The 57,671-nt window shown below is 32.6% G+C and carries 50 protein-coding genes (1 of these 50 running past the window's edge); 41 read left to right on the top strand and 9 right to left on the bottom strand.

The genetic code is table 11. The features are described 5' to 3' along the window. From E0F76_RS17675 to E0F76_RS17655, 5 genes are all read left to right on the top strand, one after another. Nucleotides 1-1,035: the 3' portion of an MFS transporter gene (locus E0F76_RS17675; RefSeq protein WP_132009352.1), read on the top strand. The gene continues 234 nt to the left of window position 1, outside the view; only the last 1,035 of its 1,269 coding nucleotides appear in the window; its start codon lies off the left edge, out of view; it ends in the stop codon at nucleotides 1,033-1,035. A 92-nt stretch (nucleotides 1,036-1,127) separates the two neighbouring features. Further along, the gene (locus E0F76_RS17670; RefSeq protein WP_132009349.1) at nucleotides 1,128-1,775 is read left to right on the top strand and encodes an HAD family hydrolase; all 648 of its coding nucleotides are present in this window, start codon (nucleotides 1,128-1,130) and stop codon (nucleotides 1,773-1,775) included. 246 nt (nucleotides 1,776-2,021) lie between these two features. Beyond that, on the top strand, nucleotides 2,022-3,440 hold the full coding sequence (gene rlmD, locus E0F76_RS17665; protein ID WP_132009346.1) for a 23S rRNA (uracil(1939)-C(5))-methyltransferase RlmD: 1,419 nt from the start codon (nucleotides 2,022-2,024) through the stop codon (nucleotides 3,438-3,440). 138 nt (nucleotides 3,441-3,578) lie between these two features. Further along, the gene (locus tag E0F76_RS17660; protein WP_132009343.1) at nucleotides 3,579-4,112 is read left to right on the top strand and encodes a DUF6452 family protein; all 534 of its coding nucleotides are present in this window, start codon (nucleotides 3,579-3,581) and stop codon (nucleotides 4,110-4,112) included. Continuing rightward, entirely contained in the window at nucleotides 4,084-4,899 is an 816-nt protein-coding gene (locus E0F76_RS17655; protein ID WP_132009340.1) for a DUF6048 family protein, read from the top strand. The genes E0F76_RS17660 and E0F76_RS17655 overlap by 29 nt, the downstream gene beginning before the upstream one ends. Here the strand turns inward: E0F76_RS17655 and E0F76_RS17650 are convergent. Continuing rightward, complete coding sequence (locus E0F76_RS17650) at nucleotides 4,896-5,132, bottom strand: hypothetical protein (RefSeq protein WP_132009337.1); 237 nt, start codon at nucleotides 5,130-5,132, stop codon at nucleotides 4,896-4,898. The genes E0F76_RS17655 and E0F76_RS17650 overlap by 4 nt on opposite strands. 497 nt (nucleotides 5,133-5,629) lie before the next feature. Here E0F76_RS17650 and E0F76_RS17645 point away from each other — a divergent pair, with 497 nt between their 5' ends. The 6 genes from E0F76_RS17645 to E0F76_RS17620 all read left to right on the top strand — a co-directional run bounded on the left by E0F76_RS17645 (nucleotide 5,630) and on the right by E0F76_RS17620 (nucleotide 10,991). Further along, the gene (locus E0F76_RS17645) at nucleotides 5,630-6,847 is read left to right on the top strand and encodes a patatin-like phospholipase family protein (RefSeq protein WP_132009334.1); all 1,218 of its coding nucleotides are present in this window, start codon (nucleotides 5,630-5,632) and stop codon (nucleotides 6,845-6,847) included. Nucleotides 6,848-6,908: 61 nt separating this feature from the next. Then, a complete protein-coding gene (locus E0F76_RS17640; RefSeq protein WP_132009331.1) occupies nucleotides 6,909-7,505 on the top strand; it encodes a glycoside hydrolase family 19 protein in 597 nt (198 codons plus the stop codon). Nucleotides 7,506-7,636: 131 nt separating this feature from the next. Then, nucleotides 7,637-8,539 (top strand): hypothetical protein, encoded by a 903-nt coding sequence (locus E0F76_RS17635; protein ID WP_132009328.1) that lies wholly within the window; start codon nucleotides 7,637-7,639, stop codon nucleotides 8,537-8,539. A gap of 52 nt (nucleotides 8,540-8,591) precedes the next feature. Then, a complete protein-coding gene (locus E0F76_RS17630; RefSeq protein ID WP_132009325.1) occupies nucleotides 8,592-9,008 on the top strand; it encodes a hypothetical protein in 417 nt (138 codons plus the stop codon). Continuing rightward, entirely contained in the window at nucleotides 9,005-10,075 is a 1,071-nt protein-coding gene (locus tag E0F76_RS17625; RefSeq protein ID WP_132009322.1) for a hypothetical protein, read from the top strand. Before E0F76_RS17630 ends, E0F76_RS17625 begins: the two co-directional genes overlap by 4 nt. 55 nt (nucleotides 10,076-10,130) lie before the next feature. Next, a complete protein-coding gene (locus tag E0F76_RS17620) occupies nucleotides 10,131-10,991 on the top strand; it encodes a hypothetical protein (RefSeq protein WP_132009319.1) in 861 nt (286 codons plus the stop codon). Nucleotides 10,992-11,079: 88 nt separating this feature from the next. On the opposite strand, the gene E0F76_RS17615 is transcribed toward E0F76_RS17620, so the two are convergent. Then, a complete protein-coding gene (locus E0F76_RS17615) occupies nucleotides 11,080-12,249 on the bottom strand; it encodes a THUMP domain-containing class I SAM-dependent RNA methyltransferase (RefSeq protein WP_132009316.1) in 1,170 nt (389 codons plus the stop codon). Between the two features lie 102 nt (nucleotides 12,250-12,351). Here E0F76_RS17615 and E0F76_RS17610 point away from each other — a divergent pair, with 102 nt between their 5' ends. From E0F76_RS17610 to E0F76_RS17530, 17 genes are all read left to right on the top strand, one after another. Further along, nucleotides 12,352-13,116, top strand: coding sequence for a class I SAM-dependent methyltransferase (locus E0F76_RS17610; protein WP_132009313.1), 765 nt, complete (start codon nucleotides 12,352-12,354; stop codon nucleotides 13,114-13,116). After that, nucleotides 13,116-13,784: a ZIP family metal transporter gene (locus E0F76_RS17605; RefSeq protein WP_132009310.1), complete on the top strand. Its 669-nt coding sequence runs from the start codon at nucleotides 13,116-13,118 to the stop codon at nucleotides 13,782-13,784. Before E0F76_RS17610 ends, E0F76_RS17605 begins: the two co-directional genes overlap by 1 nt. A gap of 142 nt (nucleotides 13,785-13,926) precedes the next feature. Then, a complete protein-coding gene (murQ, locus tag E0F76_RS17600) occupies nucleotides 13,927-14,742 on the top strand; it encodes an N-acetylmuramic acid 6-phosphate etherase (protein WP_132009307.1) in 816 nt (271 codons plus the stop codon). 41 nt (nucleotides 14,743-14,783) lie between these two features. Beyond that, nucleotides 14,784-15,005: a DUF6095 family protein gene (locus E0F76_RS17595; RefSeq protein WP_132009304.1), complete on the top strand. Its 222-nt coding sequence runs from the start codon at nucleotides 14,784-14,786 to the stop codon at nucleotides 15,003-15,005. Further along, nucleotides 15,005-15,577, top strand: a complete 573-nt coding sequence (locus E0F76_RS17590; RefSeq protein ID WP_132009301.1) for a pentapeptide repeat-containing protein — start codon at nucleotides 15,005-15,007, stop codon at nucleotides 15,575-15,577. Before E0F76_RS17595 ends, E0F76_RS17590 begins: the two co-directional genes overlap by 1 nt. 3 nt (nucleotides 15,578-15,580) lie before the next feature. After that, complete coding sequence (locus E0F76_RS17585) at nucleotides 15,581-16,156, top strand: DUF1572 family protein (protein WP_132009298.1); 576 nt, start codon at nucleotides 15,581-15,583, stop codon at nucleotides 16,154-16,156. 52 nt (nucleotides 16,157-16,208) lie between these two features. Continuing rightward, nucleotides 16,209-16,589, top strand: a complete 381-nt coding sequence (locus E0F76_RS17580) for a DNA topoisomerase IV (RefSeq protein ID WP_132009295.1) — start codon at nucleotides 16,209-16,211, stop codon at nucleotides 16,587-16,589. 44 nt (nucleotides 16,590-16,633) lie between these two features. Continuing rightward, complete coding sequence (locus E0F76_RS17575) at nucleotides 16,634-17,407, top strand: TerC family protein (RefSeq protein ID WP_132009292.1); 774 nt, start codon at nucleotides 16,634-16,636, stop codon at nucleotides 17,405-17,407. A gap of 131 nt (nucleotides 17,408-17,538) precedes the next feature. Further along, on the top strand, nucleotides 17,539-18,978 hold the full coding sequence (locus E0F76_RS17570) for an MFS transporter (protein WP_132009289.1): 1,440 nt from the start codon (nucleotides 17,539-17,541) through the stop codon (nucleotides 18,976-18,978). A 380-nt stretch (nucleotides 18,979-19,358) separates the two neighbouring features. After that, nucleotides 19,359-20,195, top strand: coding sequence for a 5-dehydro-4-deoxy-D-glucuronate isomerase (kduI, locus tag E0F76_RS17565; protein WP_132009286.1), 837 nt, complete (start codon nucleotides 19,359-19,361; stop codon nucleotides 20,193-20,195). A 6-nt stretch (nucleotides 20,196-20,201) separates the two neighbouring features. Beyond that, nucleotides 20,202-20,984: a gluconate 5-dehydrogenase gene (locus E0F76_RS17560; RefSeq protein WP_132009283.1), complete on the top strand. Its 783-nt coding sequence runs from the start codon at nucleotides 20,202-20,204 to the stop codon at nucleotides 20,982-20,984. Nucleotides 20,985-21,005: 21 nt separating this feature from the next. Then, entirely contained in the window at nucleotides 21,006-22,406 is a 1,401-nt protein-coding gene (uxaC, locus tag E0F76_RS17555) for a glucuronate isomerase (protein WP_132009280.1), read from the top strand. Between the two features lie 92 nt (nucleotides 22,407-22,498). After that, nucleotides 22,499-23,941 carry a tagaturonate reductase gene (locus E0F76_RS17550; protein ID WP_132009277.1) on the top strand — a complete coding sequence of 481 codons (1,443 nt, stop codon included), beginning with the start codon at nucleotides 22,499-22,501 and terminating at the stop codon, nucleotides 23,939-23,941. Between the two features lie 25 nt (nucleotides 23,942-23,966). Further along, entirely contained in the window at nucleotides 23,967-25,583 is a 1,617-nt protein-coding gene (locus tag E0F76_RS17545) for a UxaA family hydrolase (RefSeq protein WP_132009274.1), read from the top strand. 499 nt (nucleotides 25,584-26,082) lie between these two features. Continuing rightward, nucleotides 26,083-28,410 carry a T9SS sorting signal type C domain-containing protein gene (locus E0F76_RS17540; protein ID WP_132009271.1) on the top strand — a complete coding sequence of 776 codons (2,328 nt, stop codon included), beginning with the start codon at nucleotides 26,083-26,085 and terminating at the stop codon, nucleotides 28,408-28,410. A gap of 54 nt (nucleotides 28,411-28,464) precedes the next feature. Then, nucleotides 28,465-28,686 carry a hypothetical protein gene (locus tag E0F76_RS17535; protein WP_132009268.1) on the top strand — a complete coding sequence of 74 codons (222 nt, stop codon included), beginning with the start codon at nucleotides 28,465-28,467 and terminating at the stop codon, nucleotides 28,684-28,686. Between the two features lie 138 nt (nucleotides 28,687-28,824). Further along, nucleotides 28,825-29,349, top strand: coding sequence for a hypothetical protein (locus E0F76_RS17530; RefSeq protein WP_132009265.1), 525 nt, complete (start codon nucleotides 28,825-28,827; stop codon nucleotides 29,347-29,349). 946 nt (nucleotides 29,350-30,295) lie between these two features. Here the strand turns inward: E0F76_RS17530 and E0F76_RS17525 are convergent. From E0F76_RS17525 to E0F76_RS17500, 6 genes are all read right to left on the bottom strand, one after another. Next, complete coding sequence (locus E0F76_RS17525) at nucleotides 30,296-31,138, bottom strand: T9SS type A sorting domain-containing protein (RefSeq protein WP_132009262.1); 843 nt, start codon at nucleotides 31,136-31,138, stop codon at nucleotides 30,296-30,298. Nucleotides 31,139-31,474: 336 nt separating this feature from the next. Continuing rightward, entirely contained in the window at nucleotides 31,475-34,699 is a 3,225-nt protein-coding gene (locus tag E0F76_RS17520; protein WP_132009259.1) for a hypothetical protein, read from the bottom strand. A 222-nt stretch (nucleotides 34,700-34,921) separates the two neighbouring features. Then, nucleotides 34,922-35,137 (bottom strand): hypothetical protein, encoded by a 216-nt coding sequence (locus E0F76_RS19400; protein WP_165932736.1) that lies wholly within the window; start codon nucleotides 35,135-35,137, stop codon nucleotides 34,922-34,924. Between the two features lie 281 nt (nucleotides 35,138-35,418). Then, on the bottom strand, nucleotides 35,419-37,224 hold the full coding sequence (locus E0F76_RS17510) for a RagB/SusD family nutrient uptake outer membrane protein (protein WP_132009253.1): 1,806 nt from the start codon (nucleotides 37,222-37,224) through the stop codon (nucleotides 35,419-35,421). 107 nt (nucleotides 37,225-37,331) lie between these two features. Then, a complete protein-coding gene (locus tag E0F76_RS17505) occupies nucleotides 37,332-40,598 on the bottom strand; it encodes a SusC/RagA family TonB-linked outer membrane protein (RefSeq protein WP_132009251.1) in 3,267 nt (1,088 codons plus the stop codon). A 435-nt stretch (nucleotides 40,599-41,033) separates the two neighbouring features. Next, on the bottom strand, nucleotides 41,034-42,065 hold the full coding sequence (locus E0F76_RS17500) for a LacI family DNA-binding transcriptional regulator (RefSeq protein ID WP_132009248.1): 1,032 nt from the start codon (nucleotides 42,063-42,065) through the stop codon (nucleotides 41,034-41,036). 132 nt (nucleotides 42,066-42,197) lie between these two features. Here E0F76_RS17500 and E0F76_RS17495 point away from each other — a divergent pair, with 132 nt between their 5' ends. From E0F76_RS17495 to E0F76_RS17445, 13 genes are all read left to right on the top strand, one after another. Next, nucleotides 42,198-43,646: a glycoside hydrolase family 28 protein gene (locus E0F76_RS17495; RefSeq protein WP_132009245.1), complete on the top strand. Its 1,449-nt coding sequence runs from the start codon at nucleotides 42,198-42,200 to the stop codon at nucleotides 43,644-43,646. A 61-nt stretch (nucleotides 43,647-43,707) separates the two neighbouring features. Then, the gene (locus tag E0F76_RS17490) at nucleotides 43,708-44,592 is read left to right on the top strand and encodes an alpha/beta hydrolase (RefSeq protein ID WP_246022106.1); all 885 of its coding nucleotides are present in this window, start codon (nucleotides 43,708-43,710) and stop codon (nucleotides 44,590-44,592) included. An 80-nt stretch (nucleotides 44,593-44,672) separates the two neighbouring features. After that, nucleotides 44,673-44,882 carry a hypothetical protein gene (locus E0F76_RS19795; protein WP_246022105.1) on the top strand — a complete coding sequence of 70 codons (210 nt, stop codon included), beginning with the start codon at nucleotides 44,673-44,675 and terminating at the stop codon, nucleotides 44,880-44,882. Between the two features lie 30 nt (nucleotides 44,883-44,912). Further along, nucleotides 44,913-45,170, top strand: coding sequence for a DUF4861 family protein (locus tag E0F76_RS19945; RefSeq protein WP_281275298.1), 258 nt, complete (start codon nucleotides 44,913-44,915; stop codon nucleotides 45,168-45,170). A 32-nt stretch (nucleotides 45,171-45,202) separates the two neighbouring features. Then, nucleotides 45,203-45,421 carry a hypothetical protein gene (locus E0F76_RS19940; protein WP_281275299.1) on the top strand — a complete coding sequence of 73 codons (219 nt, stop codon included), beginning with the start codon at nucleotides 45,203-45,205 and terminating at the stop codon, nucleotides 45,419-45,421. 199 nt (nucleotides 45,422-45,620) lie between these two features. Next, nucleotides 45,621-46,838 carry a glycoside hydrolase family 88/105 protein gene (locus E0F76_RS17480; protein ID WP_342773100.1) on the top strand — a complete coding sequence of 406 codons (1,218 nt, stop codon included), beginning with the start codon at nucleotides 45,621-45,623 and terminating at the stop codon, nucleotides 46,836-46,838. A gap of 27 nt (nucleotides 46,839-46,865) precedes the next feature. Next, complete coding sequence (locus tag E0F76_RS17475) at nucleotides 46,866-48,092, top strand: glycoside hydrolase family 88/105 protein (protein ID WP_132009239.1); 1,227 nt, start codon at nucleotides 46,866-46,868, stop codon at nucleotides 48,090-48,092. Nucleotides 48,093-48,111: 19 nt separating this feature from the next. Then, nucleotides 48,112-49,743 (top strand): glycoside hydrolase family 43 protein, encoded by a 1,632-nt coding sequence (locus tag E0F76_RS17470; protein WP_132009236.1) that lies wholly within the window; start codon nucleotides 48,112-48,114, stop codon nucleotides 49,741-49,743. Nucleotides 49,744-49,749: 6 nt separating this feature from the next. Further along, entirely contained in the window at nucleotides 49,750-51,786 is a 2,037-nt protein-coding gene (gene pelA, locus E0F76_RS17465; protein WP_132009233.1) for a pectate lyase, read from the top strand. Nucleotides 51,787-51,816: 30 nt separating this feature from the next. Continuing rightward, nucleotides 51,817-53,256 carry a Gfo/Idh/MocA family oxidoreductase gene (locus tag E0F76_RS17460; protein WP_132009230.1) on the top strand — a complete coding sequence of 480 codons (1,440 nt, stop codon included), beginning with the start codon at nucleotides 51,817-51,819 and terminating at the stop codon, nucleotides 53,254-53,256. A 10-nt stretch (nucleotides 53,257-53,266) separates the two neighbouring features. Beyond that, a complete protein-coding gene (locus E0F76_RS17455; RefSeq protein WP_132009227.1) occupies nucleotides 53,267-54,625 on the top strand; it encodes a glycoside hydrolase family 28 protein in 1,359 nt (452 codons plus the stop codon). A gap of 29 nt (nucleotides 54,626-54,654) precedes the next feature. Beyond that, nucleotides 54,655-55,392, top strand: coding sequence for a rhamnogalacturonan acetylesterase (locus E0F76_RS17450; RefSeq protein WP_132009224.1), 738 nt, complete (start codon nucleotides 54,655-54,657; stop codon nucleotides 55,390-55,392). Between the two features lie 544 nt (nucleotides 55,393-55,936). Beyond that, entirely contained in the window at nucleotides 55,937-57,316 is a 1,380-nt protein-coding gene (locus tag E0F76_RS17445; protein ID WP_132009221.1) for a T9SS type A sorting domain-containing protein, read from the top strand. A 92-nt stretch (nucleotides 57,317-57,408) separates the two neighbouring features. Here E0F76_RS17445 and E0F76_RS17440 read toward each other — a convergent pair. Next, nucleotides 57,409-57,671: transposase (locus tag E0F76_RS17440; RefSeq protein WP_165932686.1), on the bottom strand; the 263-nt coding region annotated here is incomplete at its 5' end.

Below are 57,671 nucleotides of genomic sequence, written 5' to 3'. Positions count from 1 at the left end.
ACTGCATTATTTTCGCTCTATGGCGGCATTGTGGCCGACCGATATGACCGTTATAAAATCTTAGTAATCACTCAATTCGTTTCATTATTTCAAGCCATTTTAATGACCTTGGCCGTTATTTTTTTTAAAGAAAATATCGTTTGGTGGATTATTTCATTAAGTGTTATGCTGGGAATAATCAATGGGTTTGATGTTCCTGCTCGTCAATCACTAGTTCGAGAACTCATTATTGACAAAGCGGATTTACCTAATGCATTGGCCTTGAATTCATCGATGGTTAATTTGTCTAAGCTTATTGGTCCTGCTATTGCTGGTTTTGTTTTAGAACAATTTGGTGATGCGATTTGTTTTGGCAGTAATGCGGTCAGTTTTATTGCCGTTTTAATATCCTTATTTTTGATGCAATTACCCCAACAAAAAATAAAACTAAAAGCCGACAAAAATCTTAAAAAAGAATTTACAGAGGCTTTTTTATTTATAAAAAATACACCAACAATCAGTTCTGCTATTATTTTCACGGGGTTAATGGGCTTGTTCGTTTTGCCGTTTTCAGCACTTACACCAGTTTTTGCAAAAGATATTTTCAAAGGTTCTGCCTCGACACTAGGAGTTGTTGATGGTGTTATTGGTCTGGGAGCTTTTCTGGGAGCTTTGTTTTTAGCCTCGTTAAAAAACGGAACTAATTTATCTAAAATTTTAGCTAAAAATTCCTTTTTGTTTGGTATTGGATTACTATTGTTTTCTCAAACAAACAGCTATCCGTTGGCCTTAGTATTTTTAATTTTTGGCTCTTTTGGAATGATGTCAGTAAGAACAATTACAAACACGATCGTTCAAGTCAATGTTCACAATGAATTTCGGGGTCGCGTAATTAGCATCTATTTAATGGTATTAACTGCTATGGTTCCTATTGGTAGTCTACTGGTGGGTAGCGTTTCCCATTATATAGGAGTGCAAACCACCGTTCTGATTCAAGCCATTCTTGCAATGATAATTTCCGTTTTATATATAATTTATTTACGAAAAAAAGAATAATACATGAGCCAGTGCACTCCTATCCCTATATTTGTAAAACTAATATAACTACAATCGGAAAGTGTAACTTTTCGATTATTTAAAAAATGAATATGAAATTTAAAGGTGTTATTTTTGATTTAGACGGAACTTTAGTCAATTCTCTTGAAGACATTTCAGATGCTATGAATGCAGTTCTTCAAGGCCTTCACTACCCTACTCATAGTTATACAGCGTATCAATATTTCATAGGCAGTGGTCTTAGAAATTTAGTGAGCAAAGCATTGCCAGACACTCATAATAATGCAAACCAAATTGACATTTGCTACGATTTGATGATAGAAGTTTATAGTAATTCGTGTACCAATAAAACAAAATCGTATGATGGGATTTTCGAATTACTTGACCACTTAAGTTCCAATAATATTAAACTAAGTGTGTTTTCAAATAAATCGGATGAACTTACAAAGCAAGTAACAGCAACTATTTTTACAAACTATTTTGAATCAATCATAGGTTTAACAACAGAACTGCTCAAAAAGCCAAATCCAATTAAAGCGATAGAAATAAGTGAAATTATGGGTTTAAAACCCGAAGAAATCATTTTCGTCGGAGATTCGGATATAGATATGCAAACTGCTAGAAATGCCAATATGTTTGCCGTGGGAGTAATATGGGGGTATCGATCTAAAGAAGATTTACTTTCAAGTGGAGCGCAATATATTTTGAACCATCCTTCTGATTTAATTGCCCTGTTGTAATTATTACATTTCTATCCAAAAGGATTCGTACAGGAACATTTAAATTAGGTAGTCATTATTGTAGCTAACAAAAATGAAGCTTTAAGTTTTATTAAATTCGAAAATCACAAACTGCTTATGCTTTTCGAATAATTATTTGGATAAGAAAACAAGCAAAAACCATTTTGATTCCAAAAATTTCACCTTCTTTCAAAAATATTTCCCAATTTAAATTTATAAAACAATCCAAAGACTTATTTTTGCGCCATGGCAAAGAAAAATACAGACAAAATCGTTTTCGATCATATAAAAGTCCTTGACGCTGGTGCAAAAGGCGTATCAGTAGCAAAAGCTCCCGATGGTAAGGTAATCTTTATTCCAAACGTTGTTCCCGGTGATGTGGTCGATGTGCAAACCTACAAAAAGCGCAAGGCGTATTACGAAGGAAAAGCGGTAAAATTCCACGAATTTTCAGAACATCGCATTGAACCAATTTGTGAGCATTTTGGTGTTTGTGGTGGTTGCAAATGGCAGAATATGAACTACAGCCAGCAATTGCACTACAAACAAAATGAAGTTTTTAACCATTTGCAACGCATTGGAAAAATTGAACTTCCAGAATTTGAACCGATATTAGGTTCTGAAAAACAGTTTTTTTACAGAAATAAAATGGAGTTTTCGTTTTCAAACAGTCGTTGGCTGACCGAAAAAGAAATTGATAGTACCGAAGATTTAGGAAATCGAAATGCACTTGGTTTTCATATTCCAAAAATGTGGGACAAAATTCTTGACATCAACAAATGTCATTTACAAGAAGACCCATCGAATGCGATTCGCAACGAAGTTAGGGCTTTCGCCATTGAAAATAATCTAACTTTTTTCAACCCTAGAGAACATGGAGGTTTACTTAGAACCTTGATGATGCGTACTTCTTCAACTGGTGAAATCATGGTTTTGATTCAATTTTTCGAAAATGACAAAGCCAACAGAGAATTGCTTTTGGATCATATTTATGATAAATTCCCCCAAATTACCTCATTGCAATATGTTGTAAATAACAAAGCAAATGATACATTATACGATACCAATATTAAATTATATAAAGGACGAGATTACATTTTAGAAGAAATGGAAGGTTTGAAATTTAGCATCAATGCCAAATCTTTTTACCAAACCAACTCTGATCAAGCCTACGAATTATACAAAATAACACGTGATTATGCTGGATTGACAGGAAATGAAATCGTGTATGATTTGTACACTGGAACGGGAACAATTGCTCAGTTTGTTTCGAAAAAAGCAAAAAAAGTTATCGGTGTAGAAAGTGTGCCTGAAGCCATTTTTGATGCTAAAGCCAATGCTGAACGTAATAGCATCACCAATTGTGAGTTTTATGTGGGTGATATGAAAGTAGTATTTAACGAAAGTTTTATTGCGCAACACGGCAAACCCGATGTTATTATTACTGACCCACCACGTGATGGAATGCACAAAGATGTAATTGAACAAATATTGAAAATTGAACCTGAAAAAATTGTGTATGTTAGTTGCAACTCGGCTACACAAGCACGTGATTTGGCTTTAATGGACGAAAAATACAAAGTGACTCGAGTACGCCCAGTAGACATGTTTCCACAGACGCATCACGTAGAAAATGTTGTTTTATTGGAAAGAAGAAAATTTTAGATTGCAGAAGGCAGATCGCAGAATTTAGATTGCAGAAGGCCGAATCTAGATTTCAGAGTGAAATTCATTTTTGCCATTGATTTTGTTATTGCCATTGAATTTATCATTCTTTTGCCATTGCTTTGAAATTTAAACTTTATGAAAAAAATAATTACACTAATATTGATTGCAATGTTCTCTATCTCCAGTTGCGAGAAGGATGATATTTGTGATGCCAATACTCCAACTACTCCAAGATTAATAATTGAATTTTATGATATCAATAACTCTACTATTTTAAAAAATGTTACGAATTTAAAAGTAATTGGAAAAGGAAAGACAGAAGGTATCATTTTTAATACATCGACTACTGATTCTAAATATTTGACAAATGGCACTAAAATTTCGATTCCATTAAAAACAGATATGGACTCTGCAACCTATCAATTTATACTGAATTCAGGGAATGCAAATGCTTCACTTATTGATACTGATGAGGTCACCTTCAATTACACCAGAAAAGATATATTTGTATCTAGAGCTTGCGGTTTTAAAACTGTTTTTTCTTTAAATTTAACTAATCCTTATACGCAAACCGCTGTACCTGCAACTAAACCAAAATGGATGTATATTTCAGTTGATAAAAGTAACATAGAAAACGAAAATGAAACACACATTAAAGTATATTTTTAGCTTTTGTTTTCTTATGTCGTTGTTTTTAGTTCAGGCTCAGAAAACGGTCTCAACTCCTACTACAACAGATCAAAACAAACTAGAAGGGAAAATTACAGAAGCTCCAAAACAAGACTTGGTGAAACCAGCCGTAACTTCAGTATCAGACACTATTCCTGTAAAAATGAATCGTTATGGAGTTCGTGTAGGTGTTGATTTGTATAAATTAACACGTGGTTTTTACGATTCAAATTATAAAGGCGTTGAATTAGTAGGAGATTATCGATTGACAAAAAATTACTATCTGGCAGCTGAACTTGGAAACGAAAATAAAACTACTGTAGATTCCCGATTAACTTCAACCGCTAAAGGGACTTATATAAAAGCTGGTTTTGATTATAATGGCTACGAAAACTGGTTAAATATGGAGAATATTATTTCTATAGGATTACGCTATGGTATGAGCACATTCAACCAACAATTAGACAGTTTTAAAATATACAATCCCAATCCTTATTGGGGTGAATTACCTAGTATCCCTTCTGGCGAAAAATATAGTGGTTTAACTGCTGGATGGATCGAGGTTGTAGCAGGACTTAAAGTAAAAGTAATCAACAATATATTTGTAGGTTTCAGTCTTCGAATGAATACCTTACTTTTTAATAAACAACCCGACAACTTCGAAAATCTTTATATTCCAGGTTTCAATAGAACTTATGCAGGCAATTTCGGAGCTGGATTTAATTATACGGTTACTTATTTTGTCCCTTTATACAAGAAAAAAGCAATTCCTAAAAAAAATAATTAAGATATATCCTTTATTCCTTTTATAAACATCCATTTCATAAATAAACGTTCCCCTTCTTTGGTTTTTATAGCCTGAAATTTTGGACTCAATATAGTCCCTATTACAAAAGCAGTCATTGGAACCCACATTCCAGTCAAATTCGTATAAGTCCCTACTAAATATTTAAAAGAAATGAATAATATGGCAAAACCACCCAGTTGGTATAGAAATGCTCGTGTTTTTAATTTTGTCATTATTTTTGTATTTAATTATTTTTCAAAATTAATTGAAAAACTACACAATTCTCAAAAACCACCGCCTTTTATTTTATTTTATAACATAATTATCTACAAACCAACGTGTTAATATAAATTTTAACAATAATTTACCTTGGTTCATTTTGTATTGATTTATTTATTAAATTTATCTTTATAAATCATAACTTACTGAATAATAGCTATATATCAAAGCAAAAAAGCACTCATCTCTTTCGTGTATTAAATTAAAAATTAGTGAAATAATTTTAAAATAAAGTACTATGCCAATTGACTTTTCTATTAAAAGCAATCACTCATGTAGAAGTAGAAAAAACTTTAAATGCATTACGCATCAATTAAACCGAATAAAAGTTCATTATAGGTAATTAAACGCGTTTTATAAATCCCCATCATTCTTCTGACACTACTATTTCAAAACTTATTTTCATTTTCATTATCTAATCAAATTAGTTTAATCTAAAAAGGAAACAATTATGAAAACAAAAAAAGAAATTGCACATGAAAATTTAGGTATACCACAAAAAAAGAAAATTATTTTGAGTATTGATGGTGGTGGAATGCGAGGAATTCTTACTGTTCAACTACTAAAGAAACTGGAGGAAATTGCTGGAAGCCCTTGTTATGAATGGTGTGATATGGTTGCAGGAACTTCAACAGGTGCAATTATTTCTGGATTAATTTTAAAGCGAAATGATGCCAAAAAAATTGAAGAATATTATGTCAGTTTAGTTTCTAGAGTATTTACTAAAAGAAATTTTTTAGCCAATAGATACTATAATCCACCGGCATTTGATAAAAAAAATTATAGAAATTTATTAAAACAGATTATTGGCGATGACACTCTTGGGGAATTGAATCAAAAATCCAATTTAGATTGTTTTTTTACTTCAAAAGATTTGAGTGCAGGTGAGGAAACCTTTTTTACTTGCGTAAATATAAATGGAGTATCCAATGGAACTTATAAATCTGTATTATTAAGGTCCGTACTGGAAGCCACAATGTCAGCTCCTACTTATTTCTCTCCTTTTGAACGTTTTGTTGATGGAGGAACAACTACCTACAACAATCCAGCAATGACGGCTGTACTAGAAGCATTAACTTATACCGGAAAAGACAAATATAAAGCAGAAGAAATGGTTGTTCTTAGTTTTGGCACAGGCACAACTTTACGTTTTATGGATCCTTTAAAAACAGATTCACCAAAAGGTCTCGATGCCTTATTTTGGCTTAATTATGTTATGGAAGAGACCAGTAAAGATGCCAGCGAAATGCAGATAGATTTGTTACGAAGTGGACTTATCAAAAATTTAGATTTACGAAGATATCAAATTTCTCTAGACACAACTTCTATTCAAAAACTTTCAAATAAAAGTATTAAACACATTCCTAATTTAGAAGCAGATTCATTATACGAATTAGACGATCACGTTTTATCAAATATTGAAATGGACGATGTTTCCAAATTCCCTCTAATGAAAGTAATTGGCGAAGCCATGGCTGAATTCATTTGTCCAATCGAGGAAAAAGAGCTGGCTATTACAAAACGAAAAGGGAATTGGTTTACTACTGATTTTATTGATCCCGTGACCAAAAGAGGGATATTGGTAACAGCACACGGTTCCGATCATATACAAGAAATTAAACTTCATTTATCAAACAAAGATTGGATCGATCATCAGCCTACTGCGTAATCAATCACTCTTATACAATTTAATATACAGAACCAATTAATAACTCTAAAAGATTTAAATTATGATAAACCGAAAATTTTTCTTCGATCAGGCTAGAATTACATTATTTGGTGGTGGTTTTAATGCCAAACAAGTGAATGGATTAACCACCATTTTAGAGGAATGGGACAAAAACTACTCTCATAATGATGACCGTTGGCTAGCTTATATGCTTGGCACAGCACATCATGAAACAGGTCGAACTATGCAACCCATAGAAGAATGGGGAAAAGGAAAAGGAAGACCATATGCCAGTCGGCTAAAGATGTCTAAAGACAAAAACAAAAAAAACATACCCTATACTGATACCACAGAAGTTTTTTATGGTCGAGGCTTTGTTCAACTTACTTGGTATGAAAATTATGATAAAGCCGGAAAAAAACTCAATCAGGATTTTCTTCACAACGCAGCTGGAGTAATGGAAATTAATAATGCGACAAAAATCATGTTTTATGGAATGACCGAAGGTTGGTTTACCGGAGCCAAACTATCCAATTATTTCAATTCAACTACTGGTGATTGGAAAAACGCACGAAAAATAATCAATGGCCTTGATAAATGGGATTTAATTAAAGATCATGCCTTAAAATATTATGCTGCTTTAAGTCATACCGTTTAATACTAATCTTTGTAAAAAGATACAATCTTAAAAGACAAATATCATAATGAACAAATTAGAAATAGAATAAGAACTCTATCAGAATTAAAATTACAATCAAGAAACTTTAAATAATTTTAAACTATAACACTATGGCAATTGACTTTTCTATTACAAGTAGTATCGCATCAAGCGGAAGAAAAACCTTTAGCGCACAGCGCATTAAATCATCCGAACCAAAATTTATTATAGGTAGCAAGACCAATTATGAAGGAAATTATGGTTTATTCAACACTTCGGTTACAACTGGATTAGCTTATAATCCTGAAGATTATGTCTCAGAATTTGGATTTTTGGCATATTTTATATATCCAACAGCTATGGCTGAAAGTTCGGGTTCCTTCAAATGCTTAAATACATACGACAGAGCTCAATTTACCTTTAGTTTTATGCAATATGCTGCTCATGTCCCTAATGGTGATTTTATCAAATTTTTCAGAAGACTTTTGCAACTACCTAATGCATCAGACTATTTTCCAAAATTAGTATTATCCAATAATAGAATTTGTTATAAGGCTACCAATGGAACACTTTCACCTTTAGAAAGCGATACCAGTTCTCAAGCTTTGATGGATTACCTAAACCCTTCACTTAATGATGTCGAAAATCAAGAATTAATTTGTTCTGCCCGATTTATTCATTGGGCCACTAATGATGCCAATCATAGAAAAGCCCAAGTTGCGTCGGCAATTGAGTTGTATAAAGAAAATATGAAATCGTACCATAACCGTTATGGTTTAGATGGTGTTCCTGCACATGTGTGCCAAATGATTTGTGACATCAGACATCAAGGAAGAGCAAAAAGTGACCGAATAGCACTAGCACTTAATACAAATGGCAATTACGAAAAAGCCTTCACTAACTTGTGTACAATAGGAAATACGAATTATCAATCTAGAATAAATACAGTTCGGAATACAATAAAAAAACTTACTGATTTAGGGAAGTTTTCTATGAAATACAATGCTAAAACTGGCGAGTTTGTTAAGATTTAAAAAAATATGGAAAGGAGGAAATAGAGTAGTCAAAATTTAAATTATTGAATTTATGAATAAATCGTATAACACAAAGAACTTCGATGCCATAAGAATCCGTTTTGAACTATCAAACAATTTGGGTTTTATACCATTATACACGAAAGTATTTCTTGATTTACAAAATGGAATAAATTCCAACGACCCAATATTTACAACACCAATGCATCTCACTGATGCTTCCATTCCCTTAACGCCAATGTTCAAACATAACAAAGGTCTTTTATTCTTTGAAACTTATATTAGTTTTAAATCATTAAATACACTACCCAATGCTGTAATTATGGAAAAGGCGAAGAAATTAATTTTCAAATACCATATAGAAGATCCTAGTGGTGCTAATCAAGAATTTAATACTTATGATTTTGGACCAACCATTATCAAAAACAAAGAACTTATCTATTTTGTTGCATTAATCGATTTGATATGAAAAAACAATTTACTTATATTTATTTGATTCTTATACAAATTTGTTTCTCTCAAAACAATGCAAATAGTATTGATTTAAAAGGAGTACAAATTCTCAATTCTACAGCATTATCATTACTCGATAATACAGCGGCAATAATTACTTCAAATCCTGATTGTAAAGATTTCAATATTAATACTGAAAATTTATCAAATATCTCACTTGATTTCAGTTTAAACAAAGGAAAGCTTAATGGTCTAGAGTATTACGGTCTTGGAAAAAACACCAATGATTTTAAACAAGCTACCATAAATAAGCTACTGAGACCCAATATTTCAGGGGTCATCAATCAAACTGACAGCCTCACCAAAATAGCAGCAGGATTTAATGTGAATATTGTAACGGTTTTTCGATCAAATAAAGTAGAGATGATTGAAGCTTACAGCTATTTTAGAAGTATAACACAAAAAATAGTTGACAACGCCGATTCAAGAATGGAAAGAGATTTTCCTAATATAACTAGAACAAGTAATACAGAAGAATATTATAAAAAACGTGATGAAATAGTAGCATCTTTAGAATATGAAAAAGCTGATGATTTTGCTGAGATATTAAAAAAACCGCTGTTAATGCTTGATTTAGCCGTAGCATATAGTACTTTATATTCCAATAACACTTACAAAAATAATCAACAAGATCGACTAGGCGTTTGGAGTACTCTTACCTTTTCTCCAAAAGTAGATACTAATTATCTTAATCTTTATGGATTTGTTAGATATATAAAAGACAATGCAGTTTACAACAATTTGACTTCAGGCTATACAGACCAATTGGAATATTTCGATTATGGCTGCAAAATTCAATTAGACGTCGATGCACTTTCATTTGGTTATGAATATATCAAAAGGAATGGCAATGGAAAGGATTATAGATCTGTTGGCGTCATACAATATAAAATTAACTCTAATTATCATCTAACAGGAGGTTTTGGTAAAAACTTCACCTCAGATTCCTCTAAAGATTTAGTTTCACTTATAGGAATCAGATGGGGAATGAATAAAAAAGATAGCAAAGAATGGGATAAGTAATTCCTAAAAGATCATCAATAATCATTATTATCCGATAAATATGAAAAATATTTTATTGTCAAAAAACCATCTTATCTGTATTCTTTTTCTACTTATTATTTCATCATGTAATAAATATGAACTAGCAACTGAAGCAGGTCCGCCTGAAGCAACAGCTGTTGACTCAGCTGCTGTTGCAACTGACATAGCTACTTCTATATCTGATTCATTAAGTGGAATATCAGAAGCTTCTGATGGGTTAGAAGAGGGTTCAGAAATCACATTTGGCAGCAATGATAGTGACACAACGAAAATAGAAACGAAGTTGGGTAAAGTCGCTTTTTATTGCGAAAATGAAAATATGAAGGAAGACATAATGTTTGAAATGAAAGAGGATCGAACATACGAAATGAGAGCCATGTTAAATCCACTAATTGAAAACGATGAAATTAAAACAGAATTATTGAAAGTTATCAATGACTCCAGAGTTGAAAATAGACAACCAATACTTACCGTAAAAGATATTACTAGTAGAGATGTTAATTTAGGATATTATCTAAGCATTCAAATCAAAGATCCTGGGAATAAATTCAACATTGAGTTAGTATCAAGCGATAAAGAAAGCAATATTAAAAAGATATTTGATGAGGTTACTCATACATATAGTGATGCTTATTTTGAATGGAAATGGAATGTAACCCCAAAACCTAATTCAAAAGGTAAAAGTAAACTTGAATTAGTAATTTCTCCTTTAGATAAAAACAAAAAAATCATTAGTGAAAAAATAAAAACGTATGATATAAATATCAATTTCAAGCAAAATTTTATTGTTTCTGTTTGGGATGAAATGAATAGAAATGTAAAATGGGCGATAGCAGTTATTATAGCTCCAATTTTAGCATTCTTGGTTAGAAAATTTACTAAGAAAAAAGAATGAAAAAACCTTTTAAAATAAAAAAAAATCCCGATAATCACTATATTCAAATAGTCATTATCGGGATTTTATATTCTTTATTTAGAACTAATTATTCAGCTTCTGGGAGAGTCTGAAACTTTGTTCTTTTACTTCCTTCATACATTTCATATTTCACCAATCTTGCTTCGATGCTGGCATTAAAAAGTTTGATTTTTCTAGAAGGTTTTAGGCCTACAAATTTCAAGGCTTCCAGATTCCCTGTGATAAACCAAGCATTAGTACCAGGATAATTTTTCTTTAAAGTATCCCCAATATTTTTATAGAATTCTTCCATATGAATATCCAATCGCTCATCGTATGGCGGATTGAAAACCATGTGTAATTTTCCTTGAGACGTTTTCTCAGTATCAAAAAAGTTGCGTTCTTCGATGGTGATGTATTCGTCTAAATTCGCGTTTTTGATGTTGTCTTTGGCTTTTTGAACCGCCGATGGTGCTTTGTCGTATCCTTTTATTGTATAATGAAATTCTCGAACTTTTTTCAACAACGAATCCATAATCGAATCAAATAATTCATTGTCCCAGTCGTTCCATTTTTCGAAAGCAAATTCCTTACGGTTTATGTTTGCTGGAATATTACAAGCTATCATCGCCGCTTCTGCAAGGAAAGTTCCAGAACCACACATTGGATCCAAGAAATCACCTTGACCATCCCAACCAGAAAGCAATAGAATTCCAGCCGCTAAAACCTCGTTTATAGGTGCAATATTAGTTGCTGTTCTATAACCACGTTGATGCAAAGAATTTCCAGATGTATCCAACGCTACCGACACTTGATCTTTATCAATGTGAATATTGATTCTTAAATCAGGATGATTTTTTTCGATACTCGGACGTTGCCCTGTTCGTTCCCGAAATTGATCAACTATAGCATCTTTACATTTTTGGGAAACAAATTCCGAGTGATTAAAATACTCTGAGTGAACAGTTGCATCAATAACTAAAGTCTGGTTCGCATTTAGAAATTTTGACCAGTTTACTCCCGAAATTCCTTTATATAACGCCTGTTCATCTCTCGCTTTGAAAAAATAAATGGGTTTCAGAATTTTCAGCGCCGTTCTCAAAGACAAGTTAGCCTTATACATAAAACCTTTGTCTCCTTTAAAACTTACCATTCTCACACCCTGCTCTACATCCTGAGCACCAAGCATTTTTAATTCATTTGCCAATATTTCTTCAAAACCAAAAAAGGTTTTGGCAATCATTTTGAAATTTTCCATTTTTTAAAACTTAACAAATAGTCGTTTAATATACCGCTATTTTTTATAGTGGTGCAAAAATACACTAAATTTGCAGGAATTGAATTAATAGAAAAAGAATAAATGTCAGATTTTAAAAATCCTAAATCAGAAATCCCAAATCCTAAATCAGAAAATTGGTTCGCTTCCTGGTTTGACACTCCGTATTATCATATCCTTTATAAAGAACGAAATTATAGAGAAGCCCAGATTTTCATGGACAATTTAACCCATTATCTCAATCTTCCTGAGAAAGCAAAAGTGCTCGATTTGGCTTGCGGCAAAGGGCGTCATTCCATTTATTTAAACCAATTAGGGTTTGAAGTGGTTGGTGCTGATTTGTCTGAAAACAGCATCGCAGAAGCTAATAAAAACAAAAACGAGTCACTGCATTTTCAAGTTCATGATATGCGTGATTCATTCGAAGATAAATTTGATGCTATTTTTAATTTGTTTACCAGTTTTGGTTATTTCGAAAATGACGATGACAATTTGACAACATTAAAAGCAATGAAGGACAGTTTAACCGAATATGGATTTGCTGTTATCGACTTTATGAATGTCAGTCAAGTCATCACTAATTTAGTTCCGGAAGAAGTTAAAACAGTTGAAAATATTGAATTTCACATCAAACGATATGTGAACGACGGACATATTTACAAAGAAATTGATTTTGAAGATCAAGGCCAAAAATTTCATTTCACTGAAAAAGTAAAAGCCTTAACACTAAAAGATTTTGAAGAAATGATGGAAGAAGCGGGAATTTATCTTTTGGATATTTTTGGTGATTACAAACTGAAGAAATTCCACAAAAATGATAGTGAACGATTAATTATGATTTTTAAATAATGAACTATCTTTTACCTCTATTATCAGTATTACTAGGATATACCATTGCTTTGTTTTTGAAACCAAAAAACAAAACCAACCTTAAATTATTGTTGGCTTTTAGTGGTTCTTTTTTGCTGTCATTAACTGTAATTCATCTTTTGCCAGATGTTTATGAAAGCCACAATAAAAATATTGGAATCTTCATTATGTTGGGGATTTTATTCCAAATTATATTGGAGTTTTTCTCCAAAGGTGCTGAGCATGGTCACGTACACGGACATCAAGATATGGAACATATTCCGTGGTTGTTGTTTTTTAGTCTATGTATACATGCCTTTTTAGAAGGATTTCCAGTCAGTCATCATCACAATCTGGCTATAGGAATTGCCATTCATCATTTGCCAATTGCCATTATTTTGACAACTTTTTTCCTCAATTCGCATCTAAACAAAAAAGCTATATTTTTCTTTATGATGACCTTTGCTCTAATGACTCCAATGGGAACCTTATTGTCTGATTATATGCCTATTTTAAACGATTATTACACCGAAATCACCGCCGTAGTAATTGGAATTTTATTCCATATTTCATCTACAATTATATTCGAAAGTAGTGAGGGACACAAATTTAATATTGCGAAGGTTTCGATGATTATTTTGGGAATTGCATTGGCTTATTTTTTGTAGCCACAAAGATTCGAAATTGCAACGTTGAATTACATAAACAATCCATTTTCCATTACTATTCAATACTATTATTTGCTAAATTTGTCAAACATCAAAAATCTCTTTGAGCCATAGTGCCTTCGTGGCATAATACATATACACAATGAACTTCACAAAAACCACTGAACAATCCTCGAATTACGAACATTTAGAAAAGATGTCCGTTCAGGAATTATTGACCAACATCAATAACGAAGACAAAACCGTGCCTTTAGCTGTAGAAAAAGCATTACCTCAGATCGAAACTTTGGTAACTCAAGTCGTAACCAAAATGAAATTGGGTGGACGATTATTCTACATAGGTGCAGGAACTTCGGGCCGTTTGGGTGTGGTGGATGCTTCTGAATGTCCACCTACATTTGGTGTACCATTCGATTTAGTTGTTGGAATAATTGCTGGTGGCGACAAAGCCATTCGCCGTGCTGTAGAAAATGCGGAAGACGATGAGAAGCAAGCCTGGATTGATTTAAAAAAACATAAAATAAACACGAATGATGTTGTGATTGGAATTGCAGCTTCGGGAACCACTCCTTATGTCATTGGCGGTTTGAAAGCCTGCAATGAAAATAACATCATAACTGGAAGCATTTCTTGCAACGCAGCAAGTCCTATGTCACTAACTTCTCAATTTCCTATTGATGTGGTGGTTGGACCTGAATTTGTTACGGGAAGTTCTAGAATGAAAGCGGGAACAGCTCAGAAACTGGTTCTTAATATGATTTCGACGGCCACCATGATCCAACTCGGGAAAGTGAAAGGTAACAAGATGGTCGATATGCAATTGAGCAACAACAAATTAGTTGATCGTGGTGTAAAAATGATTATGGGCGAAATTCCTGTTCCTTATGAAATGGCTGCTGAATTGCTTGCAAAATATGGAAGCGTTAGAAAAGCAGTTGATAAATATAATGATCAGTAATCAAATTAAATAATTAAACCCATAACCGATTTAACTAAAAAATGGCAACAAATAAAGAAATATTATCCAAAGGAATCAAATATTTAGCTTGGGCTTTGCCCCTTCTTTTTATTGGCCCTTCCATAATATATAATGCCTTTATCAACAAACAAAATGGTTGGCATTATTTGGTTTTGGCTATAGGAATTGGGATTTGCGCATTTGCAATTTATTTTATGGTTTTGGGATTGAAAACAATGATGCGAAGTTTATTTAATGATTAATGGAAAACCTACTACACACACATAAAACCTTCGAAAAAGTCTCTTTTATAGACAAAAAAGTGAACAATCGCGAATTTGAAGATTGCGTTTTTAAGAACTGTGATTTTTCGAATAGTGATTTTTCGAATAACACTTTTATGGATTGTGAATTCATCGACTGTAATCTATCGATGATGCAATTAACAGGAACGAGTTTAAAAACAGTTGATTTTAAAAATTGCAAATTACTAGGAATCCAATTCCATTCTTGCACTGATTTCCTATTCAGTGTAAGTTTTCAGGATTGTGTTTTAGATTATTCTTCTTTTGCAAATAAGAAAATGCCAAAAACGAAATTAAATTCCTGTTCAATGAAAGAGGTTTCCTTTATTGGAACGAATCTTACCAATTCAATTTTTGAAAATTGCAATTTAGAAAATGCTATTTTTAATGACACTCAATTGGCAGGTGTCGATTTTAGAACAGCTTATAATTATAAAATTGATCCCGAATTCAACCCTATGAAAAAAGCCAAGTTTTCGACCAAAGGTATTGTTGGTCTTTTAGATAAATATGACATTAAAATTGAGTGAATTATGGAAACATCAAAATCCTATCTAGAAAGTGTAACAAAGCAGTTTCTCTATTATAAAACATTGGGCGAAAAAGCGATGGATCAACTCAAACCAGAACAACTTTTTGTTTCGATAAACGAAGACACAAATAGTATTGCTATAATCGTGAAACATCTTTCAGGAAATATGCTATCGCGTTGGACTGATTTTCTAACCTCAGATGGAGAAAAAGAATGGCGGAACAGAGATTCTGAATTTGAAGAAACTATCAAAACCAAAGAGGAATTATTAGACATATGGAATAAAGGTTGGGATTGTTTTTTTGAAGCCTTAAACACCTTAAAACCAGAACAACTTTCGGATATTATTTATATCCGAAACGAAGGTCATACTGTGTTTGAAGCTATAAACCGTCAATTAGCACATTATCCATATCATGTTGGCCAAATTGTATTCTATTCCAAAATATTGAAAGAAGGTGAATGGACTAGTTTGTCAATTCCTAAAAACAGCTCTAAGAATTACAACACTGACAAATTTTCAAAAGATAAAAGTAGAAAGCACTTCACGGATGAGGAATTGAATAAATTAAAATAAAACAACTAATCTCATTGGTTTTAAAAACTGATGAGGTCCACAAAGCAAACTAATGAAAAAAACACTCTTCCTTCTCCCAATTCTGACCCTAATGTCATGCTATAATGCGGAACACAATTGCAAAAATTTTAAAACGGGAAAATTTAAATTTGAATACACTGTTGATGGAATAAAGAAGACCACCTTTTTTGAACGCAATGATAGCATCGAAATTGAAAATTATGAGGGTAAAATAGATACTGCAAGTATTCGCTGGGTAAGTGACTGCGAATATGTTTTACAAAAAATTCATCCCAAAAATATGGCGGAAGAGAAAGCTATTTCAATGAAAATATTGAGTACCTCAAAAAATTCTTATATATTTGAATTTGGAATTGTAGGAAGTGATAAAAAACAAAAAGGAACCGTTTTTAAAGAATCCGAAAACAATTAAAAGCACCTATTTAATTCAAAATTTAATATTCACAACAAAATAAAATGGAAGTATTTTTAAATCTTGACGCTTGGATAGCACTATTAACATTGACTTTTTTAGAAATTGTTCTAGGAATAGATAACATTATTTTTATATCAATAGTCACAGGAAAATTGCCCGAAGAAAAACGCAAAAAAGCCACAAAAGTGGGTATGTTTTTGGCCATGTTTATGAGAATTGCACTTCTTTTGGGGATTTCTTACCTCATTGCAATGAAAGAACCTTGGTTTACGATTGATTTTAGTTTTTTAAAGGCAAGTATCTCAGGACAAAGTCTTATCTTATTTCTTGGAGGAATGTTTTTGATCTATAAAAGCACGAAAGAAATTCACGAAAAAGTAGACTTAAAAGGGGAAGAAGAAAAAGAATTAAAAAACTCCGCCTTAAAATCATTTGGAAGTGTAATTATTCAAATTATTTTAATTGATTTAGTATTCTCTTTTGATAGTATACTTACTGCTGTGGGAATGACAAATGGCGTTGCTGGAGCGCTTTATATTATGGTTACAGCTGTAGTTATCTCTGTTTTTATAATGATGCAATTTGCAGTTCCTGTGGGGAATTTTGTCAATAAAAATCCATCTATTCAAATTCTTGGACTTTCTTTTTTAATTTTAATAGGTTTAATGTTGATAACGGAAAGCGCTCATTTATCAAATGCTTTAATACTAGGAAATCATGTTACTCCATTGCCAAAAGGATATTTATATTTTGCAATTACATTTTCTTTATTAGTAGAATTTTTAAATATGCGAGTTGACAAGAAAAAGAAGTAAACTGCATTTAAAGTCAATTAAATATAAATTATATGAAAAAAATAGACATAAAAACTTGGAAATATAAAAATAATCCCTAGTTTTGTGTAATCGATTGCATTTAACGTAACCAAATATAACTTTTTAGAATTATGACAAAACAAAAAATCGGAAAATACAGATGGTCCATTTGCGGCTTATTATTTTTTGCAACAACCATTAATTATTTAGACCGACAAGTACTTTCATTAACCTGGAGCGATTTTATTGCCCCAGAATTCCATTGGACCAACAATGATTATGGAAATATCACTGCATTGTTTTCCATATTTTATGCCGTATCACTTCTATTTGCAGGTAAATTAGTAGATATTTTAGACACTAAAAAGGGGTTTCTTTGGGCTATTGGAGTTTGGTCTGTTGGAGCTTGTTTACACGCTTTTTGTGGAATCGCAACAGCTGGAATAATTACTGGCAACTGGTTTGTGGGTTTTGATGGAGCAAAAGAAATTATAGGTACTGTAAATGATACAGGCTTGGTTATAAACGTGAGTGTTACCTTATTTATATTTGCCCGTTTTGTACTAGCAGTAGGAGAAGCAGGAAACTTCCCTGCAGCAATAAAAACGACAGCTGAATATTTTCCTAAAAAAGACAGAGCTTTCTCTACTAGTATCTTTAATGCAGGTGCAACGGTTGGAGCATTAGCTGCCCCAATTACAATTCCATTTATTGCAAAAGCATATGGATGGGAAATGGCATTTATCATTATTGGAGCCTTAGGATTCGTCTGGATGGGTTTTTGGGTTTTTATGTATGACAAACCTCATAAACATTCAAAAGTAAATGCTGCTGAATTAGAATATATCCAGCAAGATGATATTGCTGATAGTAAACTAGTAGGTTACGTTCCTGAAACAACAACTAAAGTTACTTTTAAAGAAGCTTTTCGATACAAACAAACGTGGGCTTTTGCTTTTGGTAAATTCATGACTGATGGTGTATGGTGGTTCTTCTTATTCTGGACGCCAGCATATTTAAGTTCCGTTTATGGAATGGATTCTACTCAAGCTGCTTTCCCCCTATTTGTACTTTACATGATCACTTTACTTTCTATAATTGGAGGTTGGCTACCAACCTATTTTGTTGAAAAGAAGGGAATGAATCCCTACGAAGGAAGAATGCGATCTATGTTGATTTTTGCATTTTTCCCGCTTTTAGCTTTAATCGCTCAACCTTTAGGGAATATTAGCTATTGGTTACCAGTTATAATAATTGGTATTGCCGGTGCTGCTCACCAAGCTTGGTCTGCCAATATATTTACAACTGTTGGCGATATGTTTCCCAAAAAAGCAATTGCTACCATTACAGGAATTGGTGGCTTAGCTGGAGGTATTGGATCTACTGTAATTAACAAAGGTTCTGGAATGTTATTTGATTTCAGCAAAGAAACTGACATGGCCTTTATGGGTTTTCATGGTATTGAAGCTGGATATTTTATCATTTTTTCTATATGTTCTGTTTGTTATTTAATAGGCTGGTCTGTTATGAAATTATTAGTACCGCACTACAGTCCAATTACAGATTTGTAATATCAGATTGATTTAATAATAATTGCATATCTTCTCAAGGGAAAAAAGTAAAAACGGATTATTTTTACTTTTTTCCCTTACACAAATAAAAAAGGACAAAGATCGAATATTATCAAACATCCGAAGCAAGTTTAAATGAAACCTTATAAAAATATAAGGAACCATTTATTAAAATAAATTCACCCTTAAAAGGTGATTTCGGATAATATACCTCTTGGAATATTGTTTCCATTATAGAATTATTTTAAAGTTAATTTGTATATTTTATTATAATTAACTAGTTCTAAAAAATGAAATATACATTAAAAATTTTAATTTAATTGTAATTTATTAGAATAATAAGTACATTTGCGCAATCGATTACATTAAACATTTACATTATGACAAATTATAGTTCTAGATATGCTTCTAGCCCACAAGCAGTAAAAAAATACGATACTAAACAATTAAGAGATGAATTCTTAATTGACAATTTAATGCAAGAAGGTAAAATAAACTTTACCTATTCTCATTATGACAGATACATTACAGGTTCAGCTGTTCCATTAACCCCTATCAAATTAGAAACAATAGACATATTGAAAATGCCTAATTTTTTAGACAGAAGAGAAATGGGAATCATCAATGTAGGTGGTAATGGTTCTGTAGAAGTCGAAGGAACTTCATACGATTTAGGATTTAAAGATGCACTCTATATTGGAAGTGGAAATGTAGAAGTTATTTTTAAAAGTGATAATGCAACAAATCCTGCCAAATTTTATATCAATTCAGCACCAGCTCACACCAATTATCCTACGAAAAAAGTAAGTTTGGCGGAAGCCAAAAAAATAGAATTAGGTACAATGGAAACAGCAAATCATCGTACCGTAAACCAAATGATCATTGGCGGTATTGTGACCACTTGCCAATTACAAATGGGAATGACCGAATTAAAACCAGGAAGTGTTTGGAATACTATGCCAGCTCACGTGCATGATCGCAGAATGGAAGTGTATTTCTATTTAGACATTCCAGAAAACCAAGCCGTTTGTCATTTTATGGGTGAACCAGAGGAAACAAGACATATTTGGATGAATAATCACCAAGCGGTAATTTCTCCTCCATGGTCGATACATTCAGGTTCAGGAACTAGCAATTATACTTTTATTTGGGGAATGGCAGGTGAGAATTTGGATTATGGCGATATGGATGTATGCAAAATAACAGAATTAAGATAATAAAAAATGAAATTATTTGATTTAACAGGAAAAAGAGCTTTAATTACTGGTGGAACACACGGTTTAGGGCTAGCTATGGCTGAAGGTCTAGCTATTGCAGGTGCTGAGCTCGTTATTACAGGAACAACTCCTTCTAAAATGGATGAAGCTCTAACTTATTATAAAAGTAAAGGATATAAAGCATCTGGTTATTTATTTGATGTAACCGATGAAAAAGCGGCGGCTGAGAATGTAGATTTAATTACAAAAGAATTAGGAGATATACATATTCTGGTAAATAATGCTGGAATTATCAAAAGAGAATTGGCGATTACAATGCCAATTGCTGATTTTAGAAAAGTAATTGATGTAGATTTAGTTGGACCATTCATTATGTCACAATTAGTTGCAAAGCAAATGATTGAAAGAAAGGAAGGTAAGATTATCAATATTTGTTCTATGATGAGTGAATTAGGACGAAATAGTGTTTCTGCTTATGCTGCTGCAAAAGGAGGATTAAAAATGCTAACACGTAATCTTGCAACTGAATGGGCAAAACACAATATCCAAGTGAATGGAATTGGACCAGGCTATTTTGCTACCACACAAACGGAACCAATTAGAATAGAAGGACATCCCTTTAATGAATTTATAATCAGTAGAACCCCTGCTGCACGTTGGGGAGATCCTGAAGATTTAGCAGGTACTGCTGTCTTTTTATCATCTAAAGCCAGTGATTTTGTCAACGGTCAAATTGTATATGTTGATGGGGGAATTCTTGCTACTATTGGAAAACCATCTAACGAATAATAATATTTTAATACATCTAAAATGAACACAAAATTCATAAATGATAATTTTTTATTAGAAAACAAATTCGCTGAAGAATTATATCATACTTATGCTAAAAATCAGCCTATTATTGATTATCACAATCACTTGTCCCCTCAGTTTATAGCTGAAGACAAAATATTTAACAACATTACCAATGTTTGGATCAACGGTGATCATTACAAGTGGCGTGCAATGCGTACTTTGGGGATCAACGAACAATTCATAACAGGAAATGGATCGGATAAAGATAAATTCATGAATTGGGCAAAAACGGTCCCGTATACTATGCGTAATCCGTTGTACCATTGGACTCATTTAGAATTGGCTCGTTACTTTGGAATAACGGAGTTATTAAACGAAAAATCGGCTGAGAAAATTTACGAGGAAACATCTGCAAAAATAAATTCTCCAGAATACAGTACTCAAAATTTGCTTCGTAAAGTTAATGCTGAATTTGTTTGTACTACCGAAGATCCAATTGATACTTTGGAATTTCACCAACAAATAGCTAAAAGCAGCTACGAAGTAAAAGTAGGAACTGCATTTAGACCTGACAAAGCTATTCTAATTGGAAACGATGGGTACAATGCTTATATTGATACCTTAGGTGAAAAAGCAGGTGTAACGATTAATTCATATGCGGATTTATGTACGGCATTAAGAAACAGAATTGACTATTTCGATAAAAATGGCTGTAAATTATGCGATCATGGTTTAGACCAAGTGTATTTTGAAAACTATACTGAATCTGAAGTGAATGCTATTTTTAAAAAGAAAAGAGAAAATAAAGATTTAACTAACGAAGAAGCTTTGAAATTTCAAAGTGCTATTTTATTCTTTTTATTCGAAACATACCATGAATTTGGATGGGTTCAACAACTTCATTTAGGTGCTTTGAGAAATAATAATGCCCGTATGCACCGAATTTTAGGACCTGATACAGGTTGGGATTCTATTGGTGATTACCCACAAGCGCAAAAATTATCAGGTTTCCTTAATGCATTAGATAGCAAAGACAAACTTTCTAAAACTATCATTTACAATTTAAATCCTGCTGATAACGAAGTGATGGCTACCATGATTGGTAACTTTAATGATGGAAGCGTTCGTGGAAAAGTACAATTTGGATCTGGATGGTGGTTTTTAGACCAAAAAGACGGAATGACAAAACAATTGAATGCTCTTTCCAATATGGGATTGATTAGTTGTTTCATCGGAATGTTGACTGACTCTAGAAGCTTTTTATCTTTCCCAAGACACGAATATTTCAGACGCATTCTTTGTAATCTTTTAGGAGACGAAATCAAAAGAGGCGAATTGCCAAATGATATGGAATGGATTGGAAAAATGGTTTCTGACATTAGTTATAATAACGCAAAAGCCTATTTCAAATTCTAAAAAAGGAATGATTAAATAATAATACGATAGAAATTAACAACTATTAAAGTTGCTAATTTTTGTCTTTTTAAAATAATATCGAAAAATAAAAAATGGAAAAATTAAATAGAAAAAGCCAAGGATTAGAAAAGAAATACCCAATAAAAGTAGTACAATTTGGTGAAGGTAATTTCTTAAGAGCATTCGTTGATTACGCTTTTCAAAGACTAAATAATGAAGTTGATTTCAATGCTGGAATTGCAATTGTTCAGCCATTGAAAGAAGGTATGGTGCACCTGATTAACGACCAAGATGGTCTTTATACTTTGTTTATGAATGGAATCAAAAAAGGCGAAAAAATACAAGATATTGAGTTAATCACTAATATTGTAAAAGGTATAAACCCATATACTGAATTTGCTGATTATTTAGCGTTAGCCACAGAAGAAGAACTTCAATTTATTGTTTCAAATACCACTGAAGCGGGAATTGAATTCGTCGCAACTGATACTCCTGATATGCAACCGCCAGTTTCATTTCCTGCAAAGTTGACTGTTTTATTATATGAAAGATTCAAACATTTCAATGGAGATGCATCTAAAGGATTGACTATAATTCCTTGTGAATTGATTGACTATAACTCGGAGACTCTGAAAAAAATTATTTTGCAATATTGCGATTTATGGAAGTTAGACGATTCATTTAAAACATGGGCATCTGATGCTTGTACGTATCACAGTACTTTGGTGGACAGAATTGTTCCTGGATATCCAAGAGCCGAGATTGAAGAATACAACAACAAGTTAGATTATCAAGATAATTTAATTGTTGCAGCTGAACCATTCTTCCTTTGGGCTATTGAAGGTGGTGATGCTTTGAAAGAAAAGTTACCTTTTCATAAAACGAATTTGAATGTGAAGATTGTTGATGATATCCGTCCTTTTAAAATGATAAAAGTTCGTATTCTAAACGGTGCACATACTGCAATGGTTACTTTTTCACTTTTGCACGGTAACAAATTAGTTATGGAAACCGTTAACGGAGATTTTACTGGGAAATTCATAAACAGCGTTATTAGTGAAATTAGTGAAACTCTTGATATGGACAAAAATGAAATCATCGCCTATTCTGAAGAGGTAATGGATCGATTCAAAAATCCGTTTATCAAACATGCATTGGCTGATATTGCTTTAAATTCTATCTCAAAATTCAAAGTAAGAGTTTTACCTAGTTTATTAGGCTATTTTAATGCGAATAAAACACTTCCTACTAATTTGACTTTTTCATTAGCTTGTTTAATCCAATTCTACAAAGGAACATGGGATAACGAAGCATTACCTGTAAAAGATTCTCCAGAGATAGTGGAAGCCTTCAAAAAGGCTTGGGAATTAGGATCTTTAGATTTAATTGTAACTAAAATTTTAACTAATGCCGAATTTTGGGGTGAAGATTTAACAAAAATTAAAGGTTTATCTGAGGCTATAATAGTAGCTTTAACTGAAATTGAAGCTAATGGAGTTGAAAAAGGCTATGCTAATTTCAGCGCAAAATACTAATTAGAACTTTTTTAAAATTATTATCATGCAAAAAAAATTAATAAAAGTAAACCCATCTGATAACGTAGCTGTAGCATTAGTGAATCTAGTGGCTGGTGAAGTTATTAACTTTGAAGGTGAAGATATCACCATCGAGGCTGATGTAAAAATGAAACATAAAATTGCAATGTATCCTTTTGAATTAGGAGAAAAGATTATTATGTATGGTGTTTTAGTAGGTAAAGCTAGTGCTCCAATTGCAAAAGGAGGATTACTTTCTACTGAAAATGTAAAACATCAAAGTGCAAAAGTAACCGCTAAAACGGAATCAATCGGTTGGAATGTTCCTAATGTTGATAAATGGAAAGACAGAACATTTAATGGATACCACAGAACAGATGGTCAAGTAGGAACTGAAAACGTTTGGTTATTCTTCCCTTTGGTTTTTTGTGAAAACAGAAACATCGAAATCTTAAAAGGTATTTTCGAAAAAGAATTAATGAAACCTAAAGAAAACGATTACCAATTGTTACTTCGTTCTTTGGTTAACTCTGAAAAAGGTGCTGAAGATGTTGTAATAAAATCTAATGAAGTTGATTTATTCGAAAACATTGAAGTAAAATTCATCCAACATCAAGGTGGTTGTGGTGGAATTCGTCAGGATTCACACTCTTTGGCCAAGCTTTTGGCGGGATACGTTAATAATCCCAACGTGGCTGGAGCTACTGTATTAAGTTTAGGTTGTCAAAATTTACAAATCTCTATTTTTCAAGATGCCATGAAGGCGATAAATCCAAACAGTGACAAACCTGTTTTAATTTATGACCAACAACAAATTGGAACTATTGAAAAAATGTTGAGTACCGTAGTAAAAGATTCATTTGCTGCGATCAAAGAAGCGAATAAAATCAAAAGAACTCCTACTCCATTATCAAAATTAAGAATTGGTTTAGAGTGTGGTGGGTCTGATGGATTCTCTGGAATTTCAGCTAACCCAACATTAGGTGTATTATCTGATAAATTGGTTGCTTTAGGAGGAACTACAATTCTTTCTGAATTCCCAGAATTATGTGGTGTAGAACAAGAATTGGTAAACCGTTGTGTGGATGACAAAGACGGAAAACGTTTCTTGGAATTAATGCAATGGTACGAAAAAACAGTTGTAGATGCAGGTTCTGGATTTGACATGAATCCTTCACCCGGAAACATCAAAGACGGTTTGATAACGGATGCTATGAAATCAGCCGGTGCTGCCAAAAAAGGTGGGACTTCGCCAATTGTAGGTGTTTACGATTATGGTGAATACATCAACGAACCAGGTTTTACTTTGTTATGTACTCCTGGAAATGACGTTGAATGTACTACTGCAATGGTTGGTTCAGGAGCAAATATGGTATTGTTTACAACAGGTTTAGGAACTCCAACAGGAAATCCAATTGCGCCAGTTGTTAAAATATCCTCTAATACGCAATTAGCTCAAAAAATGTCTGATATTATTGATATTGATACCGGTGGAATTATCACAGGTGAAAAATCTATTGAAGAAATGGCTGACGAAATGTTAGAATTTATTATTGATGTAGCCAGCGGAACTATTAAAACCAAAGCAGCTATATTAAATCAAAACGATTTTATTCCTTGGAAAAGAGGCGTTTCTTTATAAAAATTATTTTTTTTTGATTAAAAAAAGGTGTTTGGATTTTATTCCAGCACCTTTTTTTTTTGCTTATAAATAGCATCTAAATGTATCCTTTCTAAAATTACAATAGAACTTAATATTAATTGTATAAATACTCTCTCTATATAATTAAATCGGTTAAACGGATTAACCATTTAACTCTGACATATAATGTAATCCATTACCCAAAATAGATTAACACTTATTATTTGTTAAAATTCAATTCCTAATTAATAGATAAATATCTTATATTTTTTTCATACTCATAATATTTTATATAAAAAATTAAATAATATTCTATTTTATTTGCAAATTAAATAAATAAGTCTATTTTTGTGCAATCGATTACCTGTTGTAAGTTCATCATTTATAGTTATATAAGATTAAAAAGAATCAAAATAGCGTAGAATGTTGATCTCACACTGATTTTTGCTTATATCAATTAAAAACTTATTAATTATTAACCAAACTAAAATTATTATTTATGACTAAAATTACACACGATTTTTATCAAACAAAAAGCAAAATAACATTCTCAAGAATGGTGTCGCTTTTTTTATTATTGTTTATCGGAACTCAGCTGAGTTGGGGTCAACAAGTTATTGATTTTGGAGGGTATCAATTGCCAGCTCCTTATACAAATGTCTATGTAGATGATGCTGCTTTACAGTTGGCTCTTTTTGGAACAGCTACTGTTGTTGTAGCACCTACTAGCACTTTTCCTCCAAATCCATTTACGATTGGTCCTGCTCCTTATAATTTAACTTATACTGCTAACGGTACTACTGATGCTAGATTGTATAGATCTAATCCTAATTTAAGCGGGTACAGTAACCTTACAAACGTGGTTCAAAATCCAAGTTTGACAGATTATGATGCTGTTGGTACAAGTTCTACCGCTAAAAATGGTAGGATTCAGCCTAATGGGTCTACTAGTAATGGAACAAATAGATTTTGGTCACTAAATATTCCAGCTGGAGAAACAGTGACTTTTATAATAATGAGTGATGGAGCTGCTCCAACAATAAGTCTTTCTGTAGATGGTGCTGCAGCAACTACTGATACGCCTGTAAATTTTAAAAGCTTGGTTCCTACTGCTTATAAAATTACTAACGCCACTGGAACAAGTCATGCTTATAAATTTTATTCACCTAATGGGAAGATGTCTCTGTTCAGGGTTTATTTTGGTGATGTTTCTGGTGTAATATCTCCTTTTTGGTATAATGGACAATGGGAAAATGGTGCTCCAACTGCAACAAAAGAAGCCTTTATAGGGGTAGGTAGTAGTACAGCTCCTGTAAATCCAGTGCCAATTTTTAGTACAGCCACAAATGGTACTTTTACGGCAAAAAAATTAACTGTAAATATAGGGAATACTTTGACTGTTAATTCAGGAACAAATGTTACAGTTCAAAACGAAGTAATCAATGTTGGCACTGGTACTACTGTTGTCGAAAATAACGCTAACTTGATTCAAGTAAACAATACAACCAATACTGGAAATATAGTAGTAAACCGCAATAGCAATCCTTTGTCTCGTTTGGATTACACGATGTGGGCATCTCCTGTAGCAAGCCAGAAATTATCGACTTTCTCTCCAATGACTTCACAATCACCAAGTCGTTTTTATACTTATGATTCGGCTGCTAACCTTTATAGTGCAGTTGCTAGTCCAACTACAACTAACTTCGCAGCGGGTACTGGATATTTAATTCGTATGCCAAATACGGCAGCAGTCTCTCCTGCAATTGAAACTTTCACAGGTGTATTTACAGGTGTCCCTAATAATGGAAACGTGAGTCTTACAGGTCTTACTTCTAGTTTGTATTATTCGGTTGGAAATCCTTATCCTTCTGCTCTAAGTGCTACAGCATTCTTGTCAGGCAATCCTTCAGCCAATGGGACTTTATATTTTTGGAGAAAAACAAATAATCCAGCAAATTCTTCATATGCTACTTGGACAACTGCAGGAGGTGTAGCGAATTCAGGAGGAGGTAGTGCTATTGTGCCAAACGGAACAATACAAGTTGGTCAAGGATTTATTATAAATACAGGTACAGCTACAGCATTAAATTTCACCAATGCAATGCGTGAAGTGTCTCCAACAAGTACTCAATTCTTAAAAACTAAACAAGTAACGGCGAAAAACCGCGTATGGTTGAACTTAACCAACACTGAAGGAGTTTTCAGCCAAGCCTTAGTAGGTTATATGGAGGATGCTACCCAAGGTGTAGATACAGGAATTGATGGTAAATACATCAATGATAGTAAAGTAGCCTTAACATCTAATATCAATAATGAAGAATATACTATTCAAGGTCGTGCTTTACCATTTGATCCGAGTGATGTAGTTGCATTAAACTTCAAAACAGATGTTGCTGGCGATTATTCAATTGCTATTGACCATACCGATGGATTGTTTGCTACTGGTCAAGATGTATACTTAACAGATAGCACAACTGGAACTCAAACTAATTTGAAATTGGATTCGTATACATTTACAGCACCAGAAGGTTCTTCTAATGCAAGATTTTCGTTGTCATACCAAAAAACTTTAAAAGTTAATGCACCATCATTCAACGAAAACAGTGTGACAGTATATAAAAACAATGGAACGCTATATGTAAACTCTGGCTCTGTAGCAATAGCCAATATCAAAGTTTATGATATTCAAGGTAAGTTGATGGCAGAACAAAAAAATGTGAAAGCAAATACAGCAACGATCAAAGATTTTAAAGCGACACAACAAGTGTTGATTGTCAAAATAACATCTCAAGATAACACAGTGGTAAGTAAGAAAGTAGTGAATTAAGAATCTTGATGAAACTTAATTAATCGAAATCATTAAATTTTAAAAAATAGCAAAATGAAAAAAAATGTATTAAAATATTATATCGCTGCCTTTTACTTGTGTTCAACTTTCGTAATGTTTGCACAAGCACCAGATGGAGGAACAGGAATAGAAGGAGATGGAGATACCACTCCTGTAGCTCCTATTGATGATTATGTATGGGTTTTAGCCTTGATAGGATTAGCTTTTGTATTTATAAAATTGAGAAACTACACGAGACAAACAAATCCATCTTAAGTTACAATTAATATTGGTTTTGTTTTTTTAAAGATGAACCCTGCTCCATGGGCAGGGTTTCTTTTTTATTTTATTTTAATAAATATCAAATTTAATTTCAGTTTTTAAAATAAGTATTCATTTCAAAAATTTTAAATTATGAATAACAATTTCAATTCTAATCTAAGTAGAGATAACTCAACTACGATTCCATTTGTATCTCAAACAATTTTAGATAACGGAATCCTTTTAGTGTTTAAAAACAAGGAGGATAAATACATTTTATTTTCTAAAATTGGCCGGATATTTATCAATAAATCTAAATTAAGCACTTCAAATAAATTGAGATTAAGTGCAATTGCATTGATGTTAGTTTTTCTAATGTTACTTTATTTACCAATAGATTTTATTGTTTTTGCAATTTTATTTGTTTGTATTCCAATTTTAATAAAAATACATAAATTTAAATGGTATCAATTCAATGTAAATTTATTAGATGGTACTTTATATAAAAAAAGATTTTTCATGAACTCAAAACAAGATCATGTTAATATGGTATATCTTGTTAGGAAGGAAATCTATAATTATAATTTATCATTAGATCTTGAATTTGTAAATAGCTTAAAACTTGAAATTATAGATGAGACTTCTAAAAGCAAACTAGCCGCCCCCTTTTTTATATAATGAAATATTTTACTATAGACAAATCTTTTATCTTATTCACGACGACATAAGCTCAGCTGAAGAGCTATTATTTAACGATAGCTTATAATTATAACTAATAAGGGCCGTTGATTTCGTCCTTATTTATACGTTTTGTTCACTCCTCCTACATTTAATAAAACAAACCTTATTTGGATTTATTTATTGGATTTAAATAGCTAATAATTTCTTTTCAGAACCAAATTTATGCCTAGGCATGACCTTAAACCAGATTCCATAAATATCCATCTATTTTACCAAAGAGGAGAATTTAATTAAAAACAGGACCTTCTGATAACATATAACCCAAATTCCGCATTAGAAATCTACTACAACCTAATTCTTCTTCAAAACCAAGTACGTACTCCTTTTTTTAAAAATGAAATACAATGTATTCCTTCTTTAACAAAAGTCCGTGCGCACTTGTTTTTATTGAATAATTCAGTTTCAAAACGAAGTCTAATGCGGAATCTGGGTTTAAGAAAACACAGATGTAAATTGCTTTTACTATAACTTGATTTCTTTGATAATTTATCAAAAACAACTTTACCAATTATCAAATTCTAATCCCAAATTTACTTGCTGTAATTCAAAACAGATGAATTGCAAGAGTTAAATCATTAATTGCACTCTTTACATTTAAATTGTTTTTTATTTTGTTGAGTACCCCATTTTATCGTGTAATGATTCATACACTTTGAACAATGTTTTTTTGAAGTTTTTATAAATAATAACAGTTTCTTACTTGAGTCAAAGTTGAACTGTCAAAATAAACGAATTTCAAAAAACTTTTGGAATCTTCCAGTTTTATGATGCTTAGCAGCTTTTTTTTACCAACTCTTTTTCATTTTTACACCAAAATAGTAGATAAAAAAAATAGGCTATCCAAACTGGAATAGCCTATTTTAAAATTAAAACAAAATTATTATTACTGCACAATTACTTTTACTGATTTTTCACCATCAACTGATTTTACGTTTACAATATAAACACCACCCTTGTTAATATCTAAATTAGTATCTGAATCTGTTTTAGTCGATTTTACTACTGCTCCCAAAACGTTGTAAACTTTAACTTGCGTACTTGATTTTATGTTAGATAAGAAGATTCTATTGTTTTTAGCATATACCATAACATCAGATTGTTTTTTGAAGCTTGTGGTAGCTAAAGAAGGAGTGGTCACAGTTGCTCCAGTAACTTCGATTTTATAAAGGTTACTAGACGTTGTGTCTCCATAAATATAAATTTTCTTCCCCAATGCCTGAGCAGCAGAAATATTAACCGTAAAAATAACTAAATCTAGATTACCACCACTATTAGAAGTACCTGAACCTAGAATAGCTGAACCATCAGTACATAAAACAGAACGAACGGCTCCATTAGAACCCGTTTTAAACCAAACCTTTACTGTACAGGCTCCACTTACGGTAAAATAGACATAACGCTGTGTAGGTAATACATTACCTGCTGTTCCACCACCTCCACCATTCAATTGGAAGCGATTCACTCCTACATATAAGTCATCAAACGAAGCTCCAGACGCATTGACAGCACCGAAATTTACAATTCCTGTATTGGCTGGGTCATTAGAAAATAATCCTAATTTATCGATGACGGCTTCAGTTCCAGCACCAATAGTACCAACTCCAGAAGCAGTAATAGGCCAATATCCACCACCGTTATTACCAAAATCCCAAGTTTTCGTTTGAGCATTAACAGTTAATCCTATAAATAGTATAGGAAGAATTAAAAGAAGTAATTTTTTTTTCATAATAAAAATTTTTAGTTGTTTTATAGTTTGCAATCGATTACACAAAAATACTAATTATATTAAATTAAACAAACTAATTAACAATTAAATAAAAAAAAAGGAACTATAAGCTAATATTCATTTTTTTATTCTAAAAATGATAGTAATTGACTACAAATTCATTTTTTTAAAAATAGAATCCCAATTTGAAATTTAAATATCCCTTCACGTGAAATTTATTTGTTTTAGGTTGGTTCAAGTACTTTATATTCGAGTAAATGAAATTAAAGAATTATTGTTTTAAAAGCAAAATAAGACTAAACGCCTCATTTTACTTTTAAAACTTGCTGTTTTGAGTTAAAAAGTTATCAGTTTGGTGTTTTTTTCACCATCTGTTGCTTTAACGACAACAATCCAAGTACCTGGATTTAAATTAAATTTTGTTTCTATATTGGTTTCAAATGATTTTACCAATGTCCCATTAATAGTGTAAACTAAAACTTTAGTTTTTGATTTAATGTTTGAAACCACAACTGTATCCTTATAAGCATAAACATTTACAGTAGTTTGAGTTTGAAATTTTTTGTTAGCAAGCGAACCATCAGCAGCAATTAAGACTGGAATAGGATCCCAATTATCGGCACCTTTGGTGAAATTGAAAGTAGATATTGCGGTACCATCGGTCAATGTAGGTACAGACAATAATGTAGCCCAAGAAGCACGACTAGCGTTATTGTTGACTCCTGAATTTTCTATTGTACCGTACTCGTACATTTTAGGAGATTCGCCACTTAATGAATTATTCCATCCCAAAGGTACAATAAGTGATTGTCCAGCATTTGCAGGAAAATTAGTTGTTTCGATTGTTGTGTTATAAAAAACGACTTCACTAGTATTGGCAGCCCAAGGACGTCCAAAATAACCTGGTTTAGAGCGATACACCGATGCTGTTTCTGTACCTGGAATAGCAGTCGTTATTTTACATTCGTACATCAAATACCCTCTTCCTGTAGCTTGTTGTGCAGCTGTTAAATAAGAAGCGTCATTACTGGTATCACTGGTATTCATTGCAAAATCTGTCTGATAAAAAACAGCATTCATACCACCAAAAATATAATCCGTAGAACCCATCATAACTCCTTTGTACACCACTACCCTAGCAGTTGTTCCTCCAAAGAATGAATCTTGACGACCTATAACTCGACATTTATTTAATATTACTTTGTCAATTCCGTTTTTAACAGCAAAAGCAGCAGCTCTTTCTACAAAAGCTTTATCTTGAACGGCAACGCTTCCGAATGTTGTAGAACGCACTCCCTTGTTTCCTGAAGCTAATTCCACTACATCTTGAGATTCTTTTAATGAAATATATTGGTTATATGAATTCTCTATTATTATATCTTGGGCTGTAAATCCGTTAGCACTTATTAAAAGTGTTGCATTCCAATAGGAATTATTGGTAGTACCACTTACGTTCACATAAGGCTGAGATCCATTTTCTTTATTTATTCGCAGAACGTCAGCATCCCATTTTTGATTATTTTTCATACTATAATAGTTGTAACCAATACCATAATACGATGTTATTCTTACTGCATTAGCATCAATATCTACCCCTTTGTTCAACAAGTTTATATTTGGAGTTGAGGCAGCGTTTTTTAAAGTTACATTAGGTTGAGTAACATCTATCATTTCTTCATAATTCCCTGGATCAATCATAATCGTAACACGATCGGTAGCAGTTCTATTCATAAATGATACAGCAGTAAGAGCCGCATTGATTGTTGGATAATTTTTTCCTACACCTACGGTAATTATTGGTGAATAGGTTGTAGTACCTCCACCTACTTGAATATTGGTAAAATAAGAGGTAAGCGACGAACCTCCTACAGTTATTGTAACATATCCAGGATTAGTTTCTGTACCTGTATAGGTATATTCAACATTTTCAAGAATATTAGTACTATTGCTAGTGGTAATAATTGGGGCTCCGCCTTCGATAGTGAAATTGGCAGCATAATAATAGGTAACTAATACTTTGTCACCAATGTTGCTTACAGGTATTTTAATTGTAGATCCTGTTTTAGCAGTTAAATCTCCTTGGGCGATACGATTTGAAACCGTTCCTGTCAATAACATTCCTTTATATCCAACCGTTGTTGTGGTTGAAATTGTTTTATCTTCAAAAGACCAAATAGTTACTGGTTTAAAAACCACATTTTTTGAAGTAGCAACGCCATTCACTTTTAAATTAGAAACCAAACCTGCATCAACAGGATAATCATCTAACCCGCTTAATGCAACACTATAAGTTCCGTTTCGCAAGCTTATTCCTGTAACAGAATTGAAATTATACACATAGCCACTTTCATTTAAATTCGTAAACGTCATTTTTAAATTACTCAATTGTATTCCAGTTAAGCCCGTGGTATTAATTGAAACTCCATAGGTTGGTTTTGGCGTAAATGTAATATTAGCTGATGTGGCTGCTGTAATGGTAATCGTATTGGCAATAATTTCATTGTCGTTTACTCCTTGCCCAGAAATTGTATACTGAGTGTTCGCTTCTAAATCTACAGTATAAGTTGCATTAGTTGTATTGATAACTGGTTTAGGAACATAAACTTTATTAGCTGCTGGGTCTGGCGTATATACTAGTGCTAGTTTTGATATACCACTCCCTAAGCCTGAAATTGAACCACTAAGGTTGTATAAGAACACTTTTACAACCGTCATATTATAGGTTGTGGTAGCATCTGTTACAGCCAAAGATTCTCCATTACTAATGATATATCCATTGGCATTCACCAAACTCATTTGGTAAGTAAAGCCTGCAGGAAGACTTACATTAAATGAACCAGCTGCTACTGGGGCTGTCCACACTTTACCCGCTGGATTTGTAAATGAAACAGAATAACCACCTATCCCAGGAGCGCCAGTTTCATCAATAGAACCCGTGATAGATTTGTAATTAGCAGGTTTTCTTAGGATTCTGTAATAATTCCCTTTTCCTGTTAAACACGATATTTTAAAATCTCCCGCTTGTTTTGCCTGAAATTTTACCAAACTAACAGTTGTTCCAGACTGTACAACTGGAATCGATTCCGATTGATTGGTACCCGCTGTAGTATTAACAATAGTCAATGGAAAACTTCCAGTTTCAGAACTTGAAACAATTGTTACCTCATCATCAACAGCTAATGTTAATGTAAAAAATCGAGTTGTAGTAGAAGCGTTACCATTACAATAATAGCGTGCGGAATAATTTGCATCTGTAGTTCCAATATTTCCCATTGCATAGCGAGTAATTGCAGTATTAGTTGTGTATAATCGATCCGAGCCTCCCGTTTTAAGTGTCAACACACCTGGAGTTAGTGTAAGGACTGTTGATGAAGGCAAATTAGTCGCATTTGTACCTCCAGCAACTCCGGGATACCAGGCATTAATATCGTCAACAGTCAATTTATTATTATACAAATTGGTGTCTAATTGTTGGCCTCCTAAATCCCAAACATCTGTTTTCTGAGCTTGAACAAAAGAGATGGAAAGCAACATCGTCAATAAAAGTAATTTTAATTTCATAATTAATTAATTTAAAAAAATGAGACATTAAGTATTTGATTGCCTAAATAAATGCAATCGTTTTTATATATGAGAATTGTATATTAGTTTTCAAAAGCTCCTATATCTGGAGCAGCAACATTAAAAGGCATCCTACATTGATACCCTTATCAATTAATTTGCTACCACTATTTAAATGAAAAAAGGTAACATCCGGCAAACTCCCATCGGCTTTTCTTGGAGCTAACAATTCCAAATAATCGATACTTTTAAAATCAGCTTCCGAAACCACCATTCCGTCTTGCCAACTATGTTCGTCATATCGACTATCGTAGCAGATGTTAGTCCAAAGACACCCAAAGTGTTGCTGTTTTTAACAATTAATTTCCCTAAAGGAATGGTAGTTCCAAAAGAGTAATTCACTGCATTTAAATAAGAAGAACAATTGTATAATGTCACTTCTCCTCTGTTACTGTGGTGGTCAAAACCTTTGGCGGCATTCCCTGCTGCAATACAATTTGTATAAAGTGCATTGTGTTTTAAATCTTTCGTATCACTTCCACCTGTTATGAAACCATTTCCACCATCGGTATTTTGTGTTTTCTAATAATAAAAAAACAGATTAACAATTAATTGTAAACAAAAAAAAAGGAGATGCAAAATAGTTAATAATGTCATCTCCTAATCTTAGTATTTAATATAGTTTAATAATAAATCTACCTTTAAATTGGTACTTACTATTAATAACCATAATCGTTAACTAATTTATTGTTACTACTTTCAATGAAAACTTGCCATATTGGCCAAAACTGTCTTGCATCCGGATTAGCTCCTGCTTTATATAGAGAATTGGATTTAGCTTCTGCAGTCGCACCTACCCATGCCCAACTAAGTGATGTATATCCAACTCCTGGATCTGTAATTTCCCCACGATTTAAACCATAAATAATTAAAGAAACATTATCAGTGTTGTATTTGAAATACAAGGTGGTCGGTACAGTGGCATATTCTCCAGTACGTTGTTGGAAACGAGTCATTTTAGATTTTGCATCGTCTAATTTGGTTTTCAATAAATTCCAACGAATAAGGGCTTGTTTACGCTCCATTTCTCCTGTAAACTCATATTTATGTTCTTCAACAATCGCATTAAACATGGCTTGTTTTGAAGTAATAGCATTTACATACGCATCCACTTTTACCGCTTGAGAGGCAGTAGAAAAGGCTCTTTTACGAATTTCTTTTAAGTAGGGTGCAGCAGCAGCTGGTCCTTCTATTTCATTCGCTGTTTCAGCAGCTATCATAAGCACTTCTGCGTAACGCATGTACATTTTGTTTACACCATCATCATTTGTAGAGGTTACAAAACGTTTCATCCATTCATAACGGTATTTACCAAAATACCATATTTCTGATTTATCTTTAGTTAAAGTTTGTTTAGCAATTCCAGAAACTGCTGCACCATACATATACGGCACACAAGTTACATCTCTACGCATATCGGATTGATCGTAATCATAAAATACTGTAGGAAGTGGACCTGATGTTCCACCTCTATTCGCTCCATTAGCATGAAACTGATCATTTGAAGTATGTTTTACTGCAAAAGTAAACAACATTCTACCACGACCATCAGCAAAAGGAAGTTCCCATAGTGATTCTCCACCTGCATTAATATCCTCTTGATTGTATTTTCTCCATAATCCTTCAAATGTAGGCTCTAATTTAGCCGTACCACTTGTGATTACTTCACGACATTCGCTAAGCGCTAACTTATACATTTTATCTACTGAAAGTTCAGGATCTGTACTTTTTCTAACTCCATCAGGATATTGCTGAAAACCACTCGCTACCAATGCCAAACGAGCACGAAAACCTTTTACAAAAGCTTTGTTTATTCTTTCAACAGTTGCTGTTGCAGGAGTTGCTTTTGGCCAAGCAACTAATGTAGCAGCTTCACCTAAATCTTTTATCAGTTGTTTGTAAATTTCATCACGATTTGTTTTTGGCAAATATATTGTTGCATTCGTAATAGGGTCAAAACGCATCGGTATATCACCCCATGATTTCAATAAATCAGCATAGTAAATAGCTCTTAAAGTAAGCGCTTCTCCTAATAATTGACCTAGTTCAGAACCTGGAGTTGGATTTCCAAAAGCACGTAAACCACGTACACAAATATTGGCACGTTCAATTCCAGAATACATCATAGCCCAGGCGTTGTTTGGGGTATTCATTTCGGTATTATTTGCTGTAGCACTATAGGTACAAAGTTGTGATTTAGCATCATCATTTTGTGAATTATTAAACCATTCTATATCCGTATTCAAACCATAATAAGGTAAAAAACGACCTCTATAGGAATTGGTTTCCGCAAAGGGAATCTTAATTCCGTCTATAGCTCCTTTAGCTAAACTTGGAGTAGAAAATATAATAGATTCATCCAAAGTTGATTTTGTGGGTGCTTCTAAAAAATTATCTATCGAATCTTGACACGAAGTAAGAAATCCTGATAGAATTAATCCTGAAATTATTATTATTTTTTTCATCTGTTGATTTTTATTGTTTTTTAATAGTCAGATGAAATTCGCATTTAATATTGGTTATTGATACCATTTTAGTTTATGCTCATTTCATCTTAATATATATTATTTAATTAAAAAGTAAGGTTTAAACCAAAAACAACTTGCCTACTACGTGGATAAGCTGAAGAATCTACACCAGGAGTAAGCGGAGTTTTTCTTCTTGTTGAAACTTCAGGATCTGGCCCTGAATAGTTAGTTAGTGTAAATACATTACTCATTGTTTGATAAAATCTCAATTTTGAAATACCTAATTTAGAAACAAAAGAATCCGGTGCAGTATAACCAATTGTAAAAGTGTTTAATCTTAAGAAAGAAGCATCTTCCATTGCCCAGTCACTAACTATGAAACGATCCATTTTAGGGGACCACATTGTAGTAGTCGCATTTAATGCCTGTAAAGCAGTTGGATCTGTTACTAATGTACCTGAAACAGGATCTAGATTAGTCCATCTTTGACCATCAGCCATCACTGTGCTCAGATTTCTATATTGACCGTTTGGTGATGATGCAGTAGTACTAAATTCTATTTTATTGGCATTATACACATCATTACCATAACTCCAGTTGAAAGCAGCCATAAAATCAAATTGATGCACATTTGCATTGATCACTAAACCTCCTGTATGTTTCGGATTTGAATTTCCTATAATTGAAACATCTTTTGCGTTAACAATACCATCGTTATTAATATCTTTTAATTTCATAGATCCTGGAGCAACAGTTCCAATTAAAGTGGAATTACTAACTACACCTTCAGGATTTTTGGTCACACCATCAGCAAGGAAATAAGGTTTCAATGTATAAGCTCCTGTTGTAGTATTATAGGTAAAATCTGAAACTTCATACCTGCCATCGTTTTTGAAACCCACCATCATTCCCAGTGGCTGACCTACATTGACGGCATAATCATTTGTTGGTAACATAGTAGAATTCCATGTACTTGACCAACCAAAGTTGTCCATGATTCCCAATGAATTAATATTGCTTTTATTGAAGCCAATATTAAAATTAAAACTCAATCCATAATCTTCTTTATCAATTGCAACAGCATTAAAACTTAGTTCAAGACCCTTATTTTGATTTGCTCCCATATTTCTGTATTGGGAATCATATCCACTACCACTTACAGGAAAATTAATCAATAAGTCACTAGTAACGTTTTTATACAAGTCCACAGTACCACTTAAACGATTTTTCAAAACACTAAAATCGATTCCTAAATTTTGCGTTATGGTTGTTTCCCATTTTAAATCTGGATTTGCCATTGTTTTTGAAGCAGCCCAATAATTTGAAACATTGTTAATCCAAGCTGAATTTGAAGATTGAAATGTTTGAATGATTTGACCCGTTGGTATATTATTATTTCCAGCCTGACCATAACTTAACCTCATTTTAAGTGCATTCAACCATGAAGCATTCTTCATAAAGTTTTCTTCATTAATTTTCCAAGCTACAGCAGCCGATGGGAAATAGCCCCAACGATTATCACCCAAAAATTTACTTGAACCATCTGCACGGTAGGTAGCTGTAAATAAATAACGGTTTTTGAAGTCATAATTTACACGGCCAAAAAAGGAAAGTAATTTATCATCTGGACTGTAGTTGTTATCTATTGATTGTGGTATACCTTGAGTAGTAAGATTCATTGCTTTCTCAAAACTAAAAGTTTTTGGATACCCTTGTATAGCACTAGTTACAGTATTACTTTGATAATCAATCATCTCTTCTCCTAAAAGGAATTTAAAATTATGATCTTTCCCTAATAATCCTTTTAAATCATAATTTATAGTATTTGCATTTCTAAAACGTTTTTCTTTTTCATCACTCATTACAAGCGATGGTGAACCTTGATTTACTGCAAGTGGAATGTTACTAGCATAATAAGTAGAACGTCCGTAAAAACGATAATCCAAACTATTATAAACATCCAAACCAAAGTCAGATTTAAACTGCATGTTATTTATAATCTTCCAAGAAAAACTACCTAACATATTAAAATTTGTTCTAATTTGTTTGCGATCATTATCCGCTACAGCTACAAATGGATTTACTAAATAACTCGAAACTGCTTCATCAGTATCGTCAGTAGTCAAACCTGGTAAGTCAATAGGAGAATAACCCACAACATGTTTCAAACGGGAATCTGCTGTAGATATCTCTTTTTGTTCATTAGCTCCTGACCCACCAATTTGCGTATTAGAGTATCTAATGGTAAAACCAAGGTCAACTTTATCACTTGTTTTATTCTTCAAATTTAGAGACAAATTATTCCTTTTATAATTAGAACCTACCATAATAGCAGTTTCATCATAAAGCGCATAATTAAAATTATAACTCAATTTATCGGTCCCACCTCTAACACCTAAATCATGACTTTGAGCAGTACCTTTTAGTCCATAAATTTCTTTTTGCCAATTAGTTGCCTCAACCCCAGCGTAACTTTGCCATGGTCCAAAATATTTGTCATAAGATGTTGTAGATCCCTTTGGATTACTAGAAAGCAAAGCGTATTCGTATTGCCATTTTGCAAAATCTTGTGGATTGAGCACATCTATATATTTAGCTATATTTTTAGTACCATAAAACACATTATAACTCACAGCAACCTTATTATTTTTACCACTTTTAGTAGTAATTATAATAACACCATAGGCTCCTCTAGAACCATATATTGCTGTTGAAGACGCATCTTTCAATATCGTAATGTTTTCAACATCAGATGGCGAAACATCATTCATACTGTTCACAGGAAATCCATCTACAATAATCAAAGGTGAACTGTCTTGAGTCAAAGACCCACCACCTCTTACTCTAATTTTGATTTCTGAATCAGGAGAACCTTCTGATGAAGTAACTTGTACTCCAGCTATACGTCCAGTTAATGTTTCAGCAATATTAGCTACAGGTACTTTTTTAAGATCGGCACCTGAAATAGTAGCAACAGAACCCGTTAAATCGGATCTTTTAGAAGTACCATAACCAATCACTACAACTTCATCTAATTTAGAAGTAGCGCTTTTTAATGACACATTAATCGACTTTTTTTGTCCTACTAATTGAGTTAAATTCTCATATCCAATATAGCTAAAAACCAACTCGCTTTTAGGACTAACAACACGAATCGTGTATTTACCGTCAATATCAGTACTTGTAGAATTTTTCGTTCCTCTTTCTACAACATTAGCTCCTGGAATTGGCATTCCAACTTCATCCAAGACAACACCACTTATGGAAGGTTTTGTTTGAGCATTCATTTCATTAATCATAAATAAGCTAAGAAAGAGCATAATAACAAAGCTCAATCTTTTGCTTTTTTTAAATACTTGTTTTGCAATCATGGTTTAAATTTTAGTTGGTTTGAATTCTATTTTAATTTATTATACACTAATAATTTATTTGAAAAATTTCAAGAAAACAATATTAGGCAATCGATTACGCAAACTTATGAATTAATTTCAATATAAAAAAAACAAAAAGATAAAAAAAACACATTTCGTATTTTATTTGTAAATTAATGTAAAACTTATGATAAATACATGTTTGCACTAAACATATAATAATAGTTTAAGCTATAATAGAAGAAATAAATAAGAAAATGACAGAGAGAAAAGAATGGAAATTATAAAAATATTTACATTTCAACAAAATAAAATAGTATTTTTAGAAAGATTCTCATGCGTTGATTAAAAACAACAAATATTCGAACCGTATAGTGTTAGTCAAACCCTTATTAAGTATATAGAAAAAACACTATTTTATAAGAATAGTAATTTTTATAAAATAATATTTCTTGAAGAGGAATCTCTAATTAGTAATTGAGATTTTAGAACTACTTTCTTTTCTATTTTTATGTTATCCTTGTTGTTGATTTGTTCTAAAAAAACTTTGGCAGCCATTTTTCCCATTTCTAAGGGGGCTTGATCTACTGAAGTCATTGAAAGTTCCATAAATTTGGTAAATGGTTCGTCTCCAAAACCTACTACACAAAAATCTTTTGGGACTTTAATACCTTTCATTTTCAATTGTTTTATTGCTCCTAAAGCAGTAAAATCACTGGAGGAAAAAATGGCGTCAGGTGGGCTTTCTAAACTAAAGAGCTCATCAACAGCTCTTTTACCATCTTCTAAAACACTCTTGGTTTGAATCACATAATCTTGATTAAATGCGATTCCATTATCTTCTAATGCTTTTTTATACCCTTTGAAACGGTTTTCAAATATTTCCAATGTTTGATTTCCCATAAAATGAGCAATACGAGAACAGCCCTGTTTTATTAAATGTACGGTAGCTTCATATGAAACATCAAAATCGTTTATAGTAACTGAACTGACTCCTTCGATATTCTTCTTTCTATCAAAAAAGATCAAAGGAACATTTTTTTCTATAATCCTTTTTAACAAATTACTATTATCTGAATTTACATTAGAAACTGACATTAAAATTCCATCAACTTGAGCATTTAACAAGGTATTGATACTTTCCCCTTCTCTCTTTTCGTTTTCGTGAGATTGACAAATAATAACATTATATTGATGTTCATTTAATTCTTCCTCAATTCCTCTAATAACCGATGCAAAAAAATTACTATCAATACGAGGAACAATAACACCCACATTAAAACTCTTTCCACTACGTAATGCTAAGGCTAATTTATTTTGTTTATAATTCATTTTAGCAGCAGTCTCCATTACCAGTTTACGAGTACTTTCACTAATTTTTGGATTATTATTTAAAGCTCTTGAAACTGAAGCTGCAGTAATACCGAGCTCTTTTGCAATATCATAAATTGTGGTTCTACGTGTCATATTAAAATGTGTGTGAAAAATTTTGGTAAATCTATAGTAAATAAATCAAATATTTAATGAATTTAATATTTTATTTGTATGTTTGCGTAATCGATTGTCTACTTTTAATTTCAAACTTCAAAAAATATAGTTATGTCTTCATTACGAAAAAAATTTAAAACAAAGAATATAATTAAATTCCTACTTGTTGCTCTTTTTATTTCTACAACTGCCAATGCACAGAAAGATCTGGATACTAAAAAATATTGGAAACAAAAAGAAGCTATAGTTTGTGGTATTAAAAAAACCAATTTCCATGCAAAAAAATATAACATAATTAAATATGGTGCAATATCAAACGGAATTTTTGATAATACACTTGTCATAAAAAAAGCCATTGAAGCTTGTACTAAAAATGGTGGTGGAATGGTATTAATTCCTAAAGGCAAATATTTATCCGGAGCTATTCATCTTGAAAACAATGTGAATTTACATCTTGAAGAAGGAGCTGAAATTATTTTTAGTGTAAACCCAAAAGATTACCTTCCTTTAGTTCATACCTCTTTTGAAGGAACCGAATTGATGAATTATTCTCCTTTAGTATACGCTTATAAAAAAACCAATGTTGCAATTACAGGCAAAGGTATTCTAAATGGTCAAGGCAGTAATAAAAATTGGTGGCCTTGGTCTTCTGGTTCTCAATACGGTTTTGTAAAAGGTGCTCCAAGTCAGAAAGACCCTGAAAATCGAATTCGACTAGTGGAAATGGCTGAAGAAGGACTGCCAGTAGATAAAAGAGTTTTTGGCGAAGGTCATTATTTAAGACCTAGTTTTGTTGAGTTTTTTGAATGCAACAAGGTTCTTATACAAGATGTTACAATTACAAATGCTCCTTTTTGGGTTATTCATCCTATCAAATCTACAAATGTGATAGTTGATGGAGTTACCGTACAAAGCCATGGTCCAAATAATGATGGTTGTGACCCTGAATATTCTAAAAATGTACTCATTAAAAATTGTACTTTTAATACAGGTGACGATTGTATTGCAATTAAATCGGGTAGAGATGCCGATGGAAGACGGGTTGCAATGAAAAGTGAAAACATTATAGTTCAAGATTGCAAAATGATTGATGGTCATGGAGGGGTTGTTATTGGCAGCGAAATTTCAGGAGGAGTTAGTAATGTTTATGTTGAAAACTGTGTAATGGACAGTCCTAATTTAGAAAGAGCCATTCGAATTAAAACAAATTCGAACCGAGGTGGATTAATTGAAAATGTCTATGTTAGAAATCTAGAAGTTGGTCAAGTAAAAGAAACACTACTAAAATTGAACATGTTTTATGAAGTATATGGAGCAAAACCAGGTACATTTATTCCACAAATTCAAAACATATACCTTGAAAATATAAAAGTAAAAAATGCGGGTAAATTTGGAATATTAGCCAAAGGATATGCTGAATCTCCAATAAAAAATGTAAATCTAAAAAATGTAGTTATTGAAAAAGCTGATAAAGAGTATTCAATAGAAAATCTAACAGGTTTAAATTTGATCGAAACCTACATTAATGGAAAAAAAATTGAAAGCCCAAAAGCAGAATAGCAAAGTATATTGAAAAAAAATTATAATTCGAGAATCTATATATGAAAAAAATAGTTTTTTTTTGATATCATTTTCTAACGTTGGTTTTACGCAAGAGACATTTCCTCTTGATACTACATACAATCTAAAAAGTGTTTACAAAAAAATAAAAAAAAACTATCCTTTTATTAGTTATGTAGCTCCAAGAAACTATGAAAATGTTATTGAAATAAAAGAAATCGTTTATAAAAATAGTAAAGAACGAAAACTTTATTTGGATGCATATTATAAAAATAATAAAGAGAGAAATCCAGCTGATGTTATTATTCATGGGGGAGGCTGGAGTTCTGGCAACAAGTCTCAAATGGAATATTTTTCTAAAGAACTTGCTTCAAAGGGATATTCGTGTTTCAATATAGAATTTCGGCTTTCTGGTGAATCGCAATACCCAGCTGCCATTCACGATGTCAAAAATGCGATACAGTTTATCAAAAAAAAAGCACGGGAATATAATGTAGACAGTTCCAAAGTGGCGGTTTTAGGTTGTTCATCAGGTGGTCAAATGGCTGCTCTAATTGGAACCACGAATGGCAATTCTGATCATGAAGAAAACAACAAACAGAATAATAAAATTTCTGCTGCTGTAAATGCCATCATAGACATTGATGGAATTTTAGCCTTTAAACATCCCGAATCAATAGAAGGAGTTGTAGCAGGATATTGGCTTGGTGGAGGTTACGAAGAAATACCAGATGTTTGGGAAAAAGCCTCCCCATTACATCATACGGATAAAAATACTCCTCCTATTCTATATATAAACAGTAGCATTACTCGATTTCATGCAGGTAGAGAGGATATGATTGCTATTTTAAATAAAAATAATATATATAGTGAGGTCAAAACAATTTCAGATTCACCCCATTCCTTTTGGTTTTTTAATCCTTGGTTTGATGAAACGATAGTGTAGACAGAACAATTTCTTAATAAAACATTTAAAAACTAAAAAATAAATTCATTTTATAAAATGAAATATCTAATTTAATCGCTATGGTCGCCCTTCTTGGATTTATATCTTGCCAATCACAAAATATAACAAAATCATCAACCAATTCGGGTGCTTATGACGAAATTTCTATGAAAGAAGGAGACAAATGGGATGGCCGAAAATACATTGGCGGAACTTTTAAAAATGTTACTACTTTAAAATTGGCTCCAGAACATACCGATCATTCCTTTGATATTCGTTATGAAGGATGAGGTTTCGAAAACAAACATATTGCGTATCGTTTGTATTTAGATTGGAGAAATGCAATTGACATTTTTGGTAAATACGCTGGTACAATCGTCCTTCCAAAAGTTGGACTTGATGGATTTGATTCATATCATGAAAAATGTGTTTGGGAATCTGATATTCTAAAAGCAGGAAAAGCTATGGGAATTGGTTCAATTGGACGATATGTAAATATGGAAGTTTTACATTTTAACAAGGTTGATTCTAATTTAGTTAATGTGCAAAATAAAAAAACCAATCGGATGTATCTGTAAATTATTTTGGATGGAAAACAGTAAATGATAAAATTGATTTAAAATCAAACCTCAAAGTAGATCCAGAGGAGCGGTATTTACAAAACACTATTGCACCTTCTAAAGATATCGATGGAATTTGTATTGGAATTGTAAAATTGCAAAAGCTTCCGTTAATTACTAAAGAAAGCACCAACGAAAAATGTGCCTATATTGCTACTTACGGACTACAATCTGTGTTTTCAGATAATTTAGGTTTAGCAGTTTTTTAGGAAACTACAACGATTGAAAGCAGTGTAGAAGGAACAGATGACCATTTATTGATTTTCAAACCAAGTATAAAACCTATAGTATATTACTTTTTAATTCCATAGGAAAAAGAAAAACAAGGGATAAAAACGAAGGAAGATTTTATTACTTATCTCAATCAAAAATTATCCGATTTAAACAAAAAAGGAAAAATATAATACAATGAAAAGCAACTTAAAGAAATGGCAAATATGCTGCTGTGTTTTACTGTTTTTTAATTACAATGGTAATGCGCAAATGCAAATTGCTGCATTAAAAAATAGTAATGACACTCAAGTAACCCAAAAATGGTCGGAACGGATGGCTTTTTCTATTATGAAAAAATATCCAGAAGCTTGGCAAATTGATGATCATGCAGAACCCAAATGGGATTATAAAATTGGTATGATTTTAACCGCTTTTGAAAAGCTTTACCATACGACTAAAAACCCTAAATATTACGAATATATAAAAGGATATGCCGATGTTTTGATTGATGACAAAGGAGCTTTTAAAAAATTTGATCCGCAAGATCACAATATCGATTTTATTAATGCCGGAAAAATACTTTTTAATTTATACGATACCACAAAAAGTCAAAAATATCTAATTGCATTAAAAACATTAAGAAGACAATTTGACGATCACCCAAGAACGCCATCAGGAGGCTTTTGGCACAAAAAAATCTATCCTAATCAGATGTGGTTAGATGGATTGTATATGGGAGAACCTTTTTATGCTCGCTATACAGCTGAATTTGAAAACAACGAAAAATTAAATGATGTCGCACTTCAATTTGAACTTCTTCATCAACATGCATTTGACAAAAAAACAGGCTTATATTTTCATGCATGGGACGAGAGCAAACAAATGCCATGGGCTGATAAACGAACCGGAACTGCACCACATATTTGGTTAAGAGCTTTAGGTTGGTATGGAATGGCTTTAGTAGATGTATTAGATTATTTTCCAAAAAACCATCCAAAACAAAAAGAATTAGTACTCTATTTGAATCAATTGGCTACAGCAGTTAGTAAATACCAAGACCAATCAGGTTTATGGTACCAAGTTCCAGATTTAGGAACTAGAAAAGGAAATTATTTAGAAGCTTCCGGTTCATCAATGCTGGTTTATGCACTGGCAAAAGGAGTTCATAAAGGATATTTGCCCTCAAATTTTGAATTGACTGCTACTAAAGGATTCGATGGTATAATTAAAAACCTAATAAAAATAGATGACGATGGTCAAATGCATATTACACAAGTTTGTGCAAGTGCTGGCTTAGGTGGTATCCCTTATAGAGATGGCTCTTTTGAATACTATATAAATGAAAAAATAAAAGTAGACAATTCTCATGGCTTGGGAGCATTTCTTTTAGCTGCAATTGAATTAAATAAATAATAAATTAATACTATTAAAACCAAAATTATGATAAACAAAAAATTAAACCTTTTCAAAACTCTAACGCTTTTGCTAACATTTGCAGTATTAGGTTGCAAAACTACAGCGCAAAAAACGGTTACTACTACCGATTCAAAAAATCCAATTTCATCAAACCTAAAATGGTCGGAAAGAATGGCTTTGACATTGATGAAAAAGCATGATAAATCTTACATGATTGACGATTCCAAAGCGCCAAATTGGGATTATGTTCACGGACTTGTTTTGCATTCATTTGAAGAATTATACGCTAAAACAAAAGATGCCAAATACAACAATTACGTTACGGATTATGTAAATACTTTAGTAAAAGAGGATGGTTCTATTGATAGTTATAAATTTAATAATTACAATATTGATATGATTGTAGCTGGACGTCTACTATTTAATATATACGACACTACAAAAGATAAAAAATATTTACTCGCCATGCAATTGTTACGCAAACAAATTGAAGAACAACCTAGAACGCCAAGTGGCGGTTTCTGGCACAAAAAAATATATCCAAACCAAATGTGGTTAGATGGTTTGTATATGGGAGAGCCATTTTATGCTCAGTATACTCAAGTTTTTGAAAATGGAAAAAGTTTTGATGATATCGCCAAACAATTTGAACTTATAAATAACAATGACAAAGACCCTAAAACAGGCTTGTTATACCACGCTTGGGATGAAAGTAAAAAAATGCCATGGGCAAACAAAGAAACCGGAAAATCTCCCAATTTCTGGTCTAGATCTCTAGGTTGGTATGCAATGGCGCTTGTAGATGTATTAGACTATATGCCAAAAGACCATCCAAAACAGAAGGAATTAGTTGAATATCTTAATGATTTAGCAGTTGCTTTAGTAAAAGTACAAGACAAATCAGGACTTTGGTATCAAGTCCCAGATATGGGAACTAGAGATGGAAATTATCTTGAAGCATCAGGTTCAGCCATGTTTGCTTATACCTTCGCAAAAGGTGCCAACAAAGGATATTTGCCTTCTAAATACAAAGCAATTGCAGCTAAAACATTTGATGCAATGACGTCTAAATTAGTAAAAGTTGAAGCTGATGGTTCTGTAATTATTACTCAAGCATGTGCTGTAGCTGGTCTTGGAGGGAATCCGTATAGAGATGGTTCTTATGAATATTATGTAAATGAAAGAAAAAAAGACAATGATCCTAAAGCAACAGGACCGTTTATATTGGCTGCTTTAGAGTTAAATAAATAAAAACAAAACTATAATTCAAATGAAATTTATAAAAATAATTTCACTTATTTTATGTTGTATAGCACTTCAAAGTGTAATAGGACAAGTATCGAATAATAGCTATCGTTCCCAAGTCTGGGTTGCAGACAATGGTGATGGTACATATAAAAACCCTATTCTCTTTGCTGATTATTCTGACCCAGATGTAATTAGAGTCGGTGATGACTATTATATGACTTCATCTTCTTTTAATGCTGTTCCGGGTTTACCTATTCTACATTCAAAAGATATGATCAATTGGGAGTTGATCAATTATGCATTACAAAAACAACCTCCTTTTGATGTGTATGACAAACCAGGACACGGAAATGGTGTTTGGGCTCCTTGCATTCGCTATCACAATAATGAATTTTATATTTATTATCCAGATCCAGATTACGGAATATATATGGTTAAAACCAAAGACCCAAAAGCAACTTGGTCAGAACCAATTTTAGTAAAAGAAGGAAAAGGATTAATAGATCCTTCTCCTCTTTGGGATGATGATGGTAAAGTATATCTCGGATATGCATTTGCAGGAAGCAGAGCAGGAATAAAAAGTCTTTTGGCTATTTGCACTATGAACTCAGAAGGAACTCTAGCCAATAGTGATGATGTTATAATAATTGACGGTCATGAAGGCGAAACTACTATCGAAGGTCCTAAATTATACAAAAGAAATGGATACTATTATGTTTTTGCACCAGCAGGAGGCGTTCCTATTGGTTGGCAAACAGTAATGCGTTCTAAAAACATTTATGGTCCTTATGAAAAAAGAAAAGTATTAGAACAAGGAAAAACAACTATTAACGGTCCACATCAAGGAGCCTGGGTAACAACTCAAACGGGTGAAGATTGGTTTTTTCATTTTCAAGACAGAGGAGCTTACGGAAGAATCGTTCATCTGCAACCTATGAAATGGGTAAATGACTGGCCAATAATGGGAACAGACCAAGATGGAAACGGAATAGGTGAACCTGTTTTGAATTATAAAAAACCGAATGTTGGTAATAAAAAATTATCTATTGAAACACCACCTGAAAGTGATGAATTCAATAGTCCAAGTCTAGGTTTACAATGGCAATGGCATGCTAACAAACAAGTATATTGGGGATTCCCATCTACAATGGGTTATTATACCCTGTATTGTCAACCTATGCCAAAAGAAGCCACAAATTTATGGGATGTGGGGAATTTGTTATTGCAAAAATTTCCAGCGGAAGAATTTACAGCCACTACTAAAATGACTTTTAATGCCCGTTTTGATGAGGAACAAACAGGTTTATTAATCATGGGATTGGATTACAGCTACCTAAGAGTACTACAAAAATCAGGAGAATTGTATGTTTCGCAAGTAAGCTGCAAGGACGCTGATAAAAAAGGAGTTGAAAAAGAAAGTGATTCAGTGAAGTTAAAAAGCAATACTTTCTATTTACAAGTAAGAGTAACCAAGGGAGGAATTTGTAAATTCTTTTATAGCGAAGATGGCACAAAATTCAATCCAATAGGAGAACCTTTTACTGCAAGAGAAGGAAAGTGGATTGGTGCAAAAATAGGTTTCCTAGCATTAAGAAAAGGAGTAATTAATGATGCCGGAAATGTTTTAATAGACTGGTTTCGAATTAATAAATAAAAAAAAATGAATACAATTAAAAAAATACTAGGTGTCCTGTTTATTTTAATAACAATACACACTTCGGCTCAAGTACACGATAAATCTTGGAGAAGTATCACTGAAAATAAAGAAGGAGAATGGTTTGCTTCAGATGAAGCCAAAGCAATTGCCGAAAATGTTTTGCTGTACCAACGCAATATTGGTGGTTGGCCTAAAAATATTCAAATGCAAATGCCACTTTCGAGTGCAGAAAAACAGCAGTTGATTGCTCTTAAAAGTGACTTACACGATATTACTACCGACAATGGAGCCACGTATCAGGAAATGGTTTTCCTTTCAAAAATGTACCGACAAGTACCTGATGAAAGGTATAAAAAAGCATTTCTATTAGGTTTAGATTATATTTTAGAAGCCCAATATGACAATGGAGGGTGGCCACAATTTTATCCTTTAAAAAAAGGCTATTATACACATATTACCTATAATGATGATTCCATGGTTAATATTCTTGATGTTTTAAAAGAAATCAAAGATAAAACAGACTATTTTTCTATAAAACCATCTAATGAAACTATTCAAAAAGTGCAATTGGCGTTTGATAAAGGAATCGATTGTATCCTAAAAACGCAATACAAACAAAATGGTGTACTTACCGTTTGGTGTGCACAGCACGATGAGAACACGTTATTGCCCGCAAAGGCCAGAGCGTATGAATTACCTTCTCTAAGCGGACAAGAGTCCGTAAATATTGTTTTGCTTTTAATGTCTATTGAAAATCCATCCAAAGAAATTGTCAATGCAGTTGATCATGCTGTAATATGGTTAGAAAAAACAAAAATTACGGGTTATAGAGAAGATCGTTTTCCAATAGAAAACAGCACAAAAAAGGAAAAAGTTCTCGTAAAAGACCCAAACGCGGATCCTATGTGGGCCCGTTTTATGAACCTTGAAGACAATACTCCTTTTTTCTGTGATCGTGACGGAATTAAAAAAGCTTCTTATGCTGAAATTGGTCAAGAACGTAGAGTTGGATACGCTTGGTATAACGATCGTGCCAAAAAGGTTTTAAAAGAATATCCAAGTTGGAAAAAAAAAACGGAAACCCTAACTGAAAAAGTTATTCAAAAAACGAATTCAGCCCCTAAAGACGAATTTAATATTGTAGTTGACAAAAATGGAAGCGGCGATTTTACCAGTATCCAAGAAGCCATAAATGCATCAAAAGCATTTCCATCAGAAAGAATTACCATTTTTATTAAAAACGGAACCTATTATGAAAAAGTAAAAATTCCGTCTTGGAACCCACAAATTTCTTTAATTGGCGAAAGCCGTGAAAAAACAATCATCACCTATGATGATTACTTCAATAAAATTAACCTAGGTAGGAACAGTACATTTTATACCTACACTGTTTTAGTTGAAGGAAATGATTGTATTGTCAAAAACTTAACCATACAAAACTCCTCTGGCCCAGTAGGTCAAGCCGTAGCATTAAATGTAAATGCCAATAGAGTTATTATAAGTAATTGCTCATTATTAGGAAATCAGGACACGCTTTATATATCGGGAGAAGGCGCCAAGAACTATTTTAAAGATTGTTATATCGAAGGCACAACCGATTTTATTTTTGGAGAGGCAACCGCTTTATTCGAAAATTGTATTATTCATAATAAAAGTAACTCCTATATAACAGCTGCTTCGACACCTAAAGACACTGAATTTGGCTATGTTTTTAAAAATTGCACGCTTACTGCAGATGAAGGTATAAATGAAGTTTATCTCGGAAGACCTTGGCGAATTTACGCTAAAACGGTTTACATTAATTGTAAAATGGGCAAACATATCAAACCAGAAGGTTGGGACAATTGGTCTAAATCAGATGCTGAAAAAACAGCTTTCTATGCGGAATACAATTGCAGTGGTGAAGGTTTTCAACCCGAAAAAAGAGTCAGTTGGTCACATCAACTAAAAAAATCAGAAGCAAAGAAATACACTTCAAAGAATATTCTTGGAGAAGACTTAAACTTATCTAGTCAGGTTTGGAATCAAAAAAAACAATAATTGTCAATATAAACTTTAACTATTTTTTTTATGAAAAGTAAGATTATTAAGGAATTTACCAGAAGAGATTTTATTAAATCTACTGGAGTTGTATTAGCAGGTTCGATGGTTTCAACTTCTGCATTCGCTAGTGTTTTAGGTGAAACTAAAAGCGGTAAAAGAAGAGTTGCCATGGTAGGAACCGGAAGTCGAGGAAATTCGTTGTACGGGAAATTTTTAATGAAAGAATATGGTGATTTAGTTGAATTTGTAGGTTTGTGCGATAGTAATGAAGGCAGAGTCAAGTATTCCAAAAAAAATATTGGAGTGAATTGCCCAACATTTACTGATTTCGATAAAATGCTCGACACGGTAGCTATGGATTTACTTATCGTTACGACTGTCGATGCTACACATCATGAGTTTATTATTAAAGGTCTGGCTAAAAACATTGATGTTCTTACCGAAAAGCCCATGACTACTGATGAAACGAAGTGTCAAATGATTATAGATGCTGAAAAAAAATCGAAAGGAAAATTGATAATGGCGTTTAATTATCGATATGGAAAAGTATTTACAAAACTGAAAGAAGTTATCGAATCTAAAGAAATTGGTGAATTAATTTCAGTTGATTTACATTGGTATCTCAATACTTATCATGGTGCAGATTATTTCAGACGCTGGCATGGATTAAGAAAAAACTCAGGTACTTTATTACTCCATAAATCGGCACATCATTTTGATTTGTTGAATTGGTTTATAGGTTCAGACCCAGTTGAGGTTTATGCTAATGGAGCACTTGAAAAATACGGTAAAAACAATTCTTTCCGCGGTACCAATTGTAGACCTTGTGTCCACAAGGACAAGTGTTCGTTTTATTGGGATATGACCAAGGATGAAGAATCTATGAAATTATATGCTGATAACGAAAAGTATGACGGTTATTTAAGAGACAATTGTTTGTTTAGAGAAGAGATAGACATCTACGATAAAATGTCGGTATTAATTAAATATGCCAATAATGTAGAAGTTACTTATTCCTTAACGACCTACTCCCCTTTTGAAGGCTACCGTTTTGCTTTTAATGGTAAAGACGGAAGATTAGAAACCGAGGAAGGAATTCCATGGAGAGGCAAAGAAAATGAAGATCAATCGAATATTCATAGTACTGAAATGAATCAGTCTTCGCATGCAACTGAAACTCAAAAATACCACGAAATTGTCTCACAGCGTAATTTTGAAGATTACAAAAAAACAGAATTACCCTATCTTCGAAGCGGGCATTGGGGAGGTGATAAATTAATGTTTGATGAAATTTTCAGAGGTCAAAATGAATATCCTACATTCCATCATGCTGCCAATGTCAGAGATGGTTCCACTGCCGTTTTAATTGGTATAGCTGCCCGAAAAAGTATTGAAGAAGGACGTCCTATTAAAATTGCTGAACTTACAGATTTAGTGCCACAAGTGAACAAATGGAAAAATATTTAATTCAAACAATATGAAAAATGGATTTTTATATATAGTCCTTATACTTTTCTCTAATTGTATTTTTGCTCAACTGAATCAAAAAGAAAAGGAAGTTGAAATTAATAAAATTGTCAATAGAATCCATTTGCCAAAAATACCTAATTATGCTATATCTGTAGTTAAATATGGTGCGAAAGGTGATTCTGTAACCAATTGCAAACGCGCTTTCGACAAAGCAATGAAAGCCTGTGAAAGAAGAAATGGTGGTACAATTATCGTTCCAAAAGGAACTTATACTATCAACGGCCCCATTCACTTTGTAAGCAATGTACGATTACATTTAGAAGAAGGTGCAAAAATCCGATTTGGTTCGAATCCAAAAGATTACCCACTTGTTTTAACCAGTTGGGAAGGTACAATGTTGTATAATTACAGTCCAATGATTTATGGATACAATGTCGAAAATATTGCTATTACCGGAAACGGGATTATTGATGGTGAAGCATCAAATTCTTGGATAAAATGGAAAACGCTAGAAAAGGAAGACCAACAACTTAGTCGGGATATGAACCATAACAAGGTGCCTATCGAAAAGCGAATTTTTGGTGAAGGACATTATTTACGACCTCAGCTAATACAGTTTGTAAATTCTAAAAACATTCTAATCGAAGACGTTCAGATAGAAGATGCTCCTTTTTGGTGTGTTCATTTATTAAAAAGCAAAAGTATCACCATAAGAGGTGTAAAATATGATGCCCATAACTACAATAATGACGGAATAGATCCTGAATATTCTAGTGATATTTTAATCGAAAACGTAAAATTCAACAATGGTGATGATAATGTTGCTATTAAGTCTGGAAGAGATGACGAAGGTCGAAGCAATTCGGACACACCATCAGAAAATATTGTGATTCGAAATTGTGAATTCAAAGGATTGCATGCCATTGTCATTGGAAGCGAAATGTCAGCAGGAGTACGCAACGTTTATGTAGACAATTGCAAGGCAAGCGGTTATTTAAAAAGAGGACTTTACATTAAAACTAATTCAGATCGAGGAAGCTATATCAAAGATATTTATTTCTCAAATATAGCCTTTGCAAAAGTAGAAGATTGCATTTATATTACTTCCAATTATCATGGAGAAGGCAGTGGATTAAATCCTTCAAAAATTTCCGAAATATATTTTTCAAATATTAGTTGTGAACTGGCGACCAATACTGGAATTGTAATTGAAGGTTACCCGAATAAAAAAGTGGAAAACATTAAATTAGATACCATAACAATACAATCAGCAAAAAACGGAATGACGATTACTAACACCGAAAATGTAAGCTTTAATGAAGTTACAATTGGCGAAAAAGCAACCATTCCAACTGCAGTGAAATAAATGATTTAAAAACTAACATGATACATACAATGAAAAGAATTTCATTTTTACTAGTACTACTTATCTCCCTAAATTGTTTTGCACAAAAACCAACAATCTACGGCATTGGCGATTCTACAATGGCTAATAAAGTAAATCCCAATGAAAATCCTGAACGCGGTTGGGGACAAATGGTACCACTCTTTTTAAGTGATAAAATACAATTCGACAATAGAGCTGTTAATGGAAGAAGCACCCGAAGTTTTATTAACGAAAAATTATGGGATGCTGTTTATAATAAACTAAAACCAGGTGATTATGTATTTATCCAATTTGGACATAATGATGCCAAAGAAAAAGATTCGTTGCGTTACACCAATCCGCACACTGCTTATCGACATAACTTGATTCGTTTTGTAACTGAAACACGAGAAAAAGGAGCAACTCCAATCATTTTCTCTTCGATAATACGAAGAAATTTCAACGAAGTTGGCGTTTTGATACCTACTCATGGCGATTACACACTAGAAGCCCGATTGGTTGCACAAGAATTAAATGTTCCCTTTATAGATATGGAATATTATACGGAATTATTAGAGCAATCCTATGGTCCTGAAAAATCAAAAAAATTACATTTGCATTATAAAGCGGGCGAAATCCCTTATTACAAAGAAGACAAAGCAGATGACACCCACCTTTGTGTCAAGGGAGCAACAGAAGTTGCAAAGATTGCAATAAACGAATTAATGAAAACCAAACTTGAGTTAGTGAATTATATTAAGAACTAAACATTCTAATTTTATTATTATTCGAAAAATAAATCATCTTATTTTTTAAAAATTATATTATAAATCATTATTGTCCTATAAAATTAATTCTTTATAAAAGTACAGTCCTTACGGGACAAATCACATATTACAACTTTATTACTACCAATATTTAACCTCTACGAGGTAAGCTCCGTTAAGAGCAAAATATTGGTAGAAATAAATCAAGCAAATCCAATCCTAATGTCCCGTAGGGACTGTACCTATTCTGTTTTATCTATTGAGAAAAGAATTAATCGGAAAACAATGATTTTAAATAAAAATAGTAGTAAACGAATTCTATCAAATTTTCAAAATGAAATTATTTTATTTATTTTAATACATAATCAATACCTTTCATTTCATAGTAAGTTCGTTTATTTTCTGATTTTTAACTTCAAAAATTAGAACTATATATTTTTTAATCTAAATAATTATATTTATATTTGCAATCGATTACATTGAACTGTTATAGTAATGTAATTTAAGCACTTATCGCAATAATTAAATTAATCATTTTTCAAAAATGAAAAAAATAGTTTTACTTGGAGTCTTTGTATTATTTCTGAATTCTGTTTCAGGTCAAAATTATTATATGGAAAATCCTGAAGGATTTGGTGCAGCTGCCACTGGTGGCGGAACTCCAACTTCGGCTAATACTGTAACCGTTGATACCTATGCCAAATTAAAAACTGCATTAACAGCAACCACAACAGCTAATTCTGTAATTTTAGTTTCAGGAATAATAGATTGTAGCTATACTAGCGTAACGCTTAACAATAAAACCATTATAGGATTACCAGGAGCAAAACTTAGAAATGTTCAGATAACCGTTACTTCAAATCCTCCTTCGGCTAGTGATTGTACAACATCTTCTGCAAATTCGGGTATTCTTTATATTAAACCTGGTTCAAAAAACGTAATCATTAGAAATCTTATTTTTGAAGGACCTGGTGCTTTCGATGTTGATGGTAGAGACAACCTTACTTCTGAAGGAACTGATATTTGGGTAGATCATTGCGAGTTTCAAGACGGAATGGATGGTAATTTCGACAATAAAGGAGCTTGTGATAACACAACTATTTCATGGTGTAAGTTTACCTATTTAAAACCTGCAATAGCTGGTGGATCTGGTGGATCCAACGATCATCGATTTACAGATTTAATAGGTTCTAGTAGTACCGATTTTCCTTCATCTGATACTGGATTAGGTCGTTATAGTATTACTTTTAAAAACTGTTATTGGGCTGATGGCTGCAAAGAAAGAATGCCTAGAGCAAGAAACGCAGAATTACATATACTAAATTGTTATTACAATACCAATGTTTCAGGGTCATTAGCCATAGGTTTAGGAGGAGGAGTAAAAAATACTACCTGTTATGTTGAAAACACTGATTTTGCTAAAATTGGTACTGTCTATAGAAGCTATATTAGTACCGATGGAGGAACAGTTGGTATTGCATTTGACGGTTGTCTTAAAGGTGCTGCCAATGTTGGAACGGTTTCCAAACCAACCTATAATTATTCCGTTCTTCCTGTTACAGATGTAGCTACATATGTTACAGATATAAATTGTGGTGCTGGAGCCACATTGAGTGTAACTTCTACAGGAGTTATTTCTACAAGCTGTCCTAACTTAAGCACAAAAAACTACCAAAGAAATTTCGGAACTATTTATCCAACTTCGGTTGATTCTAATTTAAATATAGACCTATCTGATTCGGCTTCAGGAGATGCAACCATAACCCTATTTTCTGCTTCAGGAGTAAAAGTATATTCTTCTTTAAAAAAAATCAATCCTTCTGAGAAATTATCTATTAATGTAGCCAACTTAACTAAAGGCTTGTATTTATGCCAACTTAAACTAGGGGAAACTACAACAACATCGAAATTTATTAAGAAATAATGCTGAACAACAGCATATTTAAATAGGAGAATGAGCAAGAATAGGTAGTAAAATAGAATGGATCAATCCCAAAACCTGTGGAGCGACAAAAATTAAGCATAAATATTTGTTAGTCTAAAAAGGAAAAACTCAATATTTCTAACCCCTCTGAATTGAGATCTAAATGCTTTTATTTTGGCATTGAAAGACTCAGCCGAAGCATTTGTACTTCTGTTATCAAAATAATTCAATATGGTTTGGTAATGATTGATTATTGTTCGGGATATTGTATTGAAAGACTTGAACCCTGATTGATTTACTTTTTCGTGCCATTTGGCAAGTCTAGCAAAACCAATAATTTTATCGGTAGTTTTTT

Source organism: Flavobacterium cellulosilyticum (genome assembly GCF_004349355.1).
GTDB lineage: Bacteria > Bacteroidota > Bacteroidia > Flavobacteriales > Flavobacteriaceae > Flavobacterium > Flavobacterium cellulosilyticum.
Note: the sequence above shows the minus strand (reverse complement) of the source record. Positions and strands in the feature narration are given on the sequence as shown.

Excerpts from the sequence above, each read along its gene's own strand:
- E0F76_RS17670 (WP_132009349.1), top strand. The coding sequence starts at position 1,128 with ATGAAATTTAAAGGTGTTATTTTTGATTTAGACGGAACTTTAGTCAAT.
- rlmD (WP_132009346.1), top strand. The coding sequence starts at position 2,022 with ATGGCAAAGAAAAATACAGACAAAATCGTTTTCGATCATATAAAAGTC.
- E0F76_RS17660 (WP_132009343.1), top strand. The coding sequence starts at position 3,579 with ATGAAAAAAATAATTACACTAATATTGATTGCAATGTTCTCTATCTCC.
- E0F76_RS17655 (WP_132009340.1), top strand. The coding sequence starts at position 4,084 with ATGAAACACACATTAAAGTATATTTTTAGCTTTTGTTTTCTTATGTCG.
- E0F76_RS17650 (WP_132009337.1), bottom strand. The coding sequence starts at position 5,132 with ATGACAAAATTAAAAACACGAGCATTTCTATACCAACTGGGTGGTTTT.
- E0F76_RS17645 (WP_132009334.1), top strand. The coding sequence starts at position 5,630 with ATGAAAACAAAAAAAGAAATTGCACATGAAAATTTAGGTATACCACAA.
- E0F76_RS17640 (WP_132009331.1), top strand. The coding sequence starts at position 6,909 with ATGATAAACCGAAAATTTTTCTTCGATCAGGCTAGAATTACATTATTT.
- E0F76_RS17635 (WP_132009328.1), top strand. The coding sequence starts at position 7,637 with ATGGCAATTGACTTTTCTATTACAAGTAGTATCGCATCAAGCGGAAGA.
- E0F76_RS17630 (WP_132009325.1), top strand. The coding sequence starts at position 8,592 with ATGAATAAATCGTATAACACAAAGAACTTCGATGCCATAAGAATCCGT.
- E0F76_RS17625 (WP_132009322.1), top strand. The coding sequence starts at position 9,005 with ATGAAAAAACAATTTACTTATATTTATTTGATTCTTATACAAATTTGT.
- E0F76_RS17615 (WP_132009316.1), bottom strand. The coding sequence starts at position 12,249 with ATGGAAAATTTCAAAATGATTGCCAAAACCTTTTTTGGTTTTGAAGAA.
- E0F76_RS17610 (WP_132009313.1), top strand. The coding sequence starts at position 12,352 with ATGTCAGATTTTAAAAATCCTAAATCAGAAATCCCAAATCCTAAATCA.
- E0F76_RS17605 (WP_132009310.1), top strand. The coding sequence starts at position 13,116 with ATGAACTATCTTTTACCTCTATTATCAGTATTACTAGGATATACCATT.
- murQ (WP_132009307.1), top strand. The coding sequence starts at position 13,927 with ATGAACTTCACAAAAACCACTGAACAATCCTCGAATTACGAACATTTA.
- E0F76_RS17595 (WP_132009304.1), top strand. The coding sequence starts at position 14,784 with ATGGCAACAAATAAAGAAATATTATCCAAAGGAATCAAATATTTAGCT.
- E0F76_RS17590 (WP_132009301.1), top strand. The coding sequence starts at position 15,005 with ATGGAAAACCTACTACACACACATAAAACCTTCGAAAAAGTCTCTTTT.
- E0F76_RS17585 (WP_132009298.1), top strand. The coding sequence starts at position 15,581 with ATGGAAACATCAAAATCCTATCTAGAAAGTGTAACAAAGCAGTTTCTC.
- E0F76_RS17580 (WP_132009295.1), top strand. The coding sequence starts at position 16,209 with ATGAAAAAAACACTCTTCCTTCTCCCAATTCTGACCCTAATGTCATGC.
- E0F76_RS17575 (WP_132009292.1), top strand. The coding sequence starts at position 16,634 with ATGGAAGTATTTTTAAATCTTGACGCTTGGATAGCACTATTAACATTG.
- E0F76_RS17570 (WP_132009289.1), top strand. The coding sequence starts at position 17,539 with ATGACAAAACAAAAAATCGGAAAATACAGATGGTCCATTTGCGGCTTA.
- kduI (WP_132009286.1), top strand. The coding sequence starts at position 19,359 with ATGACAAATTATAGTTCTAGATATGCTTCTAGCCCACAAGCAGTAAAA.
- E0F76_RS17560 (WP_132009283.1), top strand. The coding sequence starts at position 20,202 with ATGAAATTATTTGATTTAACAGGAAAAAGAGCTTTAATTACTGGTGGA.
- uxaC (WP_132009280.1), top strand. The coding sequence starts at position 21,006 with ATGAACACAAAATTCATAAATGATAATTTTTTATTAGAAAACAAATTC.
- E0F76_RS17550 (WP_132009277.1), top strand. The coding sequence starts at position 22,499 with ATGGAAAAATTAAATAGAAAAAGCCAAGGATTAGAAAAGAAATACCCA.
- E0F76_RS17545 (WP_132009274.1), top strand. The coding sequence starts at position 23,967 with ATGCAAAAAAAATTAATAAAAGTAAACCCATCTGATAACGTAGCTGTA.
- E0F76_RS17540 (WP_132009271.1), top strand. The coding sequence starts at position 26,083 with ATGACTAAAATTACACACGATTTTTATCAAACAAAAAGCAAAATAACA.
- E0F76_RS17535 (WP_132009268.1), top strand. The coding sequence starts at position 28,465 with ATGAAAAAAAATGTATTAAAATATTATATCGCTGCCTTTTACTTGTGT.
- E0F76_RS17530 (WP_132009265.1), top strand. The coding sequence starts at position 28,825 with ATGAATAACAATTTCAATTCTAATCTAAGTAGAGATAACTCAACTACG.
- E0F76_RS17525 (WP_132009262.1), bottom strand. The coding sequence starts at position 31,138 with ATGAAAAAAAAATTACTTCTTTTAATTCTTCCTATACTATTTATAGGA.
- E0F76_RS17520 (WP_132009259.1), bottom strand. The coding sequence starts at position 34,699 with ATGAAATTAAAATTACTTTTATTGACGATGTTGCTTTCCATCTCTTTT.
- E0F76_RS17510 (WP_132009253.1), bottom strand. The coding sequence starts at position 37,224 with ATGAAAAAAATAATAATAATTTCAGGATTAATTCTATCAGGATTTCTT.
- E0F76_RS17505 (WP_132009251.1), bottom strand. The coding sequence starts at position 40,598 with ATGATTGCAAAACAAGTATTTAAAAAAAGCAAAAGATTGAGCTTTGTT.
- E0F76_RS17500 (WP_132009248.1), bottom strand. The coding sequence starts at position 42,065 with ATGACACGTAGAACCACAATTTATGATATTGCAAAAGAGCTCGGTATT.
- E0F76_RS17495 (WP_132009245.1), top strand. The coding sequence starts at position 42,198 with ATGTCTTCATTACGAAAAAAATTTAAAACAAAGAATATAATTAAATTC.
- E0F76_RS19795 (WP_246022105.1), top strand. The coding sequence starts at position 44,673 with ATGGTCGCCCTTCTTGGATTTATATCTTGCCAATCACAAAATATAACA.
- E0F76_RS17480 (WP_342773100.1), top strand. The coding sequence starts at position 45,621 with ATGAAAAGCAACTTAAAGAAATGGCAAATATGCTGCTGTGTTTTACTG.
- E0F76_RS17475 (WP_132009239.1), top strand. The coding sequence starts at position 46,866 with ATGATAAACAAAAAATTAAACCTTTTCAAAACTCTAACGCTTTTGCTA.
- E0F76_RS17470 (WP_132009236.1), top strand. The coding sequence starts at position 48,112 with ATGAAATTTATAAAAATAATTTCACTTATTTTATGTTGTATAGCACTT.
- pelA (WP_132009233.1), top strand. The coding sequence starts at position 49,750 with ATGAATACAATTAAAAAAATACTAGGTGTCCTGTTTATTTTAATAACA.
- E0F76_RS17460 (WP_132009230.1), top strand. The coding sequence starts at position 51,817 with ATGAAAAGTAAGATTATTAAGGAATTTACCAGAAGAGATTTTATTAAA.
- E0F76_RS17455 (WP_132009227.1), top strand. The coding sequence starts at position 53,267 with ATGAAAAATGGATTTTTATATATAGTCCTTATACTTTTCTCTAATTGT.
- E0F76_RS17450 (WP_132009224.1), top strand. The coding sequence starts at position 54,655 with ATGAAAAGAATTTCATTTTTACTAGTACTACTTATCTCCCTAAATTGT.
- E0F76_RS17445 (WP_132009221.1), top strand. The coding sequence starts at position 55,937 with ATGAAAAAAATAGTTTTACTTGGAGTCTTTGTATTATTTCTGAATTCT.